The sequence below is a fragment of the Pontibacter beigongshangensis genome (assembly GCF_014332515.1).
In the GTDB taxonomy this organism is placed as follows: Bacteria; Bacteroidota; Bacteroidia; order Cytophagales; family Hymenobacteraceae; genus Pontibacter; species Pontibacter beigongshangensis.
Map to the genome: position 1 here is coordinate 1 of NZ_VFSD01000026.1, position 57,671 is coordinate 57,671.

Annotated in this window: 50 protein-coding genes and 1 riboswitch (1 of these 51 running past the window's edge); of the genes, 23 read left to right on the forward strand and 27 right to left on the reverse strand. The window is 50.4% G+C overall.

Going from position 1 to position 57,671, the window contains the following annotated elements:
* Positions 1-20 precede the first annotated feature (20 nt).
* Entirely contained in the window at positions 21-2,465 is a 2,445-nt protein-coding gene (locus tag FJM74_RS18615; RefSeq protein ID WP_187264153.1) for a TonB-dependent receptor, read from the reverse strand.
* Positions 2,466-2,524: 59 nt separating this feature from the next.
* A riboswitch (TPP riboswitch) is annotated at positions 2,525-2,622 on the reverse strand.
* A 228-nt stretch (positions 2,623-2,850) separates the two neighbouring features.
* On the opposite strand from FJM74_RS18615, the gene FJM74_RS18620 reads away from it, so the two are divergent.
* A complete protein-coding gene (locus tag FJM74_RS18620) occupies positions 2,851-3,099 on the forward strand; it encodes a hypothetical protein (RefSeq protein WP_187264247.1) in 249 nt (82 codons plus the stop codon).
* A 119-nt stretch (positions 3,100-3,218) separates the two neighbouring features.
* Here FJM74_RS18620 and FJM74_RS18625 read toward each other — a convergent pair whose 3' ends face one another.
* From FJM74_RS18625 to pnuC, 3 genes are all read right to left on the reverse strand, one after another.
* Positions 3,219-4,094 carry an aldose 1-epimerase family protein gene (locus tag FJM74_RS18625; RefSeq protein WP_187264154.1) on the reverse strand — a complete coding sequence of 292 codons (876 nt, stop codon included), beginning with the start codon at positions 4,092-4,094 and terminating at the stop codon, positions 3,219-3,221.
* Between the two features lie 13 nt (positions 4,095-4,107).
* Positions 4,108-4,629 carry an AAA family ATPase gene (locus FJM74_RS18630; RefSeq protein WP_187264155.1) on the reverse strand — a complete coding sequence of 174 codons (522 nt, stop codon included), beginning with the start codon at positions 4,627-4,629 and terminating at the stop codon, positions 4,108-4,110.
* Between the two features lie 843 nt (positions 4,630-5,472).
* The gene (gene pnuC / locus FJM74_RS18635; RefSeq protein ID WP_187264156.1) at positions 5,473-6,165 is read right to left on the reverse strand and encodes a nicotinamide riboside transporter PnuC; all 693 of its coding nucleotides are present in this window, start codon (positions 6,163-6,165) and stop codon (positions 5,473-5,475) included.
* A 103-nt stretch (positions 6,166-6,268) separates the two neighbouring features.
* Here pnuC and FJM74_RS18640 point away from each other — a divergent pair, with 103 nt between their 5' ends.
* The 9 genes from FJM74_RS18640 to FJM74_RS18680 all read left to right on the forward strand — a co-directional run bounded on the left by FJM74_RS18640 (position 6,269) and on the right by FJM74_RS18680 (position 17,346).
* Positions 6,269-6,586, forward strand: a complete 318-nt coding sequence (locus FJM74_RS18640) for a rhodanese-like domain-containing protein (protein ID WP_187264157.1) — start codon at positions 6,269-6,271, stop codon at positions 6,584-6,586.
* 233 nt (positions 6,587-6,819) lie between these two features.
* Positions 6,820-8,289, forward strand: a complete 1,470-nt coding sequence (gene guaB, locus FJM74_RS18645) for an IMP dehydrogenase (RefSeq protein WP_187264158.1) — start codon at positions 6,820-6,822, stop codon at positions 8,287-8,289.
* 563 nt (positions 8,290-8,852) lie between these two features.
* A complete protein-coding gene (locus FJM74_RS18650; RefSeq protein ID WP_241739248.1) occupies positions 8,853-10,919 on the forward strand; it encodes a GAF domain-containing SpoIIE family protein phosphatase in 2,067 nt (688 codons plus the stop codon).
* A 20-nt stretch (positions 10,920-10,939) separates the two neighbouring features.
* On the forward strand, positions 10,940-11,278 hold the full coding sequence (locus tag FJM74_RS18655; RefSeq protein WP_187264160.1) for an STAS domain-containing protein: 339 nt from the start codon (positions 10,940-10,942) through the stop codon (positions 11,276-11,278).
* Positions 11,271-11,681, forward strand: coding sequence for an ATP-binding protein (locus FJM74_RS18660; protein WP_187264161.1), 411 nt, complete (start codon positions 11,271-11,273; stop codon positions 11,679-11,681). Before FJM74_RS18655 ends, FJM74_RS18660 begins: the two co-directional genes overlap by 8 nt.
* A gap of 161 nt (positions 11,682-11,842) precedes the next feature.
* On the forward strand, positions 11,843-14,149 hold the full coding sequence (locus tag FJM74_RS18665; protein ID WP_187264162.1) for a peptidylprolyl isomerase: 2,307 nt from the start codon (positions 11,843-11,845) through the stop codon (positions 14,147-14,149).
* A 73-nt stretch (positions 14,150-14,222) separates the two neighbouring features.
* Positions 14,223-15,602, forward strand: a complete 1,380-nt coding sequence (locus FJM74_RS18670; RefSeq protein WP_187264163.1) for a peptidylprolyl isomerase — start codon at positions 14,223-14,225, stop codon at positions 15,600-15,602.
* Positions 15,603-15,677: 75 nt separating this feature from the next.
* Complete coding sequence (locus tag FJM74_RS18675) at positions 15,678-16,643, forward strand: AAA family ATPase (protein ID WP_187264164.1); 966 nt, start codon at positions 15,678-15,680, stop codon at positions 16,641-16,643.
* Between the two features lie 265 nt (positions 16,644-16,908).
* Positions 16,909-17,346, forward strand: coding sequence for a hypothetical protein (locus FJM74_RS18680; RefSeq protein ID WP_187264165.1), 438 nt, complete (start codon positions 16,909-16,911; stop codon positions 17,344-17,346).
* 54 nt (positions 17,347-17,400) lie between these two features.
* Here the strand turns inward: FJM74_RS18680 and FJM74_RS18685 are convergent, their stop codons facing one another.
* On the reverse strand, positions 17,401-18,273 hold the full coding sequence (locus tag FJM74_RS18685; RefSeq protein WP_187264166.1) for an SDR family NAD(P)-dependent oxidoreductase: 873 nt from the start codon (positions 18,271-18,273) through the stop codon (positions 17,401-17,403).
* 179 nt (positions 18,274-18,452) lie between these two features.
* Between FJM74_RS18685 and FJM74_RS18690 the strand changes: the two genes are divergently transcribed.
* Positions 18,453-19,079: a GNAT family N-acetyltransferase gene (locus FJM74_RS18690; RefSeq protein ID WP_187264167.1), complete on the forward strand. Its 627-nt coding sequence runs from the start codon at positions 18,453-18,455 to the stop codon at positions 19,077-19,079.
* Between the two features lie 649 nt (positions 19,080-19,728).
* Here the strand turns inward: FJM74_RS18690 and FJM74_RS18695 are convergent.
* Positions 19,729-20,841, reverse strand: a complete 1,113-nt coding sequence (locus tag FJM74_RS18695; protein ID WP_241739249.1) for a hypothetical protein — start codon at positions 20,839-20,841, stop codon at positions 19,729-19,731.
* Between the two features lie 196 nt (positions 20,842-21,037).
* On the opposite strand from FJM74_RS18695, the gene recA reads away from it, so the two are divergent.
* From recA to FJM74_RS18720, 5 genes are all read left to right on the forward strand, one after another.
* The gene (gene recA / locus FJM74_RS18700; RefSeq protein WP_187264168.1) at positions 21,038-22,078 is read left to right on the forward strand and encodes a recombinase RecA; all 1,041 of its coding nucleotides are present in this window, start codon (positions 21,038-21,040) and stop codon (positions 22,076-22,078) included.
* 169 nt (positions 22,079-22,247) lie between these two features.
* Positions 22,248-23,057, forward strand: a complete 810-nt coding sequence (locus tag FJM74_RS18705) for a DUF3108 domain-containing protein (protein ID WP_187264169.1) — start codon at positions 22,248-22,250, stop codon at positions 23,055-23,057.
* A 194-nt stretch (positions 23,058-23,251) separates the two neighbouring features.
* On the forward strand, positions 23,252-23,974 hold the full coding sequence (locus tag FJM74_RS18710) for a response regulator transcription factor (RefSeq protein WP_187264170.1): 723 nt from the start codon (positions 23,252-23,254) through the stop codon (positions 23,972-23,974).
* A gap of 205 nt (positions 23,975-24,179) precedes the next feature.
* Positions 24,180-25,217, forward strand: a complete 1,038-nt coding sequence (locus FJM74_RS18715) for a sensor histidine kinase (RefSeq protein ID WP_187264171.1) — start codon at positions 24,180-24,182, stop codon at positions 25,215-25,217.
* A 263-nt stretch (positions 25,218-25,480) separates the two neighbouring features.
* The gene (locus FJM74_RS18720) at positions 25,481-26,194 is read left to right on the forward strand and encodes an RluA family pseudouridine synthase (RefSeq protein ID WP_187264172.1); all 714 of its coding nucleotides are present in this window, start codon (positions 25,481-25,483) and stop codon (positions 26,192-26,194) included.
* Positions 26,195-26,394: 200 nt separating this feature from the next.
* Here FJM74_RS18720 and FJM74_RS18725 read toward each other — a convergent pair whose 3' ends face one another.
* The 3 genes from FJM74_RS18725 to FJM74_RS18735 form a co-directional block, all read right to left on the reverse strand.
* Positions 26,395-27,378 (reverse strand): NAD(P)H-quinone oxidoreductase, encoded by a 984-nt coding sequence (locus FJM74_RS18725; RefSeq protein ID WP_187264173.1) that lies wholly within the window; start codon positions 27,376-27,378, stop codon positions 26,395-26,397.
* A gap of 367 nt (positions 27,379-27,745) precedes the next feature.
* Positions 27,746-28,684, reverse strand: a complete 939-nt coding sequence (locus tag FJM74_RS18730; RefSeq protein WP_187264174.1) for a leucine-rich repeat domain-containing protein — start codon at positions 28,682-28,684, stop codon at positions 27,746-27,748.
* Positions 28,685-28,770: 86 nt separating this feature from the next.
* Positions 28,771-30,906 (reverse strand): alkaline phosphatase PhoX, encoded by a 2,136-nt coding sequence (locus FJM74_RS18735; RefSeq protein WP_187264175.1) that lies wholly within the window; start codon positions 30,904-30,906, stop codon positions 28,771-28,773.
* A 303-nt stretch (positions 30,907-31,209) separates the two neighbouring features.
* Between FJM74_RS18735 and FJM74_RS18740 the strand changes: the two genes are divergently transcribed.
* The 5 genes from FJM74_RS18740 to tsf all read left to right on the forward strand — a co-directional run bounded on the left by FJM74_RS18740 (position 31,210) and on the right by tsf (position 36,446).
* A complete protein-coding gene (locus tag FJM74_RS18740) occupies positions 31,210-33,183 on the forward strand; it encodes a cytochrome-c peroxidase (protein ID WP_187264176.1) in 1,974 nt (657 codons plus the stop codon).
* Positions 33,184-33,778: 595 nt separating this feature from the next.
* The gene (gene rplM, locus FJM74_RS18745; protein WP_187264177.1) at positions 33,779-34,228 is read left to right on the forward strand and encodes a 50S ribosomal protein L13; all 450 of its coding nucleotides are present in this window, start codon (positions 33,779-33,781) and stop codon (positions 34,226-34,228) included.
* Between the two features lie 5 nt (positions 34,229-34,233).
* Entirely contained in the window at positions 34,234-34,620 is a 387-nt protein-coding gene (rpsI, locus tag FJM74_RS18750) for a 30S ribosomal protein S9 (protein WP_147920539.1), read from the forward strand.
* Positions 34,621-34,641: 21 nt separating this feature from the next.
* Entirely contained in the window at positions 34,642-35,409 is a 768-nt protein-coding gene (rpsB, locus tag FJM74_RS18755; protein WP_187264178.1) for a 30S ribosomal protein S2, read from the forward strand.
* Between the two features lie 203 nt (positions 35,410-35,612).
* Entirely contained in the window at positions 35,613-36,446 is an 834-nt protein-coding gene (tsf, locus tag FJM74_RS18760; protein WP_187264179.1) for a translation elongation factor Ts, read from the forward strand.
* An 82-nt stretch (positions 36,447-36,528) separates the two neighbouring features.
* Here tsf and FJM74_RS18765 read toward each other — a convergent pair whose 3' ends face one another.
* The 18 genes from FJM74_RS18765 to dapF all read right to left on the reverse strand — a co-directional run bounded on the left by FJM74_RS18765 (position 36,529) and on the right by dapF (position 56,510).
* A complete protein-coding gene (locus tag FJM74_RS18765; RefSeq protein WP_187264180.1) occupies positions 36,529-36,771 on the reverse strand; it encodes a hypothetical protein in 243 nt (80 codons plus the stop codon).
* A 307-nt stretch (positions 36,772-37,078) separates the two neighbouring features.
* Entirely contained in the window at positions 37,079-38,899 is a 1,821-nt protein-coding gene (locus FJM74_RS18770; RefSeq protein ID WP_317175588.1) for a MutS-related protein, read from the reverse strand.
* A 68-nt stretch (positions 38,900-38,967) separates the two neighbouring features.
* The gene (locus FJM74_RS18775; RefSeq protein ID WP_187264181.1) at positions 38,968-39,399 is read right to left on the reverse strand and encodes a RidA family protein; all 432 of its coding nucleotides are present in this window, start codon (positions 39,397-39,399) and stop codon (positions 38,968-38,970) included.
* A 191-nt stretch (positions 39,400-39,590) separates the two neighbouring features.
* The gene (locus FJM74_RS18780; RefSeq protein ID WP_241739250.1) at positions 39,591-40,799 is read right to left on the reverse strand and encodes a DUF4097 family beta strand repeat-containing protein; all 1,209 of its coding nucleotides are present in this window, start codon (positions 40,797-40,799) and stop codon (positions 39,591-39,593) included.
* Between the two features lies 1 nt (position 40,800).
* Positions 40,801-41,433 carry a hypothetical protein gene (locus FJM74_RS18785; RefSeq protein WP_187264182.1) on the reverse strand — a complete coding sequence of 211 codons (633 nt, stop codon included), beginning with the start codon at positions 41,431-41,433 and terminating at the stop codon, positions 40,801-40,803.
* A gap of 17 nt (positions 41,434-41,450) precedes the next feature.
* On the reverse strand, positions 41,451-42,011 hold the full coding sequence (locus FJM74_RS18790; protein ID WP_187264183.1) for an RNA polymerase sigma factor: 561 nt from the start codon (positions 42,009-42,011) through the stop codon (positions 41,451-41,453).
* Positions 42,012-42,204: 193 nt separating this feature from the next.
* A complete protein-coding gene (locus FJM74_RS18795; protein WP_187264184.1) occupies positions 42,205-42,405 on the reverse strand; it encodes a hypothetical protein in 201 nt (66 codons plus the stop codon).
* Positions 42,406-42,671: 266 nt separating this feature from the next.
* Positions 42,672-44,249 (reverse strand): L-piperidine-6-carboxylate dehydrogenase, encoded by a 1,578-nt coding sequence (gene amaB, locus FJM74_RS18800; RefSeq protein WP_187264185.1) that lies wholly within the window; start codon positions 44,247-44,249, stop codon positions 42,672-42,674.
* A gap of 97 nt (positions 44,250-44,346) precedes the next feature.
* A complete protein-coding gene (locus FJM74_RS18805; protein WP_187264186.1) occupies positions 44,347-45,849 on the reverse strand; it encodes a Do family serine endopeptidase in 1,503 nt (500 codons plus the stop codon).
* A gap of 173 nt (positions 45,850-46,022) precedes the next feature.
* Entirely contained in the window at positions 46,023-46,475 is a 453-nt protein-coding gene (locus FJM74_RS18810; RefSeq protein WP_241739251.1) for an Hsp20/alpha crystallin family protein, read from the reverse strand.
* Between the two features lie 212 nt (positions 46,476-46,687).
* Complete coding sequence (locus FJM74_RS18815; protein WP_187264188.1) at positions 46,688-47,482, reverse strand: porin family protein; 795 nt, start codon at positions 47,480-47,482, stop codon at positions 46,688-46,690.
* Complete coding sequence (locus FJM74_RS18820; protein WP_187264189.1) at positions 47,479-48,099, reverse strand: hypothetical protein; 621 nt, start codon at positions 48,097-48,099, stop codon at positions 47,479-47,481. Before FJM74_RS18820 ends, FJM74_RS18815 begins: the two co-directional genes overlap by 4 nt.
* Before the next feature lie 33 nt (positions 48,100-48,132).
* Positions 48,133-49,326, reverse strand: a complete 1,194-nt coding sequence (locus tag FJM74_RS18825; protein WP_187264190.1) for a M20 metallopeptidase family protein — start codon at positions 49,324-49,326, stop codon at positions 48,133-48,135.
* Between the two features lie 399 nt (positions 49,327-49,725).
* Positions 49,726-50,238, reverse strand: a complete 513-nt coding sequence (locus FJM74_RS18830; protein WP_187264191.1) for a sporulation protein — start codon at positions 50,236-50,238, stop codon at positions 49,726-49,728.
* Positions 50,222-50,893, reverse strand: a complete 672-nt coding sequence (deoC, locus tag FJM74_RS18835; RefSeq protein ID WP_187264192.1) for a deoxyribose-phosphate aldolase — start codon at positions 50,891-50,893, stop codon at positions 50,222-50,224. Before deoC ends, FJM74_RS18830 begins: the two co-directional genes overlap by 17 nt.
* Before the next feature lie 354 nt (positions 50,894-51,247).
* Complete coding sequence (gene secA / locus FJM74_RS18840) at positions 51,248-54,622, reverse strand: preprotein translocase subunit SecA (protein WP_187264193.1); 3,375 nt, start codon at positions 54,620-54,622, stop codon at positions 51,248-51,250.
* A 573-nt stretch (positions 54,623-55,195) separates the two neighbouring features.
* Positions 55,196-55,711: a GNAT family N-acetyltransferase gene (locus tag FJM74_RS18845; RefSeq protein ID WP_187264194.1), complete on the reverse strand. Its 516-nt coding sequence runs from the start codon at positions 55,709-55,711 to the stop codon at positions 55,196-55,198.
* 25 nt (positions 55,712-55,736) lie between these two features.
* The gene (gene dapF, locus FJM74_RS18850) at positions 55,737-56,510 is read right to left on the reverse strand and encodes a diaminopimelate epimerase (RefSeq protein ID WP_187264195.1); all 774 of its coding nucleotides are present in this window, start codon (positions 56,508-56,510) and stop codon (positions 55,737-55,739) included.
* A gap of 106 nt (positions 56,511-56,616) precedes the next feature.
* Between dapF and FJM74_RS18855 the strand changes: the two genes are divergently transcribed.
* Both FJM74_RS18855 and FJM74_RS18860 read left to right on the forward strand, forming a co-directional pair.
* Positions 56,617-57,501 carry a class I SAM-dependent methyltransferase gene (locus FJM74_RS18855; protein ID WP_187264196.1) on the forward strand — a complete coding sequence of 295 codons (885 nt, stop codon included), beginning with the start codon at positions 56,617-56,619 and terminating at the stop codon, positions 57,499-57,501.
* Positions 57,502-57,581: 80 nt separating this feature from the next.
* Positions 57,582-57,671, forward strand: the start of a protein-coding gene (locus tag FJM74_RS18860; RefSeq protein ID WP_187264197.1) for a Ppx/GppA phosphatase family protein. Its footprint extends 852 nt past the window's final position; only the first 90 of its 942 coding nucleotides appear in the window; its start codon is at positions 57,582-57,584; the stop codon falls past the right edge of the window.

The window sequence follows — 57,671 nt, forward strand, 5'->3', positions numbered from 1 at the left end:
GTTACAGTAGCTTATCCACATTAAAACTTAACGCCAAGCGAGAGCAGGAAATTTCGGGTGGCTTGCGGGTAGTAATGGTTGTAGTCGTAACGGCCGGGGTCTCCGGCGTACATTTCGCTCCAGGTGTAGCCGTTGGCTTCGTACTTTTTGTTGAGCAGGTTATTTACCAGCAGCGCCACCTCTACTTCGCGCATAAAGGCCGGGCGTAGCGTGTAGCGCAGGCGCAGGTCCAGCACCTGGTAGGCGGCTATGCTGCGATCGTCGCTGGAGGTATTGTCGAGGTACTGCTTGCCTACCGTCTTGTAGAGCAGGGCCGCCTTCAGGCCACGCACCGGCTGCACCTCTATGGAATGGGCAGAAATAACGGCCGGTGAGAAGGAAATATCCGTCTCCTCGTACTCATTTTCCACCATGCCTTCTACATTATAATCTTCGTCGTAAATATAAACTGTTTCGATGTAGTTTTGGATCTTGTTGCGGCTCAGGGTCAGGTTGCTGCGGAACTCAACAAAATCGTTCACACTAAAGGCACCAGCCAGCTCTATACCTGCTCTGTAGCTGTCTTTGATGTTTGTTCTGAGGCCGTTGCCCACATCATTGAGCTGCCCCGTCAGCACCAGTTGGTTCTGGTAATCCATGTAAAACAGGTTGGCATCGAGGGAGTAGCGGTAAGCCGGCGCATTGGCATCTGTGCCACCTGTGGCACCACGCAGGCGGTAGCCAGTCTCCAGGTTCACCATACGCTCCGCCTGTGGCCTGGTTCCCCGCTCCCTGTCTACCTCCGACTGGTCTGTGAAATCGCTGCGCACTGGTTCTCGGTTACCTACTGCAAGCGAGGTATAGAACGTCTGGTTGTCGGTGAGCGCATAGGTTACACCCGCCTTCGGGTTGAAGAAAGCAAAATTTGCCTCCTGGGTCACGTCGCGCCTGTCGTCGTCGAGGCCATCTATGCTGTAGCCGATGGTGCGGTACTGCAGGTCGCCGAACAGCCCGAACCGCTGGCTCAGCTGGTAAGTGGTTTTGGCGAAGATGTTAAAGTCTGTCTTGGTTGCGTTGTTGTCGTAATACCGGTGCCGGATGCTGCTCGTGGAGGCAAATTTTGCCCAAATTACTTCGCCAAAGTGGTCGCCATGGTATTTGTTCAGGCCTCCGCCAACGGTTGTTACCAGCCTGCTGTCGGTAGAGTAGTAGTTGAGGGCATAGGTAGCCCCATAGAAATAGTTATCGAGCCATTTGCGCTGAATCAGGTCTGAGCGGGTAATGGTGGTATCGCCAATCACGACTGGCGCAATGTTGTAGCTCGAGAAGCGTCGGTTGGCGCGGTATTGCTCGTAGTAGCCTCTGCCTCTGGTGAAGTGCAAGGCCCCGCCAAAATCGAAGTTGCCGCCCAGCGTTTTGGAGTAGTGCAGCTGGTAGTGGTCCTGCTGGTAGTTGTCGGTCTCGTTTTCGTAGGTAAGGGAGTTGTAGGTGCGGTTGGTGGCCAGCATCTCCTGCGGCACGCCGTTCCAGGCCTGGTAAGTCTGCTCCACACCCGAGAAGGTCACAAATTTCAGGGTGCTGGTTTTGCCATGGTAACCGGCTGCCAGGTAATAAGATTTCAGGTCGGAGAAGGCCCGGTCTACGTAACCATCCGAAGAGATCTTGGAGAGACGGGCATCTACGGTGAACTTGTTGTTGAGGAGGCCGGAGCCAAACGAAAGGCTATGACGCCATGTGTTATAGGAGCCGTAAGTGTTGAGTGCCTCGGCATACGCTTTTCTTCTTAGCCCCAGCGTACTCATGTTAATACTGGCCCCAAAAGCTGCCGCTCCGTTGGTAGATGTTCCCACCCCCCGCTGCACCTGCACATCCTGCACAGAGCTTCCCAGATCGGGCATATTCACAAAGAAGGCCCCATGGCTCTCGGCATCGTTAATCGGGATGCCATTCACGGTAACGTTGATGCGGGTAATGTCGGAACCCCGAATGCGGATGCCGGTGTAGCCCACGCCAGCGCCGGCATCTGAGTTAACGACTACCGACGGGGTCTGGTCGAGCAGGTAAGGCAGGTCCTGCCCGAAATTGCGCTCGGCAATCTCCTCTTTGCTTACGTTGGTGTAGGTGGTGCCTGTTTTTTCGGTAGCCCTGGTGGCGGTCACCACTACTTCGGAGGTTCGCACGCTCTTCGGGTTTAATTGTACGTCCAGCCGGTGGTTTGCCGTTAGCCTTACCTGCCGTTCCAGCGGTTCAAACCCCAGAAAGCTGATCACAACCGTGTAGGTGGCCCCTGACGGAAGGTTGGCGAACTCGTAATAGCCATTTTGGTCGGTGGCGGCGGCGGTGTTTGCGGCGCCTTTAAGCAGGATGGTGGCTCCGGGCAAGGCTTCGCCCTGCACAGCGTTGGCTACGTGCCCGCTCAGCTTAAACTGGGCAAGCAACTGCGATGGCAATAGAACTACTGCCAAGGCAACAAGAAGGTACTTCATTTTAAGAATGGTAGAAATAGGTAAAACATCAGGTTGGCCAGGGGTTAGCCACCTACTCTTTAGTTTTCCTCCGTTTTCCCTTCGCCGGCATTACCCGGATCAGGTTCAATGGGTATGATCTCAGCCCGTAAACTATAAGGCACCCCTAAACTGCCACAAAGGTACGTCCTTATTTCGGGTAAAGCAAAGCCCCCCCTTCCTATAATAAGTGGAAGTATAACTATAGCAAGGGGACAACAGCTATATTTTTTAAGTAAAGATAAAAACCACTTAGCCCTAAAGTACGTTCTTAATCAATAAACAGGCACACAAACCGGAGCGCTCTAATCAGGTGGTGCAGAAGCGGTTTGTTTGCGATTTTTTTATTTTCTTAAGTTGAAACGTGATGATGATCAGTCTGCTTTATACCTTTGCCTTGTTGTCGATACTGGCATATTATGCGTTCTCGCCACATAAGAAATTTGACACGCCACCATCTCCGGACAATGATGATGATGGAGGTGAGCCAATTGGCGATGACCTTCCCGACTTGGACCTCCCACCAGGCATATCATTACCTATAAATGATTTTGAACCTGAATATGACCTTCGAAGAATCAAGGTTCCTAAGTTTCCGGAGCCTTCTTTGCAATGACTACAAACTTAAAAACCCGGCTGATGACCTCAACCGGGTTTTTTATTGAACCTTTGTTTCAAATTATTCTAATCAAAACAGCCCTCCAGAGGGTTTAAGCGCTGGAAAGCCCTGGCCTGTTACAGCACCTCTATGCCGAAGGTTCTTTCGAATACCAGTTTGGGGCCCAGGTACTGCATGCCTTCTTTTTCGTCCAGCTTGCCGGTGTCGCCTTCGGTGCTCGTAATGCCGCACCAGGGCTCTATGCACACAAAAGGCGCCGCATTGGCTTTTGCCCAGATGAGCAGGTACGGAAACCCCTCGAAGGTAAGCTCGATACGGAGCGGGTTTTTATGGCTGGCCAGCTGCACCTTACTTGATTTTGGACTTTTAAAGATTACGGCATCCTCCTGAAACAGGTCGTGGTGCAGGGGCAGCACGCGCTCCTGCTCCAGCACCCGCCTGGTGTCGCCGGTGAGCAGGCCGCGCTCGTTCTGGAGGTAGCGGCTCAGGGTCTCTTCCTGCTCAAACTCGATGAAGTAATCGGTGTACTGCTCCTGCGGGTACAGGGGCACGTTAAAGCCGGTATGGCCGCCCACGGAAAAATATAACCCCTCGCTGTCGTCGTTGCGGACCAGGTAGGTAGTGTCGAGTTTGCTGCCGCTGAGTTTGTAGGCCACCAGCAGGGTGAACTTAAACGGGTATTGCGCCAGCGTTTCTTCGTCCTGCTTCAATTGGAACACCAGTTTGTCTTCGTGCTCCTCCACCAGCTCAAACTCCTTGTGCCGGGCAAATCCGTGGCGCTTTAGCTGGTAGGTCTGGCCGTTTACCTCGTACTGGTCGCCAGGCACTGAGCCCACAATCGGGAAAAGGTTGGGAGCACGGCCGGGCCAGATGGCGGGGTCGCCCTGCCAGATCAGCTCCAGCTGCTCGTCGAGCTTTATGAAATGGCTGAGTTCAGCGCCTTTGCTCTCGACGCCGATTCTGTAATGGTCATTTTGAAGATAGTGTAGCATAAGGCACCAAGTGTTAGTTATGTTCTTTTAGTATAGCATCTATGTGTGGCAGGGCCATCCGGAAACGGTCTTCCTGCAGGCCCGAAATTTCTACAAAAGGCGCCTGCAGGCGCTGCAGCTCCTTTTTGTACAGGTCGTAGAAGTACTGCCGCAGGTGCGGGTGCTCGCGCTGCGGATCCGGCTCCCAGGGCAGATCAACGCCCATAAGCAAGTAAAGGTTGTAGGGCTGCTGCTCCAGTTTCTCCAGAATCCAGGCGGGGCAGTGGCCAAAGGCGTTTTCGCTCCAGATTTTCAGCACCAACAGGTCGGTATCGGCAAAGAGCAGGGTGTTGGCTTTTTGCGCCAGCTCCGCCTCCTGCCGCAGCTGCCCCCTGGCAATGGCTTCTATATCGGCCAGGGTATAAGGCCTGCTCAGGTTGCTGAGGTAGCTGCGGGCATACTCCGGCACCCAGACCGTTTGGTAATGCTGCGCCAGCTTTTCGGAGATGGTAGACTTGCCGGTAGACTCAGGGCCGGTAACTGAAATTTTGAGCATGCCGTGGCAAAAGTAATGGGAAAAAGTGAAAGGAATACCAGGTAAAGATAGGCAAAGTTCTGCCACCACGATGCTCCATACGGGGTTAAACATCAGGAAGAGAAGAAGAAGCAGCGGGGTATCCTGAAAGTTCCTCTACATAAATGAGGCAACAAACTGTAAAACTGCTGTTTATGATTCTTCGGATTGGGATTTTCTTCTCGTGTATTGGCCTGATAGCCTTCTAAAAAAAGAGCTGTAAGTCCGTCTCAGACTTACAGCTCCTGCATCAATTTGTAAGTAAAAATCAATTTTCGGAAAAACTGTATCCATAGAAATTATAAACATTCAACTCTTTTGGCCTTTTGTCGCCATACTGCCTAAAATACACTCGCTTTGGGCTTTCGTCGGGCGATTCATAGCCCCATTTCAGCCGATTCACATACTTCAACTCTTCGGGTAATACTAACTTCCGCTGCTTCATTTTTTGCATGTTTAGGGGTTCCACAAGTTGTAACGCGAGTTCTCAAACAATTATTCTCTGTTGAGCCTATACCACATGTACGTAAGCTGCCCCTCTATGGATTGCCTTTCCTGAATATAATAAATTCTGGTTTCCGGAAAGTGCCTCCTGCCTCCTGCTATCGCTGCACACCTCTCAGAAACTTGTTTTCAGGCGGCTGAGGTGGCTTATGCAGGAACTGGACAGGCTTTACAAACAATATAACTACTTAAAGATAAGAAACATACCCGCAGTTGGGCCGCTTTTGCCAGGTTCAGCAGTTCGGCTTACCCAGGGGCAGCTATTCGCGATGTAGGCCCACACCAGAGATCTGCCAGAAAGGTAGCCCCAGGCACGTTTGTTCAGGTCCGGGCAATGGCTGCCGCCGGCTCTAGGGCCTTCCTTTTCCAGGCGGCCAGTCCGGCAAAAGCCATGAGCAGCAGCACGATAAAGAACACCGACGTAAACACCAGGCCCTTCACGAAATAAAGCGGCACCGAGGCCACGTTGGTGCCTATCCACCAGTACCAACTCTCTACCTTCTTCCGGGCCATGAGCCACATGCCGGTATAGGCCGTGGCACTGGCAAGGGCATCGGCCCACGGAATAACGCCCGGATAAAAGGCATCGCGCAGGTATACCAGGCAGAAATAGATGAGCCCGTAGAGCAAGCCGAAAAAGCCCAGTTGCTGCAGCAGCTGCTTTTTAGAGGAGAAGGTGATATGCAGCACAGGCGCATCGGCCTGGTCTTTTCTGGCCCACAGCGCCCAGCCGTAAAGGCTCAGGATGGAGTAGTAGATATTGACGCTGGCCTCCCCAATAAGATCGAACTTAAAGCTCAGGTACACATAAATACTGGTGCTCACCAGCCCTACCGGAAACACCAGGATATTCTCCTTTTTAGAATACCACACACTGGCAATACCTGCCACCACGGCTATATACTCCAGCAGGGTGGTTTGGCGCATGCCCGCTACGAACTGCTGCCAGACCTGCGCAAAACTTGCAGGCTCAGGGGCAGCGGCCGTCAAAAGAGAAAAGATTGAAAAATCCATCAAATAAATTAAGGACCCGTGAAATTACGATAATCAGCTGCTAAGTTTGCGAATCCAATTTTAAGTCCCAAAATTACGTTATTCTAACGCAAGCATCACGATCATGAAAGAGATTACTGTACAGGATTTGAAGACACGAATGGCAAACCAGGGGGAGCTGCAGCTGGTGGATGTACGCGAGCCTGTAGAGTTCGGGATATGCAACCTGGGCGGCGACCTGATACCGCTGGGGGAGCTGCCCAAGCAGATTGGCCGCATCCGCCAGGACGTGCCGGTGGTGATGATCTGCCACCATGGCTTCCGGAGTGCCCAGGCCATTAATTACCTCAGCCAGCGCTACGGCTACGAAAACCTCCTCAACCTGAAAGGCGGCATCCACGCCTGGGCCACCGAAATAGACCCGGAGATGAATATCTATTAAGTTAAAAAGCTGAAAGGCCCAGAACTGGTAAGAGGAACAAAAAGCAATTATTCCAATGAAAAAGGCCCTCCAGAGCGTTCTGCTGCTGCTCGCCTTCCTATTGAGCACCATCCGGAGGCAAACAAATTTCTACTTTTTCAATATTTCACCTGTCTATCTTACGAAAACTCTTTCTATTTTAAAAAGCATTTTGTAGTTTTACGCGGCAAATAAGGACCCCTAAATTATTTGCCATGATCTCTGATCAGTCTAAAATTCTATTCGAAGCGCTCACCTACGATGACGTGCTTCTGCTCCCGGCTTACTCCGAGGTGCTCCCCAAAGATACTGACACTTCTACACGCCTGACGCGCAATATCAGGATAAACATTCCGCTTCTTTCGGCCGCTATGGACACGGTAACGGAAGCTGACCTGGCTATTGCCATGGCGCAGGAAGGCGGCATCGGTTTTATACACAAGAACATGTCTATCAAGAAGCAGGCGGCCCAAGTGCGCAAAGTAAAGCGTTCTGAGAGCGGCATGATTCTGGACCCGATCACGCTGGAGCAAACCGCCACCCTTGGCGATGCCGTGCGCATCATGATCGAGAACAAGATTGGCGGCATCCCGATTATCGACAGCGAAGGAAAGCTGACAGGCATTATCACTAACCGCGACCTGCGCTTCGAAAAAGACCTGACTCAGCCTGTATCGGCCATCATGACCAGAAAAAACCTGGTGACAGCCGAAAAAGGAACCGATCTGGCCAAAGCCGAAGTTATTCTGCAGCAATACAAAATCGAAAAGCTGCCGGTAGTGGATGAGCACGGCAAGCTTGCAGGCCTGATCACCTATAAGGATATCCTGAAAAAGAAGGATCGCCCCTTCGCCTGCAAAGACGAGTTCGGCCGCCTGCGTGTGGGCGCTGCCGTGGGTGTAACACCAGATGTGATGGACCGCATAAAGGCACTGACCGATGCCGGTGTAGACGTGATCAGCATAGACACGGCCCACGGCCACTCTAAAGGCGTGATCGACAAAGTGCGCGAAATTAAAACCAGATTCCCTGACCTGGACCTGATAGCCGGAAACGTAGCCACAGCCGAAGGAGCCAAAGCCCTGGCCGATGCCGGAGCCGACGCCGTGAAAGTTGGGGTAGGACCGGGCAGTATCTGCACCACCCGCGTAATTGCCGGTATTGGCGTTCCGCAGCTGTCGGCGGTAATGGAAGCTGCACGAGGCCTTGCCGGAACAGATGTGCCCGTAATTGCAGACGGTGGCATTAAATTCTCGGGCGATGTGGTAAAGGCCCTGGCAGGAGGAGCCAGCTCGATTATGATCGGCTCACTGCTGGCTGGCACCGAAGAAGCTCCCGGCGAGATGATTATCTATGAAGGACGCAAGTTTAAGGCTTACCGTGGCATGGGCTCTGTAGAGGCCATGGAAGAAGGCTCTAAAGACCGCTATTTCCAGAGCAATGAGGTAGACGTGAAAAAGCTGGTGCCGGAAGGCATAGTGGGCCAGGTTCCTTTTAAGGGAAATGTGGCCGAGGTGCTTTACCAACTGGTAGGCGGCTTAAAAGCAGGCATGGGCTACTGCGGCACGCCAACCATAGAGGCCTTGCAAGAGGCTAAAATGGTGAGGATCTCCGGAGCAGGCCTTCGCGAAAGCCATCCGCACGACGTGCAGATTATGCGTGAGGCTCCTAACTACAGCCGCTAGGCACAGGTAGCAGAAGCCTGCAACAGAGCAGGCAGCCTGTCGGCGCTATAGTATGCATAGCCAACTGACTTCTTTTGGCTGGTTTTCTGTTTTGCAGCCACTATTCAGGTAAGCAGTCACAAATTCTGTCATTCTGTTTACTGCCCGTAACCATCCCGGAAAAGTTGCTCCGTCGGCTTTCCCAGGATGGTAACGGGCAGTGCCAGGAGGCGGAAAAAAAAGCCGTGGAAGACACATTCGTAAAACTGTCGTAAGAATTTCAGCAACTCAGGGATCCTGAACAGAAGAAAATGCTGCCAGAAAGGCCATAAAAGCAGATTCTTCATTCCAGATTTCTACCTGTCCATCTGCCCACTACCCTTAATATAGGGGCTGCTTATAATATAAATTTTGCCCTATATCTAACCTCCTGCCAAAAAAATACGTTATGCAGGGTGTCAATTTAAAAACTCATCGGGGGCATCTTGGCAAAAGAGAGAAAATTTTTCTTACCTTTCCCATATTCAAACACTCCTAATATCCAAACTCTGTCGCAGCTAAAACAAAACACGGTTTTCCGTTTTATGCTAAATAAAACAAACACGGAACTTTTGCTGATCACTACAGCTGTTATCAGTTGGGCGCTGCTATTAGCTAACCTGCTGCTCACTGCCGAAAGCCTCCAGCAACGGGAATACACCGAGCCCTTATTGCCCTTTATCCATAACATCCTGCTGATAATCTTTATCATCTCTGTATTTTTTTATCAGCGCATCAACGTACTCAAACTCAAAAAAGGCGACTTTACCGGCTATCTCTGGAATTTCTTCCTGAGAGCTGCCATTGGCGCCTACATTGCCCTGGCCATTTACATAGGCTTCGTGCTCTCCACAGATTTCATCAACCTTAAATCCAATCTGTTGCTGCACATGGTCTACCACACTTTTTTTGGCCTGCTTGTAGTTTTTCTGGGCAAAGGGCTCTATATCTGGCGGCAGCTCCTGCTCTACCACAAAAACCGGTTTCTCCAGGTCGCCTGGGACTGGTTCGAGCTGCTCTTGTACGGCACGCTGCTGCTTACTCTCCTCAATTTCGACTACACCAGCTACATATTTCTGCCCCTGCTGGCGTTGCTCGTCTTTTACATTTTGTTTCTTTGCACCAACCTAAAGTGGGTAGCCTACCTCAATTTTAACAAAAAGAGCCGGTCGCTGGTGCTGCTCGGCGCCATTTTGCTTAGCTGGTATATTTTTAAGTGGTTCTTTTATAAATTTCAGAGCCACCCGGAGCTGGCCGCCGACTATACCGACGTTGGCTTTCTGTTGTTGGTGATGCTGTTCGTGGGCCTGTATGGACTGGCAGCCTTTCTGGTGTCGCTCTTCAGCCTGCCAACCTCCAGCGTGTTTGAGCAGAAAAGCGAAGACCTGCTCAACTTTCAGCGGCTGAGCCAGTCGATCCAGCAGGGCCAGAGTGAACAGCAGGTGTACGACACCGTTTTCGACAGCACCGTAAAGGCATCGGCGGCCAGTGCCGGCTGGCTGGAGCTCGACAAAGGCAGAGAGAAGGAAATATCGCACATGCTCAACATTACCGAGGAGCAGATCGAACGCATTCGCCACCTGCTGCTGGCCTATAACTACGATACCGACCACATCAACAACAACCTGGAGCGCAACCCGGGGTTCAAAGACCTGGAGCTGCCCTGGCAATCTATTGTGGTCCTGCCCATTAAGTCGCTGAAACACCACTTTGGCGTGTTGTACCTGCTCAAGGATATAGAGAACGGCTTCGACAAAGAAACCGTGAATGTGCTCCAGACTTTTACGAACCAGACCACGCTTACTATCGAGAACCTGCGCCTGGTGGCCGAATCGTTGCAAAATGAGCGCTATAAGGAGGAACTTAAAATAGCCAGTACCGTACAGGAAAATCTGATACCAAAGACGTTCCCGAGCGACAGCTGGTTTGAGATCAGCACACACGCGGTGGCGGCAAAAGAGGTAGGAGGCGACTTTTATGACTTCCTGCAACTGAGCGAATCGCGGATAGCGATTATTATTGGCGACGTATCCGGCAAAGGTATTACAGCTGCCTTTCACATGGCCCAGATGAAGGGGATTTTCCATGGCCTGATGCAACAGGACATGGCTCCAAGCGAGTTTATGCGGCAGGCCAACAGCGCCCTGAGCCGCTGCCTGGAGCGGACATCCTTTATTACGTCATCGCTTTATATAATAGACTACCGCATGAAGGGCTTTGTGTTTGCACGCGCCGGCCACTGCCACACGCTCTATTACAACGCCATGATGGAGGATACCTTTTATTTCCAGACAGACGGCCTGGGCCTGGGTATTATTCGCGACCAGAGCTACAAAAACCACATCCGGGAGATGTTCTATGATTATAACCCGGGCGATGTGATGGTGATTTACACCGACGGCATTATAGAGGCGAGGGGCGCAGAGAACAACAATGAGGAATACGGCGAAGACCGGCTCCGGTACATGCTCGAGCAATGCTACCACCTGGAGGCCGAAGACATAAAATATGCCATCATAAACGATTTACAGACCTTTACGGGTCCCAATACCATATATGACGACCAGACCTTACTCGTTATCAAATTTAAGGCAGACCAACAAACAGTTTAACTGAGACGTAACAGAATGCGATGAAAATTACAAACGAAATCAAAGACGCCACAATTATCATCACCTTAGATGGTGAATTAGATGCCAGTTCTTCCGTAATCCTTGATGAAGAACTCTCTAACCCTGAAGTAATGAAATTCAGCAAGATCCTGGTTAATTGCGAAAACCTGCATTACATTTCGTCTGCCGGCCTGGGGGTGTTTATCTCGCACCTGCAACGCTTCGAAGACGCTCAGATTAAACTCATTTTCTTTAATATGCAGGACAAGGTGCGCAATGTTTTCGAGATACTTGGTCTGGACCTGCTCATGACCATCGTATCTAATTACGAGGAAGCCATGACTATTGCAGATGAGTAATTCGATTCGCGTAAACTGCACAAAAAAAAACCTGAAGCTTATCCGCGATTTTGTCATGGAGCATCTGCTTACGCTTGAGCTAACAGATATCCAGATGAACCAGATCGTGCTGGCTGTTGATGAAATATGCGCCAACCTGATCATCCATGCCAACAGCGAAGACCCGACCAAGTACATCTCTCTGGCGATTTCGGAGCATAGAGACATGGTTCGGTTTGAGATTACAGACAGGGGCCTGGCCTTTAAGCGTGCAGAATACAAAGAACCTGATCTTCAGGAGCACGTGCGGGTGGGCAAAAAAGGAGGCGTAGGCCTTGCCCTGGTGAACCGCATTATGGACAAAGTAGAGTTCAAGAGCCTGGGCGATAAAAACACCTGCCTACTCTATAAAAAAATTAAATAGTGCTGCCAGCCACACTTTTACAAACCTTTCGGCGTTATCCGGAACAAAATCGGGTGCAAGAAGATTATGCTGACGGATTATAGCCCATCTGTCAGAAAAATTAACTAAAATTGCATTTCCTGAATCCGGAATTAACTTTAAAGTTTGTATTAAATCTTTCTATGCGCAGCAATTCCCTACTTGTTGCGGTAGTAGCCCTGCTTATGGCCGGCTGTACCGCAACCAAGAAGAACGACACACAAGAACCTGTTATAGCAACGCTTGGCACCCAGCCCATCTATGCGTCGGAGTTCAAGTACGTTTACGACAAAAACAACAACGGCAACGACGATGCCTACAGCAAAGAAAGCCTGAGCGAGTATCTGGAGCTCTATACCAATTTTAAGCTGAAGGTAATGGAGGCCGAGAGCCGCGGGCTCGACACTACCACCGCCTTTAAAAGGGAGTTGGAGGGTTATAAGGAACAACTTGCCCAGCCCTACCTGACGGAAAAAAGCGTAACGGACAAGCTCGTGCAGGAAGCCTACGAGCGCCTGAAGAAAGAAGTAAACGCCTCCCATATCCTGCTTACTGTTTCGCCGGAAGCCGACCCGCAGGACACGCTGGCTGTCTATAACAAGATCATGGAGCTCCATAAAAGAGCCACAGCCGGCGAAGACTTTAACAAACTGGCCCGCGATCACTCACAAGACCCTTCTGCGGTAGAAAACGGTGGCAACCTGGGCTACTTCACGGCCATGCAGATGGTTTACCCCTTCGAAGACGCTGCCTATAAAACTACCCCCGGCCAGATCTCACAGCCGGTGCGCACACGCTTCGGCTACCACATCATAAAAGTAAACGATGTACGGCCGGCACAAGGCGAGGTAAAAGTTGCCCACATTATGGTGCGCTCCACACCGGGCATGCCCAAAGCCGACTCACTGGCCGCCAAACAGCGCATCGACGCTATTTACAAGCGTGTGCAGCGTAACGAGAACTGGGATAAACTGGTGGCGGAATTCTCTGAAGATGCCAACTCGGCTGCAAACGGCGGCGAATTGCCCTGGTTCGGAACCGGCCGCATGATCCCTACCTTCGAGGAAGTTGCCTTTAGGCTTAAAAAGGAAGGCGAGGTTGCCGCGCCGGTAGCCACACCTTACGGCTGGCACATCATTAAACTCATCGAAAAGCGTGGGCTACCGCCTTACGAGGATATGGAGCAGAACCTGCGCAACCGCGTGGCCAAAGATTCCCGCTCTGAACTAAACAAAACGGCTTTCCTGAAGCGCATCAGAACTGAGAACAACTTTACAGAAGATGCCGCCGCAAAGGAACTGGCCCTGAGCAAAGCAAGCGATAACCTGCTGAAAGCGACCTGGGAGTTTGACGCGGCCGACAAAGCTGTAAATACCACTTTATTCACCATCCAGGGCAAGCCATACACCATCAGCGACTTTTATACCTACGTAAAAGCGGAGCAGCGCCCCCGCTCTAAAGGATCAGCGGCCCACCACATGAACCTGCTGTATGATGCTTTTGTAAATAAAAGCTTATTAGACTACGAGAAAGCGAACCTGGAAAACAAGCACACCGACTACCGCATGCTGGTGCAGGAGTACCACGATGGCATTCTGCTGTTCCAACTGATGGACGAAAAAGTCTGGTCGAAGGCAGTGGAAGACACGGTCGGCCTGAAAGCGTATTTTGAGCAAAACAGAGACAAATACCAGTGGGGCCAGCGTGCCGAGGCTACGGTAATAAGCGCTGCCAGCAAAGAAGTACTGGCCCAGGTGCAGCAGCAACTTGCAAACCGCAAGTATGAAGTGAGCGCCAAACCAGCCGATGTAGCATTTGCAGCCAGCAAAGCTGAGCTGACCGCAGAAGCCAAAACAGCGCTCGATGAGCTGGCAAACCGCCTGCAAAACAACCCGCGCCTGAGCCTGGTGGTGAATGGCCACACCGATGCACGCGAAGATGCCGCCAGCAAAAGGCTGGCCCAGCAACGCGCGCAGGCCGTGAGCGCTTACCTGACACAAAAAGGAGTGTCTGCCGCCCAACTCAGCACCCAGGCCCTCGGAAAAACCAAACAGGCCGGCCCAGACAATTCCGAAACCGGTCGACGCCGCAACAGGAGGGTTTCTTTTACCTTGTACTCGCCGGACCTGAATGTGCTGGCGGAAAACCTGAACAATGACAACCCGCTTAGTGTCCAGATCACGGAGAAGAAGTTTCAGAAAGGCGAAAATAAAGCGCTGGACCTGGTAAAATGGGAAAAAGGCTCCTATACCACCCAGCTGAACGGACGTGAATACCTCATTATCATCCATAACATTTTGGCTCCCCAGCCCAAAGAGTTAAACGAAGTACGCGGCGTGGTAACATCCGATTACCAGAATTACCTGGAGCAGGAATGGATTGAGCAGCTGCGGGAGAAATATCCGGTTACTTTGAACGAGTCAGAAATTAGCAAGCTCATTACAGAATAAGCCTGCTTCAGTTTCTTAAAACTTAGAATAAAGAAGTTAATTTTGCGTTAATTTCAGAAGCGCATACCATAAAATGACTTATATCCAGAAAATAAAGAATTTAGCAGCCGGATTTGTCTTTGTACTGATCTGTTGCCTGCTGGCACCTGCCACCACCTTTGCCCAGACTCCTGTGCAGCGGAAGATAGATGGCATTGTTGCCAAGGTAGACAACCACATTATTCTGCGGTCGGAGCTGGAGTTTACGTACCTGCAGTACCTGGCACAGTCTAAACAACAGGACGCTCCAGGGCTGAAATGCCAGCTGCTGGAGTCGATGGTGCAGGACAAGCTGTTGCTGGCCCGCGCTGAGATCGACTCTGTAGTGGTGGAAGAATCGCAGGTGAATGGCGAGCTGAATGAGCGGGTAAACTATATTGTGCAGCAGGCCGGTGGCGTGGAGCGGGTAGAGCAGTATTACAACAAAACCCTGAAACAGCTGAAAGACGACCTTCGCCGCAGCATAAAAGAGCAGCTGGTGGTGGCTAAAATGCAGCGCCAGATCTACGAAAAAGTAACGGTTACCCCGAAAGAGATCCGCAATTATTTTGATGCCATTCCTACCGACAGCCTTCCTTACTTCTCGAGTGAGGTAGAGATCGGGCAGATTGTGAAATATGCGCAGGTAAGCAAGCAGCAGAAAGCCATTGCCCGACAGAAGCTCGAAGACATAAAGGCCCGCATACTCGCCGGCGAGGACTTTGCCACGCTGGCCAAACAGTACTCCGACGATGTGGGCTCTGCCCAGGATGGCGGGGAGCTCGGCTTTTTCAAAAGAAAAGAACTGGTGCCGGAGTATGAGGCAACAGCCCTGAAACTGGAGCCGGGCCAGATCTCCAACGTAGTAGAGTCGCAGTTTGGGTTCCACCTGATTCAGCTGATCGAGAAGCGCGGCCAGGAATTCAACTCCCGTCATATCCTGATCAAACCAGCTACGGCCACCATAAACGTAGAAGAAGCTATAGCCGAGATGGATAGCATCCGCACCTTGATCGTGAACGACAGCATGACATTTGCCAAGGCAGCCAAAGAATTCTCTGACGACAAAAACACGAAAGACAACGGTGGCATGCTGTCGAACCGCGCTACCGGCGATCCGTACTTCCCGATGGAACAGGTAGACCCGGCCATCTTTTTTGTGATCGATACTATGAACGTAGGAGAAATATCAAAGCCGATCGCTTTTACCACCCCTGATGGGGTGCAGGCCGTACGTATTATCTATCTGAAGTCGAAATCAGTTCCGCACCTGGCGAACCTGCGCGACGACTATCAGAAGATCTCTAATGCTGCCATACAGGAAAAAAGAGGAAAAGCTGTGGATGCCTGGTTCAAAAAGAATCTGGACACCGTATACATCCAGATTGATCCGGAGTTCCAGAATTGCCAGATTCTTCAGGCTGTAAACCAGTAAGTACAGGATAGGCTCGGCCTTGCTCCGCTTTCGGATCACCCTAAAAAATTTGTCTTTTTACTTAGCTAACGTCTTATGAAGCAATTCTCTTCTGACAAGGAAGCAGCCGATGCGCTATACCGCTCATACCGGGAACTTACATCAGAGATTTCAAAAGTTATAGTAGGACAGGAAGAGGTGGTCAGGCTGGTGCTTACGGCGGTTTTTTGTCAGGGGCATTGCTTGCTGGTGGGTGTTCCAGGGCTTGCCAAAACCCTCCTTATCCAGACAATCGCCTCCTCTTTGGACATGACGTTTAACCGGGTGCAGTTTACCCCGGACCTGATGCCAACTGACATTGTAGGCGCTGAGACACTGGACAAAGACCGCAACTTTAAGTTCGTGACAGGCCCGGTGTTTGCCAACATCGTGCTGGCCGATGAGATAAACCGCACGCCTCCTAAAACGCAGGCAGCGCTGCTGGAGTCGATGCAGGAGTACTCGGTAACCGTAGCCGGCAAGCGCTATGACCTGCCGAGGCCATTTTTTGTGCTGGCCACCCAAAACCCGATTGAGCAGGAAGGAACTTACCCCCTGCCGGAAGCGCAGCTGGACCGCTTCATGTTTAATATCACGCTGGGCTACCCCAGCTACGAATCGGAGCTACAGATTGTAAAGAACACAACCGGTGCCCTTAAAACATCACTTAACAAGATCCTGCATGCCGACGACATTCTGGCGTTTCAGCAGCTGGTGCGCCGCGTGCCGGTAGTAGACAATGTAGTGGAGTATGCCGTGAAACTGGTGCATAAAACCCGCCCTAACACACCGCATGCCTCGCCACAGGCCAACCAGTACCTGGAGTGGGGAGCGGGCCCAAGGGCATCGCAGCACCTTATAGTGGGAGCCAAATGCAATGCCCTCCTCAACGGCAAATACTCCCCGGATATTGAAGACGTGCAGACCGTGGCACTCCCGATTCTGCGTCACCGGATTGTACGAAACTTTAAAGCCGAGGCAGAGGGTGTTACGGTGGAGCAGCTGATTCAGGATTTGCTGTAGGTTGGTTGTTGATTGTTGATTGCGAGGGAGAAACAGAAAAGCATTCTGTTCAGATCTTATGATTCTCACATCACCCATTAACTACTAACAATCAGCAACAAACAACTAACAACCAAATTATTCTAATTAAAAAGCCCCTCCGGAACTGCTATAGCTGCTGCTGCTCACGGCAATTCTCTGCTTAAAGAATATGCGGTGTTGGCTACTCCATTAATCTGTGTATTTTTGTACAACAAATACTGATCAGGAAAAAAACTTACTTCTTATGGAAGCGGCTGCCTTACTTTTTAGCTTTAAAGATAACATCAACAAGATCATCGGGGCCTTCAACAGCAAACTCGAAACGCGCACCATGCCTTATAACGTGTCCATTCCGCTGGAAGTGGATTTGCTGGCTGGCGTTCTGCGGCTGCATGGCCTAAACTTTACCTCTGCCACCAGGGGCGCCAAGCGGCTGGAGGATTTCCAGCAGTGGTTTCTGGAGAACGAAGATAAGGCCATGGAAATAATGCACCATGTGCTCGAAGATAAGAAAGCCTACATAAAAACCGACCAGGGCACGGTGCTGCAGAAGGAAATGCTGATCAGGCGGCTGGAGTTTTTTAACGAAACGGCCCACACCCTGCTGGTAATGATGCAGCAGCAGCAACTAAAAAGCCCAAAACACCACATTTACCCCTACCTGACGGCCTCGCCGAACTAATAACTGCCAAGGCCAGCGACACAACATCGCTGGCCTTGGCAGTTTAAGGAGGGATTACTGGTTTTCCTTTCTGACAGACGTGTGCCCCTCCATAGTGTGCTTCAAATCCAGCTCGCCTTCGGGCTCCTGCTTCATCGAGGAATCTGCCTTCTCTCCTATCGGCCCTTTGCCCAGGGTAATGCCACCATCCACCATATACACCGCTCCTGTTACATAAGAGGCTTCGTCGGAGGCCAGAAAGAGGTACACATTGGCCACCTCTTCCGGCGTGCCTAAGCGGCCTATTGGTGTGGCGATCTTATTTGTCTTTTCCATCTCCTTATCCATCGGGCCGGTGCTGGCGTGGGTCCAGGCAGTATCTATGGGGCCGGGCCCTACACAGTTGCAGCGTACCCCAAACTGCGCCTGCTCTACTGCCAGCCCGCGCATAAAGGCATGGTTAAAGGCTTTGGTGCCACCGTAAGGCGCGTTTTGCGGGATGCCCACCATACCAGCCTCAGAGCCTGCCGTCACGATGCTGCCCTTTGTCTTCTGCAACTCCGGCAGTGCCGCCTTACACATTATAAACACGGTTTTGTTGTTGTGCCGGATCATGTAGTCAAACGCCTCCTCGGTATAATCGGTGAGCAGGTTTACCTCCGGAAAAACACCTGCGTTGTTGATCAGGATGTCGAGTTTGCCAAATTCCTTCACGGTAAGCTCCACGCACTTACGGGCGTTGGCCTCCGTCGACAAATCGCTGGTAAAGGCAACGGCCGTGCCACCAGCCTTTGTGATTTCTTTTGCCACATCCTCCACAGAGTCTTCGGGGAAGCCTGCCACCACTACTTTAGCTCCCTGGCTGGCAAACTTTTTACATATGGCCTCGCCTATGCCACTGCCACCACCGGTTACAATAGCTACCTTGTCTTCAAGTCTTTTTGTCATTTGTTTTTATAACTTAGTTTGTTCGTGCATCTCCTCCAAAAGGAGTGTATAAGTTTTACGATGAGGCACTTGCTTTGTTAGTTCACCTCAATTAGAGGCAATATTCCTATCGTTTTTAGCTGGTTAGCGTACAAATTACAATACCCGTCTGTACATAATTTTACAAGGAGGACTACATCGTGAGCTATTTACACAACGTGCTGTCAGAAGCTGTTGACGAGCGCCTCGAAACCAGGCAACTGATCCTGCGCCCTTACGAGGAAGGCGATGAGCGGGATTTTATGCGTGTGCTGATCGAGAACTCGTCTAACCTGACTCCTGCTTTTGGCAACCGCCTGGCACGGGTGAAGGTGCTGGAAGATGCCCGCACCCAAATGCAGCAATTGCGCACTGACTGGGAAAACCGGAAGGTGTTTGATTTTGGGGTATGGCTGAAACAGGACAATACTTACATAGGCGATGTGACCCTGAAAAACCTGGACTATAAAATACCCAAGGCAGAACTTGGGATGTATTTTACAGACTGGGCAAGCAACCGGGCCTTTGCTCTACAGGCCTTGGAGGCCATTACAGCCTTTGGCTTTAAAAACCTGGCACTGCAAAAAGTCTATTTGCGCTGCACCGACACAAACGCTTTTTTAGGGGAACTGGCGGAGGAAGTTGGCTTCAGGCCGGAGGGCACCCTTCGGAACGACTGCCGCGGTGCCGGCACAAACGAACTGCTGGACCTGCACTACTTCGGCATGACCCTCTCCGACTATGAGCAGCAAAAGCTTGCTGCAGACAAGGCGGCGGCCACAGCCTGAATTACGCGAGTGCATACCCTGTAAAAGCTTGACTATGGGTAGACAAACAATACCGTACCGCTATACTTCTGCCGCGAGCTTTCAGCGCGTGGTTCATCATAATGCGAGTTTTCAACTCGCGAATGAAGGCATAGAGGCAGAATGTTTCCCTTCTGATCCATGGAAGTAAGTACCTTCTCTGAGTTAAAGGAAACCTCACCCTGCCGACAATCTAATTTTGAATTCCTCCTTAGGTGAAGAAGTGGTTCACGCGAGTTGAAAACTCGCGGCATTTAGTACCACGAGCTGAAAGCTCGCGGCAGGAATATTATTTTTTTGTCGATACTAATAAACACATGTAAACTTCTTCATGTGTTATCAAGCCAAATTATTCCAATGAAAAGGGCCCTCAAGAGGTTAAACTAGCAGGGAAAAGCAGGTCGCTGGTGGGCGCCTTCTGCTCGTATCAAATGTTTCTTAAGACTACAGCTAAAAAGAATTGATCTATAAAAAGCTGCTTTGGTCTCTCCTGGAAAGGCTTGATAGGAAAGTACGAACTGCAAGCGCGCACCAGCGCAAAATTAAGGAAATAGAAGCCTATTTTTTCCTACAACATGAGCTCCCGGGCGTCTGCTGCTGCTACATAGCACCGGCATCCGTGATGCACGCATTATTTTTTCTTAGCTACAAAAAAGTCTGTGTCGAAGGTCAGGAAGAAGCTGTTTGAAAACTCCAGGGCCGGGTTATCCAGGTCCAGCACAGGCTCCAGCCGGAAAGTCAGGTGCAGGTTCTCCAGAATCTCGATGTCTTTCATGAGCCGCAGGATGAGTAGCCGGCGCTCCTGCTGCAGGTAGCCGGGGTTTTTGTAGGTGGTGGAGGCCGACTGGTAGAGCTTGCCGCCGAGCTCACTTATATAGCCGCTCCCCTGCCAGTAGCTCAGCATCACATCCTGGTATTTGGTGTCGGCACCTACGTTCAGGTACAGGCCGGTGCCGCTCTCGTAAGGCAGTAGCACTTCATTCGAGAAATCTTTAAAGCCAACCACATAGTTTTTGGTGTACAGCCGCTTCAGCAGCTCAAACGGGTATTTCTTTTCCAGTTCCAGCCCCACTGCCGCATTAACCACCGTGAGCAGTGGCTGGTCGTTGTTATCGATCTGCCCACCCTTGTGCTGCGCCGTAAACTGCAGGGGCAGGCGCATGCTGAAGGTATTGTCCGGCCCCCACCTGCCTTCCTTCTGCAGCAGAGATATGGCCGAGCTGATTCCTCCCTCCACCTCCTCGCGGTCGGGGTCGGCCACATAAATCATCTTGTTCCAGTTCAGCCAGGCGTCCATCTTAAAACGGCTCGTGTGGTAGAGGTACTGCAGGCCATTTTCGAGGCGGTCCAGTATAACGCGCTCAAAGTCGTAGAGCGGCTCTACGTAGCCATGGCTCAGGTTGCCTTCCAGTGTGCCGAACAGGAAGGCCCAGTTCTCCTTCTGAATTTTGACCGTAAAGGTAGGTTGGATCTGCTGGTAGCCCGAGGCGCCGAAATCTTTCCAGGCGAGCACACCGGCATCTATGCGCACAAAGGAGGCTGGCTGATAGGAGATGCGGGGGTTAAGCTGGTAGCCAAACAAGGTATAGCCGTCAGCGATTTTGTTAAAGTACTCATTGTTTTTAGAGAAGCCCGAAGCAAACACATGAAATCTAACCTCATTAGCATTACCCGGATTAACCGGCATCTGCTGCAGCAACGTATTGTTGTTCAGCTGGGCATAAACTAACTGACTACTAAACAAGGCTATTAAGAAGAAAACAAGCCTAAAAAAGCACATAAATATTTATTAAAAAGGGGACAAAACAGGACCTGCCTTTGTTAAGAACTAGCAGCAAAGAACAGCTAATTTTTTTAGCAAATTACTTCTTTGCTTTTTTGTAAATTGATAGCAAAAATCGTAATTTCACATCAATATAAAGTTAATTAATCAAAGACACATGAGCGTAAGCAACGAAAAACTTAAAGCCCTGCAGCTAACCATCGATAAGCTCGACAAAACCTACGGCAAAGGTACCGTTATGAAGTTGAGCGACAACAAAGTGGATGACATTCCTGCCATCTCTACAGGTTCGCTTGGGCTGGATATAGCTTTGGGCATTGGCGGTTTGCCGCGTGGCCGTGTTATTGAAATATACGGGCCGGAATCATCCGGTAAAACAACGCTTACCATGCATGCCATTGCCGAAGCACAAAAAGCAGGAGGCCTGGCCGCTTTTATAGATGCTGAGCACGCCTTCGACAGGGTTTACGCCGAAAAACTGGGCATAGATACAGAAAACCTGCTCATCTCTCAGCCAGACAACGGCGAGCAGGCCCTTGAAATAGCAGACCACCTGATCCGCTCCGGCGCCATCGATATTATCGTGATCGACTCTGTGGCAGCACTGGTACCCAAAGGAGAACTGGAAGGCGACATGGGCGACAGCAAAATGGGCCTGCAGGCACGACTTATGTCGCAGGCGCTCCGGAAGCTGACCGGTACGATCAACAAGACCGGCTGCTGCTGTATCTTCATCAACCAGCTTCGCGAGAAGATCGGTGTGATGTTCGGAAACCCCGAAACAACAACCGGCGGTAACGCCCTTAAGTTCTACGCCTCCGTACGTCTGGACATTCGCCGCATTGGCCAGATCAAAGAGGGTGCCGACAATATTACCGGCAACCGCACCAAGGTAAAGGTAGTAAAGAACAAAGTAGCGCCACCGTTCAAAGTAGTTGAGTTCGACATCATGTACGGCGAAGGCATCTCTAAAGTAGGCGAGATCCTGGACCTGGGCGTGGAGCTGGAGATCGTACAGAAATCAGGTTCCTGGTTCTCTTACAACGGCAGCAAACTGGGCCAGGGAAGAGACGGCGTGAAACAGATCCTGCTCGACAACCCGGAACTGATGGACGAAATCGAGGCCAAGATCAGAGCTATTGTAAAAGGTGAGCCAGCTAAGGTAGCAGCTGCCCTCGAAGATACCTCTGCCGAGTAAGAACGCTCCTCAAATAAGCGTAATTCTAAAAAGGTGCTACCCAGGTAGCACCTTTTTGCTTTAAGAGTTGTTGAATAGCAGAACAAAAGTGCTTACTTTAGTTGCAAAGGAAAAAGCATTTGGTATAATAGTTGATTCTGTGAGATATAACACCCTTATAAAACCAAGTATGAAGAGAGTATTCCCGGCCATTGCTTTGCTATTCCTAGTGATGTCAGGTTTCGTGGCAAGCGACACCCTGCGCCATGTCCCGAACGAAAGCTTTTCTACAGGAGAAGTCCTCAAATACAAGGTGCACTACGGCCCCATTACAGCCGCAGAAGCTGTAATCGACACGTCTCCGACCATCCAGTATGTAAACGGCAGGCCCTGCTACAAAGCAACCGTCTATGGCAAAACAACCAGCTCCTTCGATTTTTTTATCAAGATAAGAGACACATGGCAATCGTACATAGACACGGCCGCCATACTGCCGCAACGCTCCTTCCGCAACATAGAGGAAGGAAACTACCGCAAGCGGGAAACAGTGGACTTTAACCACTACACCAAAACCGCAGCGGTGGAAATGAAGAAACGAAACAAGGACAAGCACACCGCCGCGCATAAAATACCGGCCAACGTGCAGGACATTGTGAGTGGCTTCTACTTTTTGCGCACCCAAAACTACGACAGGCTAAAAGTGGGCGAAAAGATAACGGTGAAAGGCTTTTTTGATGAGGAAGTCTTTGACATGGTCGTGACCTACGGTGGCCGCGAAACCGTTAGCACCAAGGTAGGTAACATCAGAGCCATTAAGCTTGTGCCGAAAATGCCGAGCAACAAGCTGTTTAAGGGCGAAGACGCCATTTCGGTGTACCTCTCCGACGACAACAACAAGATCCCGGTGCTCATACAAGCCAATATGTTTGTAGGGTCTGTTAAAGTAGATCTCTACGAATACAAAAACCTGAAGCACAAAATGTACCTCGCCAAAAACTAGCCTGCCTGAGAAGCCAGCCGGACAGGGCTGGCTTTTTCTGATTCAGGGCCTCTGCCAAAAGCACGCGTATGTTAACAAAATATTAAGATTTAGTAACATACTGTATTCTGTCTGGCTTAAACGTATCTTTGTTATAATAGCAGTACACCTCATTCTAAAAATCTGCCAAAATTACAACGATGGAAACAGCCAGAATGAATATACATCAACCCCAAACACGACCTGGTGTGCAAACAACCCTGAATTATAAGATATTGGTAGTAGACGATGACCCGGATATCGTGGAGCTACTGGAGTATAACCTGCTGAAAGAGGGCTACGAAGTACAGCAGGCAGAAAATGGCCAGAAAGCCATAGAAAAGGCCCTGAGCTTTAGGCCCGACGTTGTTTTGATGGATGTGATGATGCCCGTGATGGATGGCATTGCAGCTTGCCGGCAACTCCGCGAAATGCCCGACTTCCGCCATACGCATATCATTTTCCTGACAGCCCGTGCCGAAGAGTTCTCTGAAGTAGCCGCTTTCGATGCCGGGGCCGACGACTTTATCACCAAGCCCATAAAACCCCGCGCGCTGCTCAGCCGCCTGGCAGCCTTTGCCCGCCGCGATGCCCAGCAGGAAGAGCAGGACAAAGTAATCGAAATTGGCGACCTGCGCATAGACCGCACCAGCTTTGCCGTGTACAAAGGCGAAGAGAAAATAACACTTCCTAAAAAAGAGTTTGAACTGCTGGCATTCCTGGCCGCCACACCCAACAAAGTGTTTACCCGCGAAGAACTCCTCAACAACATCTGGGGCAGCGACGTGTACGTGATTGCCCGCACCGTAGACGTTCACATCAGGAAGGTGCGCGAAAAGATAGGCGAAGAAAATATAAGAACTATTAAAGGCGTAGGCTATAAGTTTAACACCGACTGAGGTAGAGCAGCAGCAGCAGAAAACAACTCCGAAGGGCCCATTTTATTCAAATAATTGCTCTCTGCCCGACTTTCGGCTTTTTCTGCTGCCATAATTTAAGTACATTATACTTTATTGCTCCTTTACAGTTGGCCGCACTGGCAGGATGCTGGTTTTGCAGCACCTGGCACCACCTGGCCAAATAGCTGTTGTGGCACGGTTAAACATGAATCTGAACTCGCGTACGCTTGCTGTTTTAATTTCCCTGGCGGTAGCGCTCCTGCTTACCGCCTTTCTTGCTTTTGTCGATTACCTCTCAGAGGCAGGCGTGATAGTAGCCATGGCTTTTATCTGCATTACCTGCTTTTTCCTTTTCTACCTCTCCTACGAGGCACTGGTGTTCCGCGAGATCAAGAATGTGTACACCAGCCTCGAAAAACTCCGGAAACAGGACTTCAAGAAAGTGGAGACCCGCTCCACCTTCACCGCCGATCCGCTTAAAAAAATAAAAGACGAGATTTACCTGCTGGCCCAGGGCAAGCAGCAGGAGATTGATGAGCTCAAACAGTTGCAAACCATGCGGCGGGAGTTTCTGGCCGATGTATCACATGAGCTTAAAACGCCCATCTTTGCGGCTCAGGGCTTTATACACACTTTGATGGATGGGGCCGTAGACGACCCGGAAGTGCGCGACAAGTTTCTGCAAAAGGCTGCCAGAAGCCTCGATGGGCTCGAAACACTCGTGCAGGACCTGATCAGCATCTCGCAATTTGAGAAAGGCGTGGTAAAAATGCAGAAAAAAAATTTCGATGTGGTGGAACTGGTGCAGGAGGTGTATGAGCAACTGGAGCAAAAGGCGGCCTCGCGAAACATAAAACTGCACCTGGAGGCCGGCCCTGCCGAAAAGATTATGCTCTACGCCGACCGGAACCGCATTTGCCAGGTGTTTGTAAACCTTGTAGACAATGCCATCAAGTACGGAAGGCCGGACGGAAACATCTGGATCTATTTCACAGAAGGCCGGAAAAGGTATACCATCACGGTGAAAGACGATGGCAGGGGCATAGCAGAAGAACATATCAACCGCATATTCGAGCGCTTTTACCGCATAGACAAAAGCCGTTCACGCGATACCACCAGCACCGGCCTCGGGCTGGCGATCTGCAAGCACATTGTAGAAGCGCACCGCTCGCTGATTTCCGTAAAGAGCGAAATCGACAAAGGCACCATCTTACGCTTTAAGCTATTAAAAGCCAGAGAATAACAACTCCCTTAGGCAGCAGCAGAAAAGCATCAGGAGGGCTGTTTTCATTAGAATAATTATTTCAGGAGGCCTTACAACAGTCTGTCTAACCTGCCTCTAAGCTATGCCTTGCCCTGCCACCGTTTTAATAAACTCCCCAAGGCTTAGTGCCTTCTGCTCTGTTCCCCTTGCTCCCGCAAAGCACCTTATCGTTCAAAATTTCCGTATCTTTGCCGCATTGTGCGGCCAAACAGAGGGCGGCATCATATTCTTATTCTGACAAAATGAAATACCCGGTTTTTAAAGACCTGATCATACACGAAGACGAAGATTTTCTGGTGGTGAACAAGCCTCCTTTTCTGGCTACGCTGGAAGACAGAACACCGAATACCACCAACCTGCTCAAACTTGCGCGGCAATACAACCCCGACCTGCAGGCCTGCCACCGCCTCGACAAAGACACATCGGGTTGCCTGGTGTTTGCCAAAAACCCGGAGGCTTACCGACACCTGTCAATGCAGTTCGAAGCGAGGGAGGTGTATAAGGTGTACCATGCCGTGGTATGGGGGCAACATAAATTTGAGGATGAACTGGTGAGCCGCAACATTCTGGCAAGTGCCAAAGGCGTGGCCAAACTGACACCCCAGGGAAAACCCGCCGACACCTACTTTACCACCCTCGAGAATTTTAGTCGCCACACGCTTGTGGAGTGTGTGCCTGTAACCGGCCGCCTGCACCAGATAAGGGTGCACCTGGCCTTTTTAAAAGCGCCCATCGTGCAGGACGAGCTCTACGGCGGGGAGCCGCTTTACCTCAGCAGCCTGAAACGCAAATTCAACCTGAAGCAGCAAACAGAGGAGCAGCCGCTTATTAAACGATTTGCCCTGCACTCCTTCAACATCGGCTTCACGCTCATGAACGCCGAGAAAATAAAGCTGGAAGCACCTTACCCCAAGGATTTCGCCGTGCTGGTAAAGCAGTTGCGGGCCTATAGCTAGTTTTTAGACAAAAGACACAGGACTTACTGGTAATGCCCTTCACCAGCTGATGCAACAGGAACAGTTGTTACCTGCGAAGGACATTTTTATTCAAACAATTCGTCTGAATCTTTAAATAGGGACCCTAGCCTAAGAATTTACAGATTAAGAAAATCAGGAGAATGGACCTTGAAAAGCTGAAACCAGGAAAGTCCTTTGTCTCATTTCATAACCTTCAGCACAATCTTTCCGGTGTTTTTGTTGGCTTCCATGTGCCGGTGTGCCGCTGCTGCCTCCTGCCAATTGTAAACCGAGTCGATAACTGGCTTCAGCTGGCAGGTTTTAAACTTTTCCAGAGCGAAATCGCGTAGCTCCTGTGTGAGCTTTGCCTGGTAATTGCGGGAGCGGGTGCGCAAGGTGGAGCCGGTTATCTGCAGCCGTTTGGCCAAGATCTTCCGTACATCCAGGCTTTCTACTTTTCCTCCGCCCAGGCTTGCCAGCATCACCAGGCGGCCGTCGGTGCGGAGGCAGTCGAGGTTGTCGGCAAAATAAGGGCCGGCGATAAAGTCGATAATCAGGTCTACACCTTCATTTTCTGTATAGCGGAGCACCTCTTCCTTGAAAGAGGCATTTTTATAATCGATGGCTTTGTCGGCTCCAAGTTCCAGGCAAACCTGATGCTTTTCTTTTGATGCTGTTACCACTACCGCTGCTCCCATGGCTTTTGCCAGCTGAATGGCAGCTGTGCCCACACCACTTGCGCCGGCGTGCACCAGCACCCGCTCCCCTGTCTGCAACCTGCCCAACCACACCAGCGCCTGAAATGCTGTGAGGAACACTTCCGGTATAGAAGCAGCTTCTTCCATAGAAAGATTCTCCGGCACGGGCATGGCCATGGCTTCGTCTATCACGGCATATTCGGCATAGCCACCTCCCGGCAACAACCCGAACACTTTGTCGCCGGGTTTGTAGCGGCTGCACCCCTCCCCTGCTGCCTCTACCACTCCGGCCACCTCCAGCCCCAGCAGCGGACTCGCGCCAGCCGGTGGCGGATACTTGCCCTGCCGTTGCAGGGTGTCGGCGCGGTTGAGGGCAGTGGCGTGTACTTTTACCAGCAGTTCGTGCGGCTTCGGCTCCGGCTTTGGGTATTCCCCCAGTTGCAGTTGCTCCGGCCCGCCGGGCGTGTTAACGAGTATGGCTTTCATGGCTACCTTCTTTATCTATCCTTGAATTTAAATAGACGGCAGCAAAAGCAGAAGGTTATCGTTAGCAGGAGCAGGAGAGGCTCCGGAGGGGCATTTTGATTAGAATAATTGCTGATTGTTGGTCGCTCTATGATGAATAGGTTGTTTTGATCGTGCGAGCATTTTTCAAAATAAAAACTGATGTTATGCAGCAGCAGCAGTTCTGGAGGGGCAATTTCATTTAAATAATTCTGGTCTGCCATAAACCTCGCAGCGTGCGCAATATCAACTCCTCACTAATCCAGGATCTGCCATGTAACATCTAACAGAAAAGCGACCGCCTCTTATAAAGGCAGCCGCTCCGACTGTTTTTCATGCTTTTATTTTGTCAGAACTGAATGTAGGTTTTTGGCAGCGCCTGCCGTATCCGCTCCTTTTCGGCATCGGAAAAGTTGTTTTCGGAAAGGAGCAGGGTCTGTAAGTTTACCAGCTTATGGAGGTTGACAGGCAGCGCCGTGAGTTGGTTATAGCTCAGGTCAAGCAACTGCAAATGCTCCAGCTTTGTGATTGACTCGGGTATACTCTTGAGTTGGTTGTGCCCCAGCAGCAGGCTTTGCAGGGTTTTCAGCTTCCCGATTTGCTTCGGCAGTTCCGCCAGCTGGTTAAAATCCAGCACAAGGTTTTGTACTTGCCTCAGTTTCCCTACACCGGCGGGCAGTTGCCGCAGTTGGTTTTGCGTAAGAATCAGGTCTTTTAAAGCAGGCAGTTTGCCGATTTCCGACGGGAGGGCTTCCAGATGGTTATAGCTTAGGTCGAGCATCTGGAGCGAGCGCATGTGCTTTACCTCCGGAGCAACCGTGGCAATTCTGTTCTCGTTGAGCTGCAGCACCTGCAGGTTGCGCAGCTTACCAAAACCCGCGCCCAGCTCCGAAAAGTGGTTAAGCCCGAAATCCACTGTTTTCAGGTTTCTCAGGTTGAAGAAAGTTGCTGGCAATTCCCGCAGCGCATTCTCCCGGAAGTTTACTTCCTGCAATTGCTGCAGCTTGCCTACCTCCGGCGAAAGCTCAGTGATTTTATTTTTCATGGCGTTGATGAACTGCAGGTTCACCAGTTCGCAGAGGTCGGGCGTGAAACTGTAATAGCTTTGCTGCCGGATGTTGAGCATATACACCTGCTCCTTTTCCTGCAGCGCCTCCTCCACGTTGTCATAAACTTTAGCAGTCGCAAACTCCGTTCGGGCCAGTAACTTTGTTTGCCCCTGCGCCAGGTGCACCTCAACCAGAGACACTACAAGAGCCAGTATGGCCGCTTTCTGAATTATTTTCATACACTATGCTCCGTTCAAAATAACTTAACTGAAAGAAGGCTACAGACAAACTCCGTAGCCTTCGGCTTTATTTCAGCATGGCCAGCTTATTTTTCAGCCTGCACTATTTTAGTTGTCGATTTCTGGTTGTTCACCTGGAAGCGTACCAGGTAAATACTATTTTCTGAAGGTGTTGAAGGCGTAAAGTCAAAGCTGTGGTCGCCAACGGCCATGGTACCCTTAAACAAGGTTTGTACAAGCCTGCCTTTCATGTCGTGTACTTCCAGCACCACCGTAGCCGTTTCGGGCATGCTGATGTTGATTTTGGTGCTCTCCTGAAACGGGCTCGGATACACTTGTATCAGTTTTACTGGTACCAGGTTGTTGCCATTGCCATTCTTCCTGATCACCTCCACGGTTCCTGTGGCAGTACATCCGTTTGCGCTGGTTACTTTTACCGAGTAAGTTCCGGGCGTATCCACCATGAGGGTCTGCGCTGTGGAGCCGTTGCTCCACAGGTAGCTGCTGTGGCCAGCGCCGGCATCGAGGGTAACGGTGCATTTGTTGCAAAGCGGAATTCTGTAGCCAAGGTCCACCACCAGTTCCTCTACCATAACCTCCAGGCTGTCGGTGTAGGTGCGGCCGTTGTCGGCGTAGGCAGTGGCATAATAGGTGCCGGGTGCTTTTACTGTTAAGGTGCCCCCCTCCACTTCTTCTTCCAAAGCAGACCCAGTCCACTTCACCACGGCATCGGAGCCTTCGTAAGCGGTAAGCACAGCAGAGTCGCCTTTGCATAGCGTCAGATCTTCACCCAGTTCAAATGTTGGCACTACGGCTGCGGCACCCAGAAACTCTTTGCGGGCAAACACCAGCGTTACGTCGCGGTTAAACCGCACTTCGTTTCCGGCAGCGTCTGTTAGCGTAGCGGTATTGCCGCTGCTGGGGTGCTGCAGCGAGATAAAGCCATAGCGGAAATCCGGTGAAAACGTAAGACCGGTTGATTCGGAACCAGACGGCGTGGTCATGAACAGTTTCAGGCTGGGCTTCTCCGGCGTGTGTTCCGGGTAAACTACCCAGAGGTTGTTGCGGCCACCATCCTGCAGCGCCCACAGGTTGCCTTCGCCATCAAAAGTCAGGTTGTCGATCCCGGTTCCCCAGTTTTCGTTCTGCACGCCGTCTTTGTAAGTTACCGGGTACATCTGCGGCGTTACCCAGGCTTCTATTTCAGACACTGAAGTGCCATTGTCTTTAAAGCGCCAGACAATGCCGGTCCCTTTTGACGTGAAATACATTTTACCATCCGGGCCAAACTCAATGTCTTCGGGGTTTCTCCAGTTCGTACCGCCCACTGATGCCGCCAGGCTGCTGGTGGCATTGCGCTCTGCCTTGGTTGTGTTAGGCACTACCACCCAGGTTCCGGTGGCAGAAGATGCATTGTCGCGCTTCAGCACGTACAGCGTTCCTTCCGACAGATTGCCTTTCTTGTTTGCCACGAATTTATACACGCCGCTGCTGCCACCATCTTCGGCCTGGTATAGGGTTACCCCGTCGGTGCCAATGGCTGCGTTTTCGTGGTTCATGCGGCCAACTGCCCATAATTTGTCTGGTTTGCCATCACCATCATAGTCCATTATCTTTCCTGTTACAGGATCAATTTCCACCTGCCAGCCCACATCCTGGTAGCCGTCGCCGTTGGCATCGCCAGAGTTGGTTGTTTCTTCAGAGGTGATGACAGTACCCCAAGGGGTAATGCCGCCTGAGCAGTTCCGCACGGTTTGCACCAACGGTGAGAAGTCTACCTTTTTAACCTCGTTCACCTCCCAAAGCATAGTCTTCTCATTCAGCTTAATATCGAGCATAGAAACACCACCCGGAGAATTTTCGTGGTTGATAGAAAGGTAGCCCTCTTTGCTGCTGCCGCTCTTGCCCACATACGCCGTAAAGTCGTTGTTGCCGGGTATGGTGCCGGTGCCGCCAGCCGTATACTGGGTAACACCTGTTTTGGCGATCAGCTGGAAGGTGTGCGTTTCGTCCGGGAAAGTCATGACCTGGGTCTGGCCAACCGGCTTTACCGAAGTGAAGCAACCGATAGTGCTGGAAGAGGCCGGGTCGCAGGTAACGTTGCTTACCGACTCGGCCACCTTAAGCGTGTGGGGCTGCATCTGCGCCAGTACCACGCGGTTGCCGAAAGTGCCTGCCGAAGCAAGAGCAGCTAATAGCAATCCTTTGTAAAATTTGTTCATAGCGTTTTAAGAATTATTAAATGTTTTGATTTCCCAAAACAACCGCGAACACATTACTTGAAGATTAGGCGAGTCTTAACTAATTGTTAATTAAACTTAAAACCCGTTACATTTCGGAGAGGATCAAAAACTTAACCGTTTCTTAACTTTCCTATAACTTCCGGTACCGTACTTGCCAGATTTACCCTCCAGCCCTTGCCATATATTGCCGTCCAGGTAACATCTTGATAAACAGAGCATCATATTCAGGTAACAATTGAGTGCTTTCTTTGGCTTTCCAACCACTATTGAGCCTGCTAGATAATGAGAAAAGGTACTTTTAAATCTTTCTTCCTGCTCCTGAGCACCTGTATTTTTGTGGGCGCTGCCATCAGTTCTTTTACTGCTGAGCTCACGCCTTATAGCAAGGTAACAGGCAATGTCAAAAACCAACTGCTGCAAGACGTTACCCTGCTGCAGCAACAGGCAAAACAACTGACGGCCCAATTACAACTACTGGAAAAGCAGCAAACTTCTGTGGCCGCCGTACAGGCTGCCTTTGCTGAAACAGAAACTGCTTATAAGCAGGTAGAGTACCTGCTGGAATACCTGGACCCACAACTCGCCAAAAACCTGAACGGCGCACCCCTACCGCGAGTGGTAGTAGAGCAGCAAAACTACCAGACGCTACAGTTTACCGAACCCTCCTTTCGGACATTTCCGCCGGAAGGGCTGCAGGTACTGGAGGAAATGCTTTTTGCGGAGGAGCTTACTCCTGAAACTGCCCAGGAAGCGCTGGCATTAGCGTATATGCTGCAGGAGAACATGCTTTTGTTTGCCAACAGTCTGCCTAAACTCACCCTTACCGACAAACAACTTCTGGAAAGTCTGCGGGAGGAGCTGGTGCGGGCAATGGCCATGGGCATAACAGGCTTTGATGAGCCGGCAGCCGGCAAAGCGCTGGAAAACACTGCTATGGCCTTACAACCCGTGCTGGCAGCTGTGCAGCGTTACGAGCGGACTACCACAGGAGCCGCCAGAACAAGAAGCGCCACAGCGGCACAATACCTACAGAAGGCCATCCAGTACCTGCAGCAGCACCCCAACTTCGACACATTTGACCGCCTTCACTTTATAAGGGAACTGGCTGATCCGGCCTATGCCGCGCTCACGGCGCTGCAACAGGAATTGCTGCGGGAGCCGGCCTCTGCCGCCAAACCCGTGCACGACCACGCCAGCAGCCTTTTCAGTGCAGACTTTTTACAGCCAGGCTACTATGCCAAGCAGGATCAGCGAGCGCAGCAGCCGGAACTGGTGGAGCTAGGGAATCTGCTTTTCTTCGACCCGGCGCTGTCGGCGAACAACCAGCGCTCCTGCGCCAGCTGCCACTCTCCCCAGAAAGGCTTTGCCGATGGCCTGGCCCGCAGCGTCGCCTTCGACTTTAAGGGAAATGTGAAACGGAATTCTCCGACCCTGCTCAATGCTATGTTCAGCACCGCCTATTTCTGGGATGGCCGCGCGCAGTATCTGCAGGACCAGGTGCCGGATGTGGTGGTAAACACAGACGAACTGCACGGCGACTACAAAGAGGTGGAGCAGAAACTGCAGCAAAGCCCGGCCTACAAGCAATTGTTCCGGCGTGCCTTCTCCGGAGAGTCGGGCAGCACGCTTACAACCAATAACATCAACCGCGCCATTGCCGCTTACGTGCAGCAACTGGTGGCGCTCGACTCGCCCTTCGATCGGTACATGCGCCGCCAAACGGAGCAGCTTCCGGATGCTGCCAAACGCGGGTTCAATCTGTTTATGGGCAAAGCCGCCTGCGGCACCTGCCACTTTGCCCCTGTGTTTAATGGCACCGTACCCCCCAGGTTCACAGAAAGCGAAACAGAAGTGCTGGGCGTGCCTGCCACCGCCGACTTTGCGCATGCCAGCCTGGACAGCGACCCGGGAAAAGCAGGGGTTATACCCGCAGAAGCCTGGCAACACTCATTTAAGACCCCGACGGTTCGGAATGCTGCGGTTACGGCTCCTTACATGCACAACGGTGCCTTTGCGACTTTGGAAGAAGTAGTGGAGTTTTATGAACTGGGTGGCGGCATAGGGCTTGGCCTGGACGTACCGAACCAAACGCTCCCCGGCGACCCGCTAAACCTGACGGTGCAGGAAAAGCTGGACCTGATCGCTTTTATGGAGACGCTGACAGATACTACTGCCGCCTCCTCAGCTCCTGAAAGGCTGCCGAAATTCTCCACAAAAGCCAATTTAAATAATCGGAAAGTTGGCGGTAGCTATTAGCCAGGTCCATCACCAATTATTCTAATGAAAACAGCCCTCTAGAGGCCTTTTAGGGATACAGAACTGTTAATTAAGAGCGAAGTCTTTTACTGTTCATCTTCAGATCTGCACATCTTCTCATCTCCAACCATAAGCCCCCTACCCCAGGGATTTACAGGGTTCAAGGATGGGCAGGATGTTCATTATCCTCAATTGCTGGGCATAGTTTTTAACTACGCCCAGCGGTTATAGTTAAAGCTTGCTCTGGTAATTCATCTCTGAATTTGCAAATCTTCAAATCAAGAAATCAACCATTTAACGATCAGCAATTATTTCAATGAAACTGGTCCTCCAGAGGCTCTGCTTCTGCTCCCGGCAGGAAAGGTTATCCTGTTAATCTGTGCATTTCTGGGGCAGGGGGATTGTATAAAAGTTCAGACAAAAATATGGTACAGCTGTAAGGCTAGCTTAAGATATATCCGGTAGTAGTTGCCTGTTACACAGGATATTTCAGATCCAGTGTTGCATATCAGAAAAACTACACGTATCTTTGTGACCATTTTTCAGGTACTGAATTATCAAATAATTTTCAATAAATCGCTTACAACCACTATTAATGGATCATTTAAGTTATAAAACCCAGTACGTTAACAAGAAAACAGCCAATAAGGGCTGGGTAATTGTTGATGCAGGGCAAGGAAACTTGGGTCGTGTGGCATCTGAAATTGCCAAGATCCTGAAGGGGAAACACAAACCCTCTTACTCTCCTCACGTTGACTGCGGTGACAACGTAATCGTTATCAACTCTGATGCGGTGCGTTTCTCCGGTCGTAAATGGGATCAGAAGTACTACCTGACACACACTGGGTACCCAGGCGGTCAGAGAAAATCTTCTCCCCGTGAGCTTAAGGCTAAATCTTCTACGCTTCTGGTAGAACGTGCTGTTAGAGGCATGTTACCGAAAAACAGATTAGGCAGTGAGCTATTCAGAAATCTTCATGTTTTTGCAGGAAGCGAGCATCCATTTGCAGCTCAGCAGCCTAAAGAATTAACCTTCAACATCTAATATTAATGGAAGTTATCAATACATCTGGTAGAAGAAAAACCTCGGTGGCGCGCATTTACCTGACGCCTGGGCAAGGGAATATCACTATTAACGGTAAAGATATCAAGCAGTACTTCCCCAACGAAGTATTACAGACTATTGTGAATCAGCCGTTTCAAACCTTAGATTCAATTGGCAAATACGATGTAAAAGCCAATCTAAAAGGTGGTGGTGTAAGCGGCCAGGCTGAAGCACTCAGACTTGCTATATCGAAAGCACTGGTAGTAGAAAACGCCGAGACTAAGTCAGCGCTACGCAAAGAAGGATTTATCACCAGAGATCCTCGCATGGTAGAGCGTAAGAAGTTCGGTAAGCGCAAAGCGCGTCGTTCGTTCCAGTTCAGTAAACGTTAATATTAAAGGTGTATCAACAAGATGGCAAGTACTAATTATAAAGAATTACTTGAGGCAGGTGTTCACTTTGGCCACCTTACCCGCAAGTGGGACCCGAAAATGGCTCCGTATATCTTCATGGAGAAAAACGGAATCCACATTATTGACCTGAACAAAACGCTGGCCTCTCTGGAAGAAGCCACCAATGCGATCAGGAACATCGCCAAGTCTGGCCGTAAGATCATGTTTGTGGCTACTAAAAAGCAGGCACAGGAAATCGTATCTGACGAAGCGAAAAGACTGAAAATGCCTTACGTGACCGAGCGTTGGTTAGGTGGTATGCTTACCAACTTCGCCACTGTGCGTAAGTCTTTGAAGAAAATGTCGACCATCGACAAAATGATGAAAGACCCTATCCAGTCTGCTGCCCTGGCGAAACGCGAAAAGCTGATGCTTTCCCGTGAGCGCGAGAAGCTTGACCGTGTACTGGGTGGTATTGCTGACCTTTCCAGACTGCCTGCAGCCCTGTTTGTGGTAGACGTGAAGCGTGAGCACATCGCTGTTAAAGAAGCACAAAAGCTGAACCTGCCTGTGTTCGCAGTTTGCGATACGAACTCAAACCCTGAGCTGGTAGACTTCCCTATTCCTGCAAACGACGATGCCTCTAAGTCAATCTCCCTTATCGTGTCTATCATGGGTAAGGCTATTGAAGAAGGCTTGTCTGAGCGTAAAGTAGACAAGGAAGAAACTGAGCGCAAGCGTTCTGAAGAAGAAGGCATTAAGGCCAAGCAGGAAGTAGACGAACAATAATCAGTCGCTTCTATTGCAACTAGTACAACAAACTGAACATTGAGCAGCCTTGCTTCAATGTTCAGTTTGTTTTAGGGGTTAAGGAAGATGTTAGAAGCTAGGTTCTAGATGATAGACTCCGTTAAAACCGGAAGGCATGCAAGAATGTCGCACCTTTCCCTTAGATCTAATTTATAATTTCTAATTTTTAAGTATAAGAAATCATGGCTATTACAGCACAAGACGTAAACAGACTCCGCCAGGAAACCGGAGCTGGTATGATGGATTGCAAAAAAGCGCTGACAGAAGCAAACGGCGACTTTGAAGCGGCTAAAGATATTTTAAGAAAACAAGGTCAGAAGATTGCCAGCAAGCGTGCTGATAATGCTACCTCCGAAGGTATCGTGCTCACGCAGGTAAGCGAAGACGGTAAAACTGGTAAAGTAGTAGCTGTTGCCTGCGAAACTGAGCCGGTATCTAAAGTAGCTGACTTCCAGACTCTGGCGCAAACTGTTCTGGAAACTGCTGTATCTACGAACGCTGCCAGCAAAGAAGAACTGTTGGCTGCTCCTCAGGCAGATGGCCGTTCGCTGCAGGACCACCTGACTGACCTGATGGGTAAGATCGGTGAGAAAATTGACGTGGTAGCCTACGAGTCGGTATCGGCAGAGAAAGTTGTCGCTTACAACCACTCAAACGGTAAACTGGGTGTACTGGTAGCCCTAGATAACACAAGCGGTACTGATGTAATCGAAGTTGGCAAAGACATCGCTATGCAGATCGCTGCTATGAAGCCAATCGCGCTGGATAAAGACGGTGTTGACGCTGCTACCATCGAGCGTGAGATCGAGATTGGTAAAGAGCAGGCCCGTGCGGAAGGCAAGCCAGAGGCTATGCTGGAGAAAATTGCGCAAGGCAAGCTGAACAAGTTCTACAAAGAGAACACATTGTTGAACCAGGAGTTCGTAAAAGACTCTTCGCTCAACATTTCTCAGCTACTGGAGAAAACCAGCAAAGGCTTAAAAGTTACTGACTTCAAGCGTGTAGCGATCGGTTAATTTCCCGAAAAATAAGATAGTAGAAAAGCCCGCCTAAAGCGGGCTTTTCTTATTTTATAGCTTTTTGATAATGTGTTGGTGCTTAGTTATGCCGGCGCATGGTCGATACAAAGGCATCGCGCATGGCTAAGAACCGGTTCTCTACGGCCTCAATAAAGTCATCGTCTATTAAGGCCTTGGCTCCCTCATCTCCCTCCACATCCATTTCTCTAACTTTGTAGGTTTGCTCAAAATCGCCTTTCTCGAACTTAATCAAATACTTGCTGTTCCAGGCCAGCAACGTTATTTTCAGGCTAGGGTGAGGAATGTCTGCTACTGTTCTCATTTTTTCAGGTGCTGATATGCTAAAGTTTTATTTTTTAGATTAAATGCCGGGAGAGCCCAAAGATAAAAGCGGAGAAATGCCTTTGGAGGGCCATTTTCATTAGAATAATTCCTTCCGGCCCAACTAAATCCGTTATGGCGCGCTAGTGCTGCGCCAAATTAAGAATCAGAAATTTAAAATTAAAAATGGTGCCCGCTAATGATTTCATTGGTTAACACAAGTCGGTTTGATGCTGGAAAATAAATTGGAGGAGTACCAGTAAAACCGCTTTAATGTGGCTAGAAAAGAATTCTCCTCTCTGATTTCCCTAAACGGCTTCTTCCTCAATGGCAATACCCATGAGCTGCATGAGCTTGCTGGCATTAAAACTGCGGCAAATGCCCCGTTGCAAGGTATAGTCGAATAGAATTTTATCGCCTTCAATGGTGCTGTTAAAGCTGTAGTTTTCTACGCTGCCTTTAAGCTCCTGCTCCATGGCGCCCAGTTCCAGGTCGTGGGTGGAGATGAGGCCGGAGGTATTGCGCTGGTGCAGCTGCCGGATCAGGGCCATGGCGCCGGCATGGCGGTCGCGGGAGTTGGTGCCTTTCAGGATTTCATCCAGCAGGTAAAGAACAGGTTCCTGCTCCTGCTCCGTGAGGTTGAGGAGTATGCGCAAACGCTTGAGCTCGGCATAAAACGAGGAGGTATTCTCTGCCAGGTTATCGGCCGTGCGCATGGCCGTGTATACCTGCACCGGCGCCACCTTCAGCTTGTCGGCACAGGCAGGAGCCCCCATCAGCGCCAGCACGATGTTAATACCTACCGTCCGCAGAAACGTGGTTTTTCCGGACATGTTAGAACCAGTTACCACCATGGTTTTGCCGGCTCCCTGCATCTCGAAATCGTTGGCAACCCGGCTCACCGAAAAAATGAGCGGGTGCGCCAGCTGCTCCGCCTTAAACTTAAAGGGCACGCTGCTTAGCTCCGGCACCGCAAAACCCGGGTTGGCATATTGAAAGGAGGCAATGCTGGCCAGCGCCTCGAAGGTGGCCAGCACCTCAAACGATTGTTCTACCTGCGCCAGTTTATTGTCTTTCCAGCTTTCGAGGCGATACATCCAGAAAAAATCCCACATCAGGATCGTGTTCAGGAAAAAACTCATGAGCGTGCTCAGTCGCCAGGAAAAATAGTCGATGATGGTGGCCAGTTTGCTGATGCTGCCGGAAGCAGCCTCCTGCTGCTGAAACAGCTGCTCCCTGAGTTCCTGCAGGTAAGGGTCGGTGAAATTCTGCTGCTCTATGTGCCGCAGCTGGTCTTTGTAACTTTTGATGGCCTCAAAAATACCGATGCTGTTCTCATAATATTCGTCGCGCACAGCCGTGTGCCGGTAGCTTACCAGGTATTGTGCCGCCAGAAGACCGGCGGCAATGTAACCGGAAAACCCCATAAACCAGGCAACTATAGCTCCCAGTGTAAGCAGAGGCAACACAAAGAGCAGCAGTTTTAGGGTAGGGTGCTGTTTATAAAAATTACTTTGCCGCAACCAATGGATAAAATGATTGGCAGCAGCTTCGGTATGTTTATAATGTCGCGACTTTGCCACAAAGTCCTGCAGCCAGTCGAGTTGTGCTGGTTGTGCCAGGGCGCCTATAGCCGCTTGCCTTCTGGCAACTTCCTCCACAGGTGCAGCTCGTTGCATCCAGGCAGCCAAACGTGCTTTTCCGATGCCCGACACGGATCGGTTTATGAGTTGAAAAAGGGAGTTGTGCCCGAAGATGTCTAGGTCAGAGGTGTAGGGGTGCTGGTCGTTGATGAACTGCGTGCCGCCATCAAATTTATTCAGCTGCCCCTGCAGCCGGTCTGCTTCCTCCTGGTTTAGCTGGCGCAGCAATTTGTAGTGCTGGTAAATATAGTCCAGGCGACTGTGCCAGCGCATCACCACGATAAAGAGCCCGTAAAAAACCAGGATAGCGATGGCTCCAGCTGTATTTAGGTCTGCGCTGAAAAAATACCAAGCCAGCAGCGCTCCAGCCACAAAAACCGCCACCCGCAGCCACGAAACCAGCCCCGACTTAGAGGCTGCCTTGCGTTCCTGCTCCTCCAGCGCATGAACACGCTGGGTAAAACTCTCTATTCTTTTCTGACTCACCAAAATTATCTTTAGCTAATTTATTAGTACTTAACCCGGCTCCCTGCTTACAAAAAGGTTCTTGCCGCCTACACCTCATCAATGGTAGCGATGCATTTCAGCTCTATTGCAATGGGTGTGGGCAAACTGCTTACTTCTACTGTAGTTCGGCAAGGTTGGTTCTCAGTGAAGTATTCGGCATAGATCCGGTTGTAGGTGGCGAAATCAGCTTTCATGTTTGTCAGGAAAACGGTTACGTCTACCAGGTTACGCCATGCTGAGCCTGTATCTTCCAAAATATGGCGCACATTCTGAAAAACGGCATGGCATTGCTTTTCAATGTCATAGCTGGCAATATTTCCGGCTGCGTCGAGCTCCACACCTGGTATGTGGCTGGCGCCGCGCTGCCTGGGGCCTACGCCTGACAGAAAGAGCAGGTTGCCCACCCGTCGCGCGTGCGGGTAAAGCCCCACGGGCTCCGGCGCGTTTGAGGAAGTAAAGGATCCGTTTTCTGTTGCCATAGTCAAATATATAACTTCTGAGGAGTATCTCTTAGTACATCACGCACTAACAATAGTACTTCGTGCCAATTATTCGAATGAAAATGGCCTTCCGGAGGCATATTAGGTAGAAGGGCACAAGGTTGCTGTTGCACCAGAACAGGAAAGCCAGCTCGAGGCTGGCTTTCCTGTTTCTAAAGGGTTGATCGGAATTACTTTGTAAACTTCACGTCGCCGTACTTCGAGACAATATTGACGGATCCTTTGGAGGCGGCGTTACCGTACTTGCCTTTGTAGGCGGCAGAAGTGTGGCTCTTTTCCAGCGAAGACACATTTACCAGGTCCTTGTCGAAGTTGAAACTGCCAAACTGCACATTCACATCGAAGTTGAAGGCAGAGTTATCCTCGAAGTTTAGGGCTATGGGACTGAATCCGCCGTCTACGTTTATCTTATTGACATTTCGGCTGATATTATCGACGCGCAACGAACCGTGCTTCAGGCTCATGTCTAACGTATGCTGCAAGCTGCCGATATTCATGCTGCTGAACTTTGAGGATCCCTGCAAGCCGTTCGTTCCTTCCAGATCCATAGAAGAATAAGCGATATCCACATTGCCTCCGTTGATGTAGCCACAATTGGCCGACCCGTACGACACCTTCACGTGGTTGGAAGCATTGCTTAGCTGCCCTGTTTTCAGCGAGCCGTATTTTACGGTGATATCGGCTTTTCCCTTAAAAGAGGCCAGGTACACGTCGCCAAAGCTGTTCACCACGGTGAGTGGGTTTCTGGCGGGCATGGAGACAATATAATTAATCTCGAAGCTGCGCTGGTTGTTGCCCCGCACTTTTATGGGCGCCAGCTCTGTTATCCAGCTTATCGTTTTGCCATCGCGGCTTTCTGTCACTTTTATATTATCGAGCGTTTCCTGCGCTTTTTGCTCTGTGCTGGCGCGGCTGATCATGGTTACGGCTACATGTATTTCTTTCCGGTCCCAGGTATTGACATGCACTTTGCCAAACTTGTTCTGGATAGAGAGCATGTCGGAGGAGCCAACTTTGTACGTCTTTTCGACCGTTCTCTGTTTCTCCGCACTGTAGCTCGTTGCCGGCATGATTAATGGTTCAGGATCTGGTTGAGGTTGAGGAAAAGCAAGCTGCTGTAGGTCGCCTAATTTTTGCAGGCGGCTCAGGTGTTTGAGTTCAGACAATTCCTGCAGATGGCTCAGGTTTTTAAGTTCCGAAAGCTCTTGTAGGTTACTTAAACCTTTCAGCACCGACAGCTCCTGCAGGTTACTAAGGCCGGCCAACAGCGACAGCTCTATTTCAGCTTCAGCCGCTTCACTTAACTTTCCACACTCCGGAGCCTTTTGTGCAAACAGCAGGTTGGGCAGCAGCAGTAGCAGGGTAAAAGATTTCAACATGTTATGAATTCGTGGTTTCATCGCTTTGAGTAGTTATAGACTGCGTGTTTTGCAATTGTTCAATTTTCTCCAGCACTTCCAGTTGGCGGTTGAGCACCTCGATCCGTATCTGCAGATTCTGGATCATGGCACCCATCACCTTCTCGGTGTTTGGAGTGGTATAAATTTGTTTTTTAAGTTCAAGGTAGCTGCTATCGAGCCGGGCCAACTCACGGTCTATCCCCTGGTCTTCGTCAAGCCCCAGCACTTTCAGATCGTATTCGCTCAGCTCGCTTTTCTTGCTGTTGATCATGCTGGTGTAGTAGGCCTCTACTTCTACCAATTCAGGCGCAATTCTGCTGATGGAAACCTGCTCTGCTACTGCCATAGTGGTGGTGTTTGTGGGAATGTGCTGCTTGGTCAGCAGCAAGGTAAGGCCACACCCCAGGAGCAGCAACACAGCGGCAGCAACGCGCATAAAGGCATAGTCGGTACTGAAGCTGGTGTTCTCTCCGAAACTGAAGCGAAAAACTTTCGTTTTTTCCTTTTTGGCCGGCAGTTCCTTGCATATCTCCTGCCACAGCTCCGGTCGGGGCTCAAACACATCGAACTCCTGTCGGTTCTGCTCTACAAAGTCTTTCAGGCTGTCTTTCATATTTGGTATTCCATTTCTTAATGAGCCTTTAGTTGCGGCTCACGCATAATTTCCAATAATTTTTTCCGGGCTCTGCTGTACTGCGACTTGGAGGTAGATTCCGACACACCCAAAATCTCACCGATCTCGGCATGGTCGTAGCCTTCGAGCAGGTAGAGGCTGAGCACTACCCGGTAGCCATCCGGTAAATGCTGGATGGCCCTACGCACCTTGTCCACCTGCCACTCCGTTTCGTCTTCCTGCACCTCGTCTGCCGCTTCAGCCACTGTTCTCTCGTCGAGCGGCACCAGTTCTTCCCTCCTTTTCCGGATGGCGTTAATGGCTGCATTTACCACTATCTTTTTAAGCCAGCTCCCAAACGAAGCTTCTGCTTTAAAAGAATGAAGGTTTTTGAAGGCGCTGATAAAGGCCTCCTGCAGCGCGTCCTCAGCTTCGGCGTAATCGTTGGTGATGCGCATGCTCACGTTGAACATAGCTTTGGAGTAGAGCTTATATAGCTCATACTGCGCCCGGTTGTCACCTGCCTTGCATCGCTCAATTACGGGCGCGTTTATATCTCGATAGCTGAGTGTTTCCAAGTTTATTCGGATATGCTATTACACTTCTACAGGTGACTGTTTTACTATTTCCGCTTCATTTCCCTCCCTCATGTCCAACTTCACACTAAAGACAAGTAGATTAACCAGAGGTTGCATGAAGTTGCAAAAATTCCTGATGTTTTTTCAACCGGTCAGGTACATGTTTTATGAGGGGCTGAAACTGCAGTGGAGGTTAGAGGCAGCAACAAAAAAAGCCGGCTTCTTGACCGGCTTTATTATGAACGGTTTCCTGTTTGTTTATAGCTCCATAAAAAGGTGCAGCAGCATCAGGAGCAGAGCTGCCTTCGGGAGGGGCTTTTTGATTGGAATAATTTTTTGTCTGAATCAGAATTTGCAGAATGTAAGAATTTTTCAGAATGAAGGAAATATCCAAAGCGTCATCCTACTGCTGAAAAATTATTTTAATGAAAAATAGCCTCTGGAGGTAACTTCTACTCTTGATGCAGCAGCTGCACATCCTGAATATTATTCTGCTCATTCTTACATTCTGCAAATTCTGATTCAGACAAAAGACGCTCGCAGGAGCTGCGCGCACTGCGAGGTCAGACCAGTAATTTATTCATTCAACAGTTTAACCATTAAACAATTTAACCATTGCCCCATTAGCACATCAGCACATTAAAAAATTAGCACATTAAACTAATCCATAATATCGAACTTAATGCCTTGCGCCAGAGGCAGCTGCCTGCCGAAGTTAATGGTGTTGGTCTGGCGGCGCATATACACTCTCCACGCATCGGAGCCCGACTCGCGGCCACCGCCTGTCTCTTTCTCTCCACCAAACGCACCTCCTATCTCAGCACCTGAGGTGCCGATGTTCACGTTGGCAATGCCGCAGTCGGAGCCCCAGTGGCTGAGGAAGGCTTCTGTCTCTAGCAGGTTGGTAGAAAAGATTGCTGAAGACAGCCCCTGCCGCACCCCATTCTGCAGTTCGATCGCATTTTCCACATCGCCACTGTAGCGGATCAGGTACAGAATGGGAGCAAACGTTTCTTCCTGCACCGTATTGAAGTGGTTCTCTGCCTCTACAATGGCCGGTGTCACGTAGGTGCCATTTTCATAGCCCTTCCCGGAGAGTACTTCGCCTCCTGTTATCACCGTGCCTCCCTCTTGCTGCACGGCTTCCAGCGCCTTCTGAAAGGCCTGCACGGCATCCGTATCAATCATAGGTCCCACCAAGGTAGTGTTGTTCAGGGAGTGACCGATGGGCAGGCTTGGGTAAATCTTCAGGAGCCGTTCCTTTACCTGCTCATATACCTTTTCGTGCACGATGAGGCGGCGGGTGGAGGTGCAGCGCTGGCCACAGGTGCCTACCGCCCCAAACACCACCGCACGCAGCGCCATTTCCAGGTCGGCATGCTCTGTAATGATGATGGCATTGTTGCCGCCCAGCTCCAGCAGCGATTTACCTAAGCGGGCTCCCACAGCCTCTCCTACCTTCTTACCCATGCGCGTAGACCCAGTAGCCGACACAAGCGGAATCCGCTTGTCATGCGCCATCAGGCTTCCGATCTCCGCATCCCCGATAATCAGGTTGAAAATACCTTCTGGCAGTTCGTTTTCTGCCAGCACTTCTTTAATGATATGCTGGCAGGCGATGGCGGTGAGCGGTGTTTTTTCAGATGGCTTCCAGATGATCACATCGCCGCACACGGCAGCCAACATGGCGTTCCAACTCCAGACTGCCACCGGAAAGTTAAAGGCGGAGATTACACCCACAATGCCGACCGGGTGGTACTGCTCGTACATGCGGTGCTCAGGGCGCTCAGAGTGCATCGTGTAGCCATGCAGCTGCCGCGATAGCCCCACAGCAAAGTCGCAGATGTCGATCATCTCCTGCACTTCGCCCAGGCCTTCCTGCAGAATTTTGCCCATTTCGTAGCTTACCAGTTTGCCCAGCGCCTCCTTGTTTTCACGGAGCTTGTTTCCGATCTGGCGTACTATTTCGCCACGTTTCGGGGCTGGCTGCTTCCGCCAGAATGTAAACGCTTCCTCTGCCCGCTTTACTACCTGCTCATAAGCCGCCGGATCTGCCATGTGTACAGACGCGATCAGATCGCCATCTGAAGGCGAGTAAATCTCCTTTTTCCTGCCGCCTTCGTGGCCACCCCATACCAGGCCGGTGCTGAAAGCCGGGTTTATTTCCTTTATGCCTAACTGCTCCAGCACATCCGTCATGGCTTTAGTGATTGGGAGCGCATCTATGGTCTGTTTCATACCTTAATTTTTGAGATCACGTGCTTTACAATTCTATAAAAAGAAAAAGCTTCCACAAGGCTGCGGAAGCTTTTTCTTATACTCATCTGTTACTAGGTTATTTACCTATTGGGTAGAAGGCTTTCAATCCGTCCGGATACACACCTTCTATATACACCACCCCGCTATCGAAGTTTTTCAGATGCTTTTCAACATCCTCCGGTACGTTCACGATGTTATCACCAATTTTTGTAATGATAAAGCCGTCCTTCATACCTGTGTCGCGGAATTTACTGTTGTTGATACCAGTTATCTTGGCGCCACCGTCTATGCCCAGTTTAGTCATTTCCTGCTTACTTACCGGCTCAAAGTTCGCCCCATCGAATGTGATGGATTTAGCAGTGCTGCGTTTTACCAGCTCGGTGCTGTTGTTCAGGTTTTTCAAGGTAACGTTGGCAGAGCGTTCTTTACCCTCGCGCAGGTACGTTACTTTCACCTTATCGCCAGGGCGGTAGCGGGCCACCTGCTCCAGCAGTTGCGACGACTTGCTTACGTTCACGTCGTTCACAGCCGTAATTACGTCACCAGATTTCAGGCCGGCTTCTTTTGCACCGCTGCTCTCCTGCACTTCGGCAATGTATACACCATTCAGTGTTTTCAGGCCTTTCTCTTTGGCCAGGCTGGCATCAATTTCCTGGATGGAGGCACCCAGCAAGGCGCGTTGCACCTCACCATACTTCAGAAGATCGTCTACTACTTTGCTCACAATAGCCGACGGCACGGCAAAGGAGTAACCGGCAAAAGAACCAGTCTGCGAGGCAATGGCCGTGTTGATACCTACCAGGTCACCGTTCAGGTTCACCAAGGCACCACCTGAGTTACCAGGGTTCACGGCTGCGTCCGTCTGAATAAAAGACTCGATGCTCATGTCTTTGTTAGCGCTTGTACGCAGAATGTTGATATTACGGCCCTTTGCACTTACGATACCTGCTGTTACGGTAGAGGTCAGGTTCATGGGGTTACCAACGGCCAGCACCCACTCGCCTATCTGCAAATCATCGGAATTGCCATAGCGCACAACGGGGAGTTTATCTTGCTCGATCTTCAGAAGCGCAATATCTGTGGTAGGGTCGGCCCCAACCAGCTTTGCCTCGAAGGTGCGCTTGTCATCCATCACCACTTCTATTTTATCGGCTCTGTCGATTACGTGGTTGTTCGTAACGATATACCCGTTGGAGGCGATGATTACCCCTGATCCGGAACCCATCTGTGGCGAACGGGGAGCCCGCTCGCCAAAACCGTCTCCAAAAAACTCCCGCAGAAAAGGCTCCATAGGGCTGTTGTAACGATCGGCAGTACGGGCGGTTTTGTACTCTGTTTTAATATGTACCACGGCCGGGGTAGAAACCTGCGCCGCTTTAATAAAGTTAAGGCCCGCCGGCACGGCTACCTCGCTGCTGCGCATGCTGCTGGTATAGCGCACGTTCGGGTACTGCACTTCCTCTTGTTTTCCTGCGGTCTCAGCGGTATTACTTTCGAGCAGCTTGTAGCTGCCAACGGCCACACCGCCACCCATCATGGCAGAAAGCGTTAAGCCAACAATAAACTGTTTCGTCTTCATGAATATCTTTAAAATGCTAAAATTGATTATTAATATTGATAATAGCCTATATCACAGGCTTGTAACGCTACTATAGTATACGGTAGTATAAAACAATCATGCTTCTATAATACGTAAAAACATTAAAACAAAAAAGGGGCCAAAAATTTGTCCCCTTTTTTGCATCAGCAGATTTATGATTTCGAAGCGTTATTGTTTTCTGAGACTTCAGTTACCTTTTTCTGCTTCTGATTGCTCCTTGAGTCAGTAGCAGCATTTATTTTAATCTGCCGTTTTAGTGTTTTATGCTCATCTTTTGGCACATAAACCTGCAGTATACCGTCCGATAACTCTGCCTGGATATGATCCGGGTTGACATTATCGGGCAGGTAGAAGGTTCTGGTGAAAGAGCCATACTGGGTCTCAATCATGTGGTAGCGACGATCTTCCTCTTTTCTTTCCAGCTTACGCTCGCCCGAAATGGTAAGTTTACCTTCCTGAAAATCGATGTTGATATCTTCTTTCCGGATTCCGGGCAGAGCTAGTTCCAGTTCAAAGCCTTTTTCAGTTTCGCAGGCATCTACATGCGGTGTAAAAGCCGAAGCGGTTCTTGTATTTACTGACTCATTAAAAAACCTATCTAACATGGAGCTGAATGTTTGTGGCATATCATTATACAAGCCACCATTTCTTACAAGTGCCATAATTACCTCCTTCTAAATATTTGTTAAACATTATCAACACTTCTTATACAGTAAAAAACATGCCATCTCAATAATTTTATAAAATCATGAAATAATGTCATTTGCATGTTGAAACAAGGTTCAATTTACTGCCTAAGTTACAGGCTGACAGAGGTTTAATATGTTATACTGGCAGTGTTTGCAGAAGAAGAAAAGGAATATTTCACTTCCAAGCCAAATATAGGCGAGATCCTGTTCCGTTTGGTCGTGTAGCCGTTCTCCAGGATTTGATCGTTTTCATCGTAAATGGGCGGAACCAGCACATAGTAGTAGTCGGTTTGTCGCATGAGGTATGGCCTGAGCCGCAGGTTCTGGGTTAGCTCGTATGTAAGGCTAAGCTGTAGCCAGGTTCTGTCTATGGTCCTCTCTTCGGTGCCTGTCGCTCCTTTCCCGAACTCAGTCTGAAGCAGTAGTTCGTAAGAGAGGGCCGGAGTCAGGAATTTTTTGCCTGCCGGGATCCGCTTTCCCAGTTCCGCCAGAAAGGAATACCGGCCGGAAGCATCCTGCTGCTCCTGCGCCACATACTCAAAAAGCCCCTGCTTGTTGAAGTAAAGGCTGCCAATACGGCCGTTGTGCCTCAGGAAAGCACCGTAAAATTTTGTTTTGGGGAAGTTCTCGATGGCGTACCGAAACATTGCGCCGCCACGCCAATGGTCGGTAAAAGTATGCTCATAGCCAAGTGCCAGCTGCACCCGCTCAAAGCTGCTGAGAGGTCCGGTAGCAGCCAGGTCGTTGAAGCGCGAATCGGTGTTGATGCGGTACTGGTTCTGGAAGAACAGAATACCTGCTTCGCCTACACCATAGCTTACCTGCCACTCCGGCCAGATTGCAGCCGCACCGGTAACTTTGCTTTGCGCTAATACCAAGGCCGGAGCCATACTCAGCATCAAGGCATATAGTAGTTTTCTCATGTTGCTTCCGGTCCTTCTTCTCCTGCCTCTATAATACTTTCTGTAACACTTAACAATAGTTCGCTCTGCCAGTCATAATAGAAAATCTGCTTATGCACTTCGGGTTGCCCTTCTCTGTAAATTACATAGAAGCTGGGGTACAATTTTACGCGCACCTCCTCCCAAGGCATCAGTGGCTCCTCCGGAAACAGATTTATGCCATGCTTACTTAACTTTGCATCCTGCAGTATGACGACCTGCCCCGTCTGGATCTGGTAAAGAAGCTGCTCTACCTTATCTACCAGAAAATGCTCGTGCATAAAATCTGTTATATCCTGGTAGGCCTTGAGATAGTTGGTGTTCTGCCCGGAGTAGCTCCTGAACCTGACCTTCAGCACGTTATCGTCGGTAGTTCTGATGTCGATTTTAAAGTGGCAGCCCACGTAAAAGCGGTACCAGATAATCCAGTTCATGTCGAACCGGATGTCTGCGATACGCTTTTTATCTATTCTGGTGAGAAGGTCTGACTTCTGGTTACTGCCCTCATACTCCAGGTACTCCGGAGTCAGGCGCAAGGTGCGCCTGCGGCCCAGCAAGCCTGTGGACAGATGATACTCCAAAACCTCAGTCGTTCTCAAGAAGCTTTCTTTTTCAGATCAAAACACTTTTTGCTATTGTGGCTGCAGCTCCTGCATGGCCAGCCAGGCCATCAGCCCAATACTGGTTTCCAGGGCTTCTTCGGCAATATCGAAGGTGGGCGTGTGTACCGATGAGGTGATGCCACGCTCCTCGCTGCGGGTGCCGAGGCGATAGAAGCAGGCAGCCACTTCCTGTGAGTAGTATGCAAAATCCTCTGCCCCCATCCACAGGTCCAGGTCTACCACGTTATCTACTCCTAGAAAAGCTTCAGCAGCCTCTCGGGCACGTGCTGTGAGTGCCGGGTCATTTTTCAGGTATGGGTAACCGTTTTTTATGTCGATGTCGCAGCTGCCGCCCATGCTTTCACAAAGTCCTTCGGCCAGCTTTTTTATTCGTTTGTGCGCCTCTTTCCGCCACGCCTCGTCCATGGTTCGGAAGGTGCCTTGTATCTTAACCTCGTTTGGAATAACATTGGTGGCCCCCATGGCCTCTACTTTGCCGAACGAGAGCACCGACGGGGTTTTTGGGCTGGCATGGCGGCTCACGATCTGCTGCAGCGCCACAATCAGGTGCGCCGACATCAGCACGGTGTCTATGTTCTGCTCTGGCATGGCCGCGTGGCCGCCCTTGCCTTTTACGGTAATGTAAATTTCGTCGGCACTGGCCATGTACATGCCGGAACGGAAACCTACTTTACCGGCCGCCAGCATCGGGAACACGTGCTGCCCAATAATGCTTTCCGGTGCCGGCTGCTGCAGCACACCCTCTTTGATCATGACAGAGGCGCCACCCGGGAATTTTTCTTCGCCTGGCTGGAAAATAAGTTTTACGGTGCCCTCGAACTCTCCACGCAGTTCCTGCAGGATGCGTGCCACCCCGAGCAGGGAAGAGGTATGCACATCGTGGCCGCAGGCATGCATCACGCCTTCGTTCATTGATTTGTACGTCACCTCGTTCTGCTCCACTATCGGTAGGGCATCGAGGTCGGCACGTAGCGCTATGGTTTTTCTGGAAGGATTTCTGCCTTCTATTACAGCCACCACACCGGTTTCTGCCATGCGGGTTGGCGCTAAGCCATAACTTTTCAGCGTCTGCTCCACAAATGTGGCCGTGTTGTGCTCCTGAAACGAAAGCTCCGGATTCGCGTGCAGGTGACGGCGCAGACTTACCGTATCAGGCGCAAAGGCCTGGGCAAGGTTCTTTACTTTATCTAATAATAAGGGCATGGTTCAATTAGGTTTTACGTGCACTAGTGCTTCGCCAAATTAAAAATTAAAAATTAGAAATAATGACAAAGGACTTCAGAAGTAATAGCAAAAGCATAGACTTTAAGAAATCCTAGCAAATAAAGTTTGACGGTGTACTCAGTACCTTCAAGTAAGTGCTTGGCTGTAGGGAGCAATTATTCGAATGAAAAAGGCCCTCCAGAGGCTTGCTATGCTTTCTGCCTAGCCTTATTTTCCTGGATGTGCGTATAGTTCTCCACATACATGTAAATCTACTTCCGGTGCTCCCGGTTCTGCTCCTGCATTACCTGGCATAAAAAAATAAAAAACGTTGTGTTATCAAGACGATAAAGCACAACGTTTTTCAGACTTTCCGGGTCGGCACCATGGCCTGGTTGCCTATTTGTCGATGTTGATCTGGTCCGTAACGATTTGTGCATTCGGGAGCAAATCCCTGATCCGGTTCAGCACTTGCTGCGCCTCTATCCGGGAGAAATAATCGCCGATTTTTAAACGGAAATTTGGCTGCTGGTACGTCAGGTAATCTTTTTCTTCGGGCACCCTGGCAATAATCGCCTTCCGCAGGTCCATGACTGTTTGCCGCTCAGAGCCGTTGTAGGCCAGAATCCGGAATCCCTGTGCGTACTTCACGTTTCTGTTTACGCTGGCTACCGTATCCATGAGGGCGGCTACTCTGGCGTTGGCGTGGTTTGTTGGCGTTACAGGTGCTGCAGCGGCTCCACCAGCCTCATCTACAGCTGGATAGCTCGGCCTGAACACGCTCAGGTCTTCTGCTACTCTGGTTTTGCCGGTGGCTTTGCCGGCGTCGCTGGTGCTGGTACGGGAACTGGCTCCACATGCCGACAGTAGCAAAAAGAGCAGCGCGAACAGCAGGTTACTTACTTTGTTCATTTTCTATAATCTGTATACTGGCAGAGCATCCTATGCGGTCGGCTCCTGCCTTGACTAACGCTTGGGCATCGGTAAATGTTTTGATGCCGCCAGATGCCTTTATCTTGATGTGTGGCGGCAGGGAGCGTCGCATCAGCTCAATATCTGCTACGGTGGCTCCTCCTGATGCAAACCCTGTGGATGTCTTTACATAGTCCACACCAGCTGCTGCACAGAGTTGGCAAGCCTTCACGATCTCCTCTTCTGAAAGAAGCGCCGTCTCGATGATCACTTTCACGATTCCTTCCCGCAGGTGACAGAACCGGGTCAGGTCGCCTAGTTCACTTTCCACCTCTTCGTACCTGCCCGATTTGAAGGCCGACACGTTCATGACCACGTCTATCTCATTGGTACCATCGGCAATGGCCTGATGTGTTTCCAGAAACTTGACTTTGTGGTGCTGGTACCCCAGCGGGAAACCTACCACGGTGGCTATCTTAACTGACGAGCCTGTGCCAAGCTGCTCCTTGGCCAACTGCACATAGCAGGGTGCCACGCACACAGCGGCAAAACCATGCTGGCTGGCCTCGTCGCAGAGCTGCCGCACCTGTACGTCAGTTGCATCGGCGCGCAGTAGCGTGTGGTCGATGTAAGGGGCTAAATCTGATCCGGACATGGGTATCTGTAAATTATTCTAATGATTTTGGCCTTCTGGCTTTTGCTATACCTGTTCAGATGGTTGTGCCGGCTTCTCGGACTATGCAAATCAGGTAAAGGGAAAACCAAGAGTAAAAGTAAGGGGTAAATTTCAATCCTGAAAGTTTAGGAGGTGCATTGTGCAGCAGGAGCAGAATGGTCAGGAGGGGTGTTTTTATTGGGATAATTTGTGAGAAGGAAATTTAGTAGCCACAGAGGTTCAATCATCCTCAAATCAAATCTTGTATTCGAGATTTGTACTAACCCACACCACCCCAATAAACAAAAAAGCCACTACACCCAAAGGCATAGTGGCTTTCTGGCAATGGATTATTTATTCCTCGTCTATAATCACGCAGCGGTTGCTCAGCAGGTCCTGCTCCACTGTTTTGAACTTTACGTCTTTCACAACGCGGCCATCTCGGTACTGCACGCTTACGCGGTCGTTGCGGCCGGCCACTTTTTGTGAGTGTGCGGGCATTACTTTTTGCGGCTCAGGGGCTGGCATAGAGGTAGAGCCGTCGCTGCCTTCTAAAGATGAGTGCACTTCCTGCTTTTGCTCTTGCAGCACCGGTGCTTTAGGTTTAGGAGGAGTACGTGGCGTCTGTACCTGCTCTGGTGCCTGAATCGGAATAAAAGCGTGGAACAGGAACGAAATAGTCTCTTCGTTCACCTTGCCGATCATGCGCTTAAACAGCTCAAACGACTCGAACTTGTAAATCAACAGCGGGTCTTTCTGCTCGTACACCGCGTTCTGCACCGACTGCTTCAGGTCATCCATCTGGCGCAGGTGGTCTGTCCAGGCCTGGTCTATGGTGCCCAGCGTAATGATCTTCTCCATGGCGCGGATCAGCTCTGAGCCATGCGACTCATACGTTTTGGTCAGGTTGGCCACGGCGGCCAGCTGGCGCTTGCCATCGGTGAACGGCACGGCTACGTTCTCGATCATAGGCCCACGGTTCTGGTGTATGTCGGCGATGATCGGGTAGGCCTGCTCCGCTATCTGCTTGTTTCTGGTGCGGTAGTGGCTCAGGGCCTCGTTATAGAGGCGCTCGGCCAACTTATTGGCCTGCGTTGCTTTAAAGTCATCCTCGGTAATGGCGGTGTTGTAGCCAAATATGCGGATAATGCTCAGGGAGAAGTTTTCGTAGTCGATTGTGTTTTTGAAGTTCACCACCAGGTCTTCGCTGATATCATAGATCATGTTCCAGATGTCCAGCTCCAGACGCTCGCCATACAGGGCGTTTCTTCGGCGTTTGTACACCACCTCACGCTGTGCGTTCATCACGTCGTCGTACTCCAGCAGGCGCTTGCGCTGCCCGAAGTTGTTCTCTTCTACTTTCTTCTGGGCCCGCTCAATCGAGTTGGTGATCATGGAGTGCTGAATAACCTCTCCTTCTTCCAACCCCATGCGGTCCATAAGTCGGGCTATCCGGTCGGAGCCGAAAAGGCGCATCAGGTTGTCTTCCAGGCTCACAAAGAACTGCGAGGTACCAGGGTCCCCCTGACGGCCGGCACGACCACGCAACTGGCGGTCTACACGGCGGGACTCGTGGCGCTCTGTGCCCACAATGGCCAAACCACCAGCAGCCTTAGATTCTGGTGCCAGCTTAATGTCGGTACCACGACCAGCCATGTTAGTAGCAATGGTCACGGTGCCAGGCTTACCTGCTTCTGCCACAATTTCAGCCTCTTTCTGGTGCATCTTGGCGTTTAGTACCTGGTGCTTGATCTTGCGCAGCGTGAGCATACGGCTCAATAGCTCCGAAATCTCTACCGAAGTGGTTCCCACCAAAACTGGGCGGCCTTTCTCAGTCAGCTCTACAATTTCATCGGCTACGGCATTGTATTTCTCACGGGTGGTTTTGTACACCTTGTCGTGCTCATCTTTCCGGGAAATCGGGCGGTTGGTAGGGATTACGACTACATCCAATTTGTAAATGTCCCAGAACTCACCTGCCTCTGTTTCGGCAGTACCGGTCATGCCGGCTAGTTTGTGGTACATCCTGAAATAGTTCTGCAGCGTAACGGTGGCGTAGGTCTGGGTGGCATCCTCTACCTTCACGTTCTCTTTCGCCTCTATGGCCTGGTGCAGCCCATCGGAGTAACGACGACCTTCCATGACACGCCCCGTCTGCTCATCCACAATTTTCACTTTGTGGTCTGGTGTTACAATATATTCGGTATCCTTCTCGAACAGCGTGTAAGCCTTCAGTAACTGGTTGATGGTGTGTACACGCTTTGTTTTCTCCTGAAAGTCGGCAATTAGCTTTTCTTTGGCATGCAGCTGCTCTTCTTCGGTCAGGGATTTGTTGTTTTCGATGTTGGCGATCTCCATGCCAATATCTGGCAGAATGAACAGTTGTGGATCTTCGCCCTGGCCTGTAATCAGGTCAATACCTTTTTCGGTCAGTTCTATCTGGTTGTGCTTTTCGTCGATGGTGAAGTACAGGGGCTCATCGGCCTCCGGCATCATGCGGGAGTTGTCCTGCAGGTAGTGGTTTTCTACTTTCTGCATGATGGCCCGGTTGCCCATCTCGCTCAGGAACTTGATCAATGGCTTGCTCTTAGGCAGACCACGGTAAGCTCTAAAGAGCGAAAGGCCGCCATCCTGTGTGTTTCCTTCTTTGATCAAGCGCTTGGCTTCTGTCAGGAAAGAGTTCACTACTTTACGCTGTGCCTCCACCAGCATGGCAATGCGTGGCTTCAGCTGATAGAACTCGTGCTCATCGCCGCGAGGCACCGGACCAGAAATGATCAATGGCGTACGGGCGTCGTCGATCAACACGGAGTCAACCTCATCGACCATGGCGTAGTGATGCTTGCGCTGCACCAGGTCCTGCGGTTCCCTGGACATGTTGTCGCGGAGGTAGTCGAAGCCGAACTCGTTGTTGGTGCCGTAGGTAATATCGGAACGGTAGGCGTTGCGGCGGGCTTCAGAGTTTGGCTGGTGCTTGTCTATGCAGTCTATCGTGAGGCCGTGGAATTCGAACAGAGGGGCCATCCATTCCGAGTCACGTTTGGCCAGGTAGTCGTTCACGGTTACTACGTGTACGCCGCGTTTGGCGAGGGCGTTCAGGAAAGCGGGCAGGGTTGCTACCAAGGTTTTACCTTCACCGGTGGCCATCTCCGCGATCTTGCCCTGGTGCAGCACCACACCGCCAATCAGCTGCACATCGTAGTGCAGCATGTCCCAGGTTACTTCGTTGCCGGCGGCCAGCCATTTGTTTGCCCAGATGGCTTTGTCGCCCTCTAGCTGCACGTTTGGTTTGCGGGCTGCAATTTCGCGGTCCATGTCGGTGGCGGTTACCACCAGCTGCTGGTTTTCTTTCAGGCGGCGGGCCGTTTCTTTTACGATGGCGAAGCCGGCTGGCAGCACTTCCAGAAGCACTACTTCCAGCTCTTTGTTGCGCTTCTTCTCCAGCTCGTCAATCTCTGAGAAGATATTTTCTTTCTGTACTATATCCAGCTGCGGCTCATCGGCCACCCGCTTATGCAGGCCGGCAATCTGATCATCAATAGGCTTAAGGCGTTCATCAATGATACCTTTTACCTCAACGGTTTTCTGACGGAGCTGATCATCTGTTAAGCTGGCCAGCTTGGCGTACTCTTCGTTAATTTTGGCTACGTAAGGCACCACCTCTTTTATATCTCTGTCGGATTTTGTTCCGAATAGTTTCGCAACGGTTTTACCGAAAAAATCAAGCATTCTGTATGTGTATTTAAATGAATATCTTTGTGTGCAATATCGTCAAAAATAAGGTGTTTTTCTGATATATCTTACTATCAGCACGAAAACAATACCAAATTGAGATTCTAAACGAAATCTGTCAGATTTTCCGACAGGCACTGCTGGCTATATTATTCTTTAACAGCTGGTTGAAATCATGCTGACAATATTGGTAACAAACAGCCATGTGGCAGAAGTTCTCCAACCCCTATTTTGATTTGGAAATTTGGAGATGTGAGGATGAAACGTGTGCAGCAGCAGCAAAGCCTCTGGAGGGTCTTTTCCATTAGAATAATTTGATTTAATGTGCTAATGGTTTAATGTGCTGATATGCTAACTGGTTTATGGTTAAATGGCTTAATTGTTAAATGGTTGATTTGGAAATTAAGGTGCAATGATTAAAGTACTTTCCTATTGTTGTAATTCTGAGAAGAACCTGATGTGCGGGAAGGACATCACCTTGACGCTATGCATACCCTGTTAATCCTTTCATCCTTAAATCCAGATTCAGACATAAAGTCTAGTGTCTTGTGTCCTACATCCTGTGTCTTTTTACAGCAGCTTCTGAAAATCAACCACATCCTGCCAGCCCGTTGGGGTACGGAGCCATTGTTGGCGGAGGCCTATCTCGGTGAATCCTGCTTTCCGGAACAGATGCAGGCTGGCTTGGTTATCGGCTGTAACCGAACAATAGACCTGGTGAAGTTGCAGAATTTCGCTGCCATACGACTGCAGCACCTGTAGCGCCTCGGCAGCATAGCCTTTGCCCCGCTCAGGGCCCGAAATCACAATTCCCACACCGGCCCGCTGGTGCAGCGGCTCATAATCAAACAAATCGATGGCGCCCACTGCTTTGTGGCTGTAGGTGCAGATAACGAGCCGCAGCTGCTTCACCGTAAAAATATCCAGGGCGGCATTTTCGAGGTACTGCTCCAGCACGAACCTGGAGTACGGCATCAGGGTATTACCCACCTGCCACACACTGGTGTCGTTTTCGAGGCCGAATAAAAAATCCAGATCAACAGGCTCTAACGCCCGAAGGTAAATGTGGTCTGACTTTAGTTGCATATTGATCTGGACCTTTTTTGGCTGTCTATAGTGGCGCTACGCCGGTAAATACCTGCTTCGCAGGACCTATAAGGTATATATGACGGAAACTATCACCTTCCTGCTTAAATCTCACTTCCAAGTCACCGCCAAGCGTTTTGATCTTGATGGGTCCTTTTATGTCTCTCAGGCCTGCCACCAGTGCGCAAGCTGTTACGCCCGTACCGCAGGATAGGGTTTCGTCTTCAACGCCCCGCTCATAGGTGCGTACAAAGAACTCATTTTCTGAGAGCTGCTGCACGAAGTTCACGTTCGTTCCGACCTTGGCAAAACGTTCGTTATAGCGGATAGCCTGCCCTTCTTTAAACACATCCAGCGCCTGCACATCGTCTACAAAACGCACATAGTGCGGCGAGCCCGTGTTCAGGTAATAGTCTTCGCCGATCTGCTCCACGCCGTTCACATCGTTCATTTTCAGGTGAATCAGGTCGCGCTCCACGCTGGCCTGGTGCTCACCGTCTGCTGCCAGAAAACAGGCCACATCCTCTATTACGCCTAAATGCCTGGCAAAACGAACCGCGCAGCGGGCACCGTTGCCACACATGGAGCCTACTCTGCCATCGGCATTGTAGTACACCATCTCGAAGTCGTAGGCCGAGTGGTCCTGCAGCAGGATCAGCCCGTCTGCCCCTACTCCCATACGCCGGTCGCAAAGGTTCTTCACCAGTTGCACATCATCTGCCGGGAAACTATGCTTGCGGTTATCGACCATTACAAAGTCGTTGCCCGTACCCTGATATTTAAAAAAGCTTACTGCCATATATCTGAAACAATTAAAACAGCTGTTGGGTGCATTTTTTCAGGTTAAAGCGAATAGTAGTACTTTTACCAAATATTGCCCACAGACAGAAATAATTTACAAAGATATGTATTCCTTTTTAACATCCGAAAACTGGCCCGATTACGAATTAGTGGATTCGGGAAATTTTGAGAAGCTGGAGCGCTTTGGCAGCTACTATGTGGCACGCCCGGAGCCACAGGCCATCTGGGACAAGCACCTGCCCGAGCAGGAGTGGCAGCGCCTGGCCCAGGCTGTATTTAAGCGTGACAAAGGCAGCTCCGAGAAGGGCAAGTGGCAGCTGAAGAAAGGAATGCCGGAGCAATGGCACATCAACTACCAGTACAAAGACATGCAGCTGCGCTTCCGGCTGGGGCTCTCCTCGTTTAAACACGTGGGGCTGTTTCCGGAGCAGGACGCTAACTGGCAGTTTATCTACGACACCACCCGCAACCTGCAGACCAAGCCGCCCAAGGTGCTGAACATGTTTGCCTACACCGGGGCAGCCTCGCTGGCCGCCAAAGCTGCCGGAGCCGACATTACGCACCTCGACTCTATAAAGCAGGTTAACTTCTGGGCCCGCGACAACATGGAAGCCAGTAACCTCGACAACATCCGCTGGATTGTGGAAGACGCCATGAAGTTTGCCCGCCGCGAAGTGAAGCGCGGCAACACCTACAACGGCATTATCCTGGACCCGCCCGCCTATGGCCGTGGCCCGAATGGGGAAAAGTGGCAGCTGGAAGACGAGCTGAACGAACTCATAAAGCTCTGCCACCAGATGCTTGATAAAACAGACTATTTCCTGCTGATAAACCTCTACTCACTCGGCTTCTCGGCCCTGATCCTGGAGAACCTGATGCACCAGACGTTTGGAGAGCAGATTAAAAACGAAGAGCTGGGCGAAATTTACCTGCAGGACAAAGGCGATCGGAAGCTGCCGCTGGGGACTTTCTTCCGGTTTAAATCCTGAATTAGATGTAGATGATAGATATTAGATTTTAGCCTTTCTTTATTCTCTCATTCATTCAACCACTCATTCTATCATTGCAAATGACCAACCGAATCGCGCTCATCGACATGGGCACCAACACCTTTCACCTGCAGATAACTGAGTTGGGGGCAGATGGCGCGCTGCAGGAC

Coding starts and splice junctions, on each gene's coding strand:
- FJM74_RS18615 (WP_187264153.1), bottom strand. CDS start 2,465: ATGAAGTACCTTCTTGTTGCCTTGGCAGTAGTTCTATTGCCATCGCAG.
- FJM74_RS18620 (WP_187264247.1), top strand. CDS start 2,851: ATGATGATCAGTCTGCTTTATACCTTTGCCTTGTTGTCGATACTGGCA.
- FJM74_RS18625 (WP_187264154.1), bottom strand. CDS start 4,094: ATGCTACACTATCTTCAAAATGACCATTACAGAATCGGCGTCGAGAGC.
- FJM74_RS18630 (WP_187264155.1), bottom strand. CDS start 4,629: ATGCTCAAAATTTCAGTTACCGGCCCTGAGTCTACCGGCAAGTCTACC.
- pnuC (WP_187264156.1), bottom strand. CDS start 6,165: ATGGATTTTTCAATCTTTTCTCTTTTGACGGCCGCTGCCCCTGAGCCT.
- FJM74_RS18640 (WP_187264157.1), top strand. CDS start 6,269: ATGAAAGAGATTACTGTACAGGATTTGAAGACACGAATGGCAAACCAG.
- guaB (WP_187264158.1), top strand. CDS start 6,820: ATGATCTCTGATCAGTCTAAAATTCTATTCGAAGCGCTCACCTACGAT.
- FJM74_RS18650 (WP_241739248.1), top strand. CDS start 8,853: ATGCTAAATAAAACAAACACGGAACTTTTGCTGATCACTACAGCTGTT.
- FJM74_RS18655 (WP_187264160.1), top strand. CDS start 10,940: ATGAAAATTACAAACGAAATCAAAGACGCCACAATTATCATCACCTTA.
- FJM74_RS18660 (WP_187264161.1), top strand. CDS start 11,271: ATGAGTAATTCGATTCGCGTAAACTGCACAAAAAAAAACCTGAAGCTT.
- FJM74_RS18665 (WP_187264162.1), top strand. CDS start 11,843: ATGCGCAGCAATTCCCTACTTGTTGCGGTAGTAGCCCTGCTTATGGCC.
- FJM74_RS18670 (WP_187264163.1), top strand. CDS start 14,223: ATGACTTATATCCAGAAAATAAAGAATTTAGCAGCCGGATTTGTCTTT.
- FJM74_RS18675 (WP_187264164.1), top strand. CDS start 15,678: ATGAAGCAATTCTCTTCTGACAAGGAAGCAGCCGATGCGCTATACCGC.
- FJM74_RS18680 (WP_187264165.1), top strand. CDS start 16,909: ATGGAAGCGGCTGCCTTACTTTTTAGCTTTAAAGATAACATCAACAAG.
- FJM74_RS18685 (WP_187264166.1), bottom strand. CDS start 18,273: ATGACAAAAAGACTTGAAGACAAGGTAGCTATTGTAACCGGTGGTGGC.
- recA (WP_187264168.1), top strand. CDS start 21,038: ATGAGCGTAAGCAACGAAAAACTTAAAGCCCTGCAGCTAACCATCGAT.
- FJM74_RS18705 (WP_187264169.1), top strand. CDS start 22,248: ATGAAGAGAGTATTCCCGGCCATTGCTTTGCTATTCCTAGTGATGTCA.
- FJM74_RS18710 (WP_187264170.1), top strand. CDS start 23,252: ATGAATATACATCAACCCCAAACACGACCTGGTGTGCAAACAACCCTG.
- FJM74_RS18715 (WP_187264171.1), top strand. CDS start 24,180: ATGAATCTGAACTCGCGTACGCTTGCTGTTTTAATTTCCCTGGCGGTA.
- FJM74_RS18720 (WP_187264172.1), top strand. CDS start 25,481: ATGAAATACCCGGTTTTTAAAGACCTGATCATACACGAAGACGAAGAT.
- FJM74_RS18725 (WP_187264173.1), bottom strand. CDS start 27,378: ATGAAAGCCATACTCGTTAACACGCCCGGCGGGCCGGAGCAACTGCAA.
- FJM74_RS18730 (WP_187264174.1), bottom strand. CDS start 28,684: ATGAAAATAATTCAGAAAGCGGCCATACTGGCTCTTGTAGTGTCTCTG.
- FJM74_RS18735 (WP_187264175.1), bottom strand. CDS start 30,906: ATGAACAAATTTTACAAAGGATTGCTATTAGCTGCTCTTGCTTCGGCA.
- FJM74_RS18740 (WP_187264176.1), top strand. CDS start 31,210: ATGAGAAAAGGTACTTTTAAATCTTTCTTCCTGCTCCTGAGCACCTGT.
- rplM (WP_187264177.1), top strand. CDS start 33,779: ATGGATCATTTAAGTTATAAAACCCAGTACGTTAACAAGAAAACAGCC.
- rpsI (WP_147920539.1), top strand. CDS start 34,234: ATGGAAGTTATCAATACATCTGGTAGAAGAAAAACCTCGGTGGCGCGC.
- rpsB (WP_187264178.1), top strand. CDS start 34,642: ATGGCAAGTACTAATTATAAAGAATTACTTGAGGCAGGTGTTCACTTT.
- tsf (WP_187264179.1), top strand. CDS start 35,613: ATGGCTATTACAGCACAAGACGTAAACAGACTCCGCCAGGAAACCGGA.
- FJM74_RS18765 (WP_187264180.1), bottom strand. CDS start 36,771: ATGAGAACAGTAGCAGACATTCCTCACCCTAGCCTGAAAATAACGTTG.
- FJM74_RS18775 (WP_187264181.1), bottom strand. CDS start 39,399: ATGGCAACAGAAAACGGATCCTTTACTTCCTCAAACGCGCCGGAGCCC.
- FJM74_RS18780 (WP_241739250.1), bottom strand. CDS start 40,799: ATGTTGAAATCTTTTACCCTGCTACTGCTGCTGCCCAACCTGCTGTTT.
- FJM74_RS18785 (WP_187264182.1), bottom strand. CDS start 41,433: ATGAAAGACAGCCTGAAAGACTTTGTAGAGCAGAACCGACAGGAGTTC.
- amaB (WP_187264185.1), bottom strand. CDS start 44,249: ATGAAACAGACCATAGATGCGCTCCCAATCACTAAAGCCATGACGGAT.
- FJM74_RS18805 (WP_187264186.1), bottom strand. CDS start 45,849: ATGAAGACGAAACAGTTTATTGTTGGCTTAACGCTTTCTGCCATGATG.
- FJM74_RS18810 (WP_241739251.1), bottom strand. CDS start 46,475: ATGTTAGATAGGTTTTTTAATGAGTCAGTAAATACAAGAACCGCTTCG.
- FJM74_RS18815 (WP_187264188.1), bottom strand. CDS start 47,482: ATGAGAAAACTACTATATGCCTTGATGCTGAGTATGGCTCCGGCCTTG.
- FJM74_RS18825 (WP_187264190.1), bottom strand. CDS start 49,326: ATGCCCTTATTATTAGATAAAGTAAAGAACCTTGCCCAGGCCTTTGCG.
- FJM74_RS18830 (WP_187264191.1), bottom strand. CDS start 50,238: ATGAACAAAGTAAGTAACCTGCTGTTCGCGCTGCTCTTTTTGCTACTG.
- deoC (WP_187264192.1), bottom strand. CDS start 50,893: ATGTCCGGATCAGATTTAGCCCCTTACATCGACCACACGCTACTGCGC.
- secA (WP_187264193.1), bottom strand. CDS start 54,622: ATGCTTGATTTTTTCGGTAAAACCGTTGCGAAACTATTCGGAACAAAA.
- FJM74_RS18845 (WP_187264194.1), bottom strand. CDS start 55,711: ATGCAACTAAAGTCAGACCACATTTACCTTCGGGCGTTAGAGCCTGTT.
- dapF (WP_187264195.1), bottom strand. CDS start 56,510: ATGGCAGTAAGCTTTTTTAAATATCAGGGTACGGGCAACGACTTTGTA.
- FJM74_RS18855 (WP_187264196.1), top strand. CDS start 56,617: ATGTATTCCTTTTTAACATCCGAAAACTGGCCCGATTACGAATTAGTG.